This is a genomic window from Coleofasciculus sp. G1-WW12-02 (assembly GCF_040219735.1).
GTDB lineage: Bacteria > Cyanobacteriota > Cyanobacteriia > Cyanobacteriales > Coleofasciculaceae > Coleofasciculus.
The window spans coordinates 1-49875 of the sequence record NZ_JAVJRX010000108.1 but is presented as its reverse complement, the minus strand read 5'-3'; the positions used below and the strand labels follow the sequence as shown (position 1 = coordinate 49875).

At 46.9% G+C, this 49875-nt stretch carries 35 protein-coding genes and 4 pseudogenes; 26 read left to right on the top strand and 13 right to left on the bottom strand.

Annotated elements, in window-relative coordinates:
* Positions 1 to 126: 126 nt before the first annotated feature.
* Positions 127 to 948 carry an NACHT C-terminal helical domain 2-containing protein gene (locus RID09_RS18095; RefSeq protein ID WP_446337317.1) on the top strand — a complete coding sequence of 274 codons (822 nt, stop codon included), beginning with the start codon at positions 127 to 129 and terminating at the stop codon, positions 946 to 948.
* Positions 949 to 1288: 340 nt separating this feature from the next.
* On the opposite strand, the pseudogene RID09_RS18090 reads toward RID09_RS18095, so the two are convergent.
* Together RID09_RS18090 and RID09_RS18085 are read right to left on the bottom strand one after the other, a co-directional pair.
* Positions 1289 to 1700: pseudogene (locus tag RID09_RS18090) on the bottom strand (hypothetical protein).
* 3 nt (positions 1701 to 1703) lie between these two features.
* On the bottom strand, positions 1704 to 1919 hold the full coding sequence (locus RID09_RS18085) for a hypothetical protein (RefSeq protein WP_446337316.1): 216 nt from the start codon (positions 1917 to 1919) through the stop codon (positions 1704 to 1706).
* A gap of 175 nt (positions 1920 to 2094) precedes the next feature.
* Here RID09_RS18085 and miaB point away from each other — a divergent pair, with 175 nt between their 5' ends.
* Positions 2095 to 3450, top strand: coding sequence for a tRNA (N6-isopentenyl adenosine(37)-C2)-methylthiotransferase MiaB (gene miaB, locus RID09_RS18080; RefSeq protein ID WP_446337315.1), 1356 nt, complete (start codon positions 2095 to 2097; stop codon positions 3448 to 3450).
* Positions 3451 to 4175: 725 nt separating this feature from the next.
* Positions 4176 to 6773 carry a type I DNA topoisomerase gene (gene topA, locus RID09_RS18075; protein WP_446337314.1) on the top strand — a complete coding sequence of 866 codons (2598 nt, stop codon included), beginning with the start codon at positions 4176 to 4178 and terminating at the stop codon, positions 6771 to 6773.
* A gap of 72 nt (positions 6774 to 6845) precedes the next feature.
* Here topA and RID09_RS18070 read toward each other — a convergent pair whose 3' ends face one another.
* From RID09_RS18070 to RID09_RS18055, 4 genes and pseudogenes are all read right to left on the bottom strand, one after another.
* A complete protein-coding gene (locus RID09_RS18070; protein ID WP_446337313.1) occupies positions 6846 to 7397 on the bottom strand; it encodes a Uma2 family endonuclease in 552 nt (183 codons plus the stop codon).
* A 56-nt stretch (positions 7398 to 7453) separates the two neighbouring features.
* Positions 7454 to 8761 carry a glutamate-5-semialdehyde dehydrogenase gene (locus tag RID09_RS18065; RefSeq protein WP_446337312.1) on the bottom strand — a complete coding sequence of 436 codons (1308 nt, stop codon included), beginning with the start codon at positions 8759 to 8761 and terminating at the stop codon, positions 7454 to 7456.
* A 146-nt stretch (positions 8762 to 8907) separates the two neighbouring features.
* Complete coding sequence (locus RID09_RS18060; RefSeq protein ID WP_446337311.1) at positions 8908 to 9564, bottom strand: DUF1294 domain-containing protein; 657 nt, start codon at positions 9562 to 9564, stop codon at positions 8908 to 8910.
* Positions 9565 to 9720: 156 nt separating this feature from the next.
* Positions 9721 to 9868 (bottom strand): annotated as a pseudogene (locus RID09_RS18055) (Uma2 family endonuclease); the annotation flags it as partial.
* Between the two features lie 144 nt (positions 9869 to 10012).
* On the opposite strand from RID09_RS18055, the gene RID09_RS18050 reads away from it, so the two are divergent.
* Both RID09_RS18050 and RID09_RS18045 read left to right on the top strand, forming a co-directional pair.
* Positions 10013 to 10360: a PadR family transcriptional regulator gene (locus RID09_RS18050; RefSeq protein WP_446337310.1), complete on the top strand. Its 348-nt coding sequence runs from the start codon at positions 10013 to 10015 to the stop codon at positions 10358 to 10360.
* On the top strand, positions 10361 to 10897 hold the full coding sequence (locus tag RID09_RS18045) for a hypothetical protein (RefSeq protein ID WP_446337309.1): 537 nt from the start codon (positions 10361 to 10363) through the stop codon (positions 10895 to 10897).
* Positions 10898 to 11305: 408 nt separating this feature from the next.
* Here RID09_RS18045 and RID09_RS18040 read toward each other — a convergent pair.
* A pseudogene (locus tag RID09_RS18040) lies at positions 11306 to 11482 on the bottom strand (phosphoadenosine phosphosulfate reductase domain-containing protein); the annotation flags it as partial.
* A gap of 304 nt (positions 11483 to 11786) precedes the next feature.
* Between RID09_RS18040 and RID09_RS18035 the strand changes: the two are divergent.
* Complete coding sequence (locus tag RID09_RS18035) at positions 11787 to 12125, top strand: hypothetical protein (RefSeq protein WP_446337308.1); 339 nt, start codon at positions 11787 to 11789, stop codon at positions 12123 to 12125.
* 369 nt (positions 12126 to 12494) lie between these two features.
* On the opposite strand, the gene RID09_RS18030 is transcribed toward RID09_RS18035, so the two are convergent.
* Both RID09_RS18030 and RID09_RS18025 read right to left on the bottom strand, forming a co-directional pair.
* Complete coding sequence (locus RID09_RS18030) at positions 12495 to 12971, bottom strand: BON domain-containing protein (protein WP_446337307.1); 477 nt, start codon at positions 12969 to 12971, stop codon at positions 12495 to 12497.
* 190 nt (positions 12972 to 13161) lie between these two features.
* A complete protein-coding gene (locus RID09_RS18025) occupies positions 13162 to 14970 on the bottom strand; it encodes a general stress protein (RefSeq protein WP_446337306.1) in 1809 nt (602 codons plus the stop codon).
* A 558-nt stretch (positions 14971 to 15528) separates the two neighbouring features.
* Between RID09_RS18025 and RID09_RS18020 the strand changes: the two genes are divergently transcribed.
* The 7 genes from RID09_RS18020 to RID09_RS17990 all read left to right on the top strand — a co-directional run bounded on the left by RID09_RS18020 (position 15529) and on the right by RID09_RS17990 (position 24084).
* Entirely contained in the window at positions 15529 to 15801 is a 273-nt protein-coding gene (locus RID09_RS18020; protein WP_446337305.1) for a GlsB/YeaQ/YmgE family stress response membrane protein, read from the top strand.
* 171 nt (positions 15802 to 15972) lie between these two features.
* Positions 15973 to 16680 carry a helix-turn-helix domain-containing protein gene (locus RID09_RS18015; RefSeq protein WP_446337304.1) on the top strand — a complete coding sequence of 236 codons (708 nt, stop codon included), beginning with the start codon at positions 15973 to 15975 and terminating at the stop codon, positions 16678 to 16680.
* 214 nt (positions 16681 to 16894) lie between these two features.
* Entirely contained in the window at positions 16895 to 19558 is a 2664-nt protein-coding gene (clpB, locus tag RID09_RS18010; protein WP_446337303.1) for an ATP-dependent chaperone ClpB, read from the top strand.
* 592 nt (positions 19559 to 20150) lie between these two features.
* A complete protein-coding gene (gene hpsE / locus RID09_RS18005; RefSeq protein WP_446337302.1) occupies positions 20151 to 21152 on the top strand; it encodes a hormogonium polysaccharide biosynthesis glycosyltransferase HpsE in 1002 nt (333 codons plus the stop codon).
* Positions 21152 to 22102, top strand: a complete 951-nt coding sequence (gene hpsE / locus RID09_RS18000) for a hormogonium polysaccharide biosynthesis glycosyltransferase HpsE (protein ID WP_446337301.1) — start codon at positions 21152 to 21154, stop codon at positions 22100 to 22102. The genes hpsE (RID09_RS18005) and hpsE (RID09_RS18000) overlap by 1 nt, the downstream gene beginning before the upstream one ends.
* Positions 22103 to 22114: 12 nt before the next feature.
* The gene (locus tag RID09_RS17995; protein ID WP_446337300.1) at positions 22115 to 23107 is read left to right on the top strand and encodes a glycosyltransferase; all 993 of its coding nucleotides are present in this window, start codon (positions 22115 to 22117) and stop codon (positions 23105 to 23107) included.
* A gap of 35 nt (positions 23108 to 23142) precedes the next feature.
* Positions 23143 to 24084 (top strand): glycosyltransferase, encoded by a 942-nt coding sequence (locus RID09_RS17990; protein WP_446337299.1) that lies wholly within the window; start codon positions 23143 to 23145, stop codon positions 24082 to 24084.
* A 33-nt stretch (positions 24085 to 24117) separates the two neighbouring features.
* Here RID09_RS17990 and RID09_RS17985 read toward each other — a convergent pair whose 3' ends face one another.
* Positions 24118 to 25278 (bottom strand): glycosyltransferase, encoded by a 1161-nt coding sequence (locus tag RID09_RS17985; protein ID WP_446337298.1) that lies wholly within the window; start codon positions 25276 to 25278, stop codon positions 24118 to 24120.
* 275 nt (positions 25279 to 25553) lie between these two features.
* Between RID09_RS17985 and RID09_RS17980 the strand changes: the two genes are divergently transcribed.
* The 10 genes from RID09_RS17980 (at position 25554) to RID09_RS17935 (ending at position 42071) form a co-directional block, all read left to right on the top strand.
* The gene (locus RID09_RS17980; RefSeq protein ID WP_446337297.1) at positions 25554 to 26477 is read left to right on the top strand and encodes a sulfotransferase family protein; all 924 of its coding nucleotides are present in this window, start codon (positions 25554 to 25556) and stop codon (positions 26475 to 26477) included.
* The gene (locus RID09_RS17975) at positions 26422 to 27330 is read left to right on the top strand and encodes a sulfotransferase family protein (RefSeq protein ID WP_446337296.1); all 909 of its coding nucleotides are present in this window, start codon (positions 26422 to 26424) and stop codon (positions 27328 to 27330) included. The genes RID09_RS17980 and RID09_RS17975 overlap by 56 nt, the downstream gene beginning before the upstream one ends.
* A gap of 529 nt (positions 27331 to 27859) precedes the next feature.
* Positions 27860 to 29842, top strand: coding sequence for a molecular chaperone HtpG (gene htpG / locus RID09_RS17970; protein WP_446337295.1), 1983 nt, complete (start codon positions 27860 to 27862; stop codon positions 29840 to 29842).
* 243 nt (positions 29843 to 30085) lie between these two features.
* Positions 30086 to 30322 carry a 50S ribosomal protein L28 gene (gene rpmB / locus RID09_RS17965; RefSeq protein ID WP_446337294.1) on the top strand — a complete coding sequence of 79 codons (237 nt, stop codon included), beginning with the start codon at positions 30086 to 30088 and terminating at the stop codon, positions 30320 to 30322.
* Between the two features lie 560 nt (positions 30323 to 30882).
* A complete protein-coding gene (gene hpsA / locus RID09_RS17960) occupies positions 30883 to 36783 on the top strand; it encodes a hormogonium polysaccharide biosynthesis protein HpsA (protein ID WP_446337293.1) in 5901 nt (1966 codons plus the stop codon).
* Positions 36784 to 36819: 36 nt separating this feature from the next.
* A complete protein-coding gene (gene hpsB, locus RID09_RS17955) occupies positions 36820 to 37680 on the top strand; it encodes a hormogonium polysaccharide secretion pseudopilin HpsB (protein WP_446337292.1) in 861 nt (286 codons plus the stop codon).
* An 83-nt stretch (positions 37681 to 37763) separates the two neighbouring features.
* The gene (hpsC, locus tag RID09_RS17950; protein WP_446337291.1) at positions 37764 to 38780 is read left to right on the top strand and encodes a hormogonium polysaccharide secretion pseudopilin HpsC; all 1017 of its coding nucleotides are present in this window, start codon (positions 37764 to 37766) and stop codon (positions 38778 to 38780) included.
* A gap of 88 nt (positions 38781 to 38868) precedes the next feature.
* Positions 38869 to 39660: a pilus assembly FimT family protein gene (locus RID09_RS17945; RefSeq protein ID WP_446337290.1), complete on the top strand. Its 792-nt coding sequence runs from the start codon at positions 38869 to 38871 to the stop codon at positions 39658 to 39660.
* Positions 39661 to 40035: 375 nt separating this feature from the next.
* Complete coding sequence (locus tag RID09_RS17940; protein WP_446337289.1) at positions 40036 to 40578, top strand: pilus assembly FimT family protein; 543 nt, start codon at positions 40036 to 40038, stop codon at positions 40576 to 40578.
* 161 nt (positions 40579 to 40739) lie between these two features.
* Positions 40740 to 42071: a bifunctional folylpolyglutamate synthase/dihydrofolate synthase gene (locus tag RID09_RS17935; protein ID WP_446337320.1), complete on the top strand. Its 1332-nt coding sequence runs from the start codon at positions 40740 to 40742 to the stop codon at positions 42069 to 42071.
* 83 nt (positions 42072 to 42154) lie between these two features.
* Here the strand turns inward: RID09_RS17935 and RID09_RS17930 are convergent, their stop codons facing one another.
* Complete coding sequence (locus RID09_RS17930) at positions 42155 to 43435, bottom strand: ABC transporter substrate-binding protein (RefSeq protein ID WP_446337288.1); 1281 nt, start codon at positions 43433 to 43435, stop codon at positions 42155 to 42157.
* 47 nt (positions 43436 to 43482) lie between these two features.
* Positions 43483 to 44355 carry a pentapeptide repeat-containing protein gene (locus RID09_RS17925; RefSeq protein WP_446337319.1) on the bottom strand — a complete coding sequence of 291 codons (873 nt, stop codon included), beginning with the start codon at positions 44353 to 44355 and terminating at the stop codon, positions 43483 to 43485.
* A gap of 303 nt (positions 44356 to 44658) precedes the next feature.
* Here RID09_RS17925 and ilvD point away from each other — a divergent pair, with 303 nt between their 5' ends.
* On the top strand, positions 44659 to 46341 hold the full coding sequence (gene ilvD, locus RID09_RS17920; protein WP_446337318.1) for a dihydroxy-acid dehydratase: 1683 nt from the start codon (positions 44659 to 44661) through the stop codon (positions 46339 to 46341).
* Between the two features lie 237 nt (positions 46342 to 46578).
* Here the strand turns inward: ilvD and RID09_RS17915 are convergent, their stop codons facing one another.
* Positions 46579 to 48198, bottom strand: a complete 1620-nt coding sequence (locus tag RID09_RS17915; protein ID WP_446337287.1) for a hypothetical protein — start codon at positions 48196 to 48198, stop codon at positions 46579 to 46581.
* Between the two features lie 193 nt (positions 48199 to 48391).
* Here RID09_RS17915 and RID09_RS17910 point away from each other — a divergent pair.
* Positions 48392 to 48487: pseudogene (locus tag RID09_RS17910) on the top strand (glutathione S-transferase family protein); the annotation flags it as partial.
* A gap of 308 nt (positions 48488 to 48795) precedes the next feature.
* On the top strand, positions 48796 to 49668 hold the full coding sequence (locus tag RID09_RS17905; protein WP_446337286.1) for a pentapeptide repeat-containing protein: 873 nt from the start codon (positions 48796 to 48798) through the stop codon (positions 49666 to 49668).
* The last annotated feature ends 207 nt before the right edge of the window (positions 49669 to 49875 follow it).

Below are 49875 nucleotides of genomic sequence, written 5' to 3'. Positions count from 1 at the left end.
TAGGTTGAGAAAAATGATTATTCAGAGGCTTGAAGGCGCAACACACTGTTCTGTGCAACTGGGGGTGAAGAAATGGGCTTAAATCCTTGTCTGGTAAGGTTTCTGCTATTCGCAATCACGCCTTTTGTGAGAAATGCGGGTGATGATCATCGCCAAATTGATAAGTTAGTCAAGGAACATCTTAGCGATGAGCGCTGGCGAGAGGTATTTTTGTTGGTTTCTGGATTGATGCGAGGTGGGGCAGATGAGTTGCTATTGTTGATGGAAAAAGAAGCGCAAACCTATATTAATACTCCCCGGTTACAAGCTTTATTACGTTGGGCAGATTGGATCACGGCTGATTCTGAGAGCAATATGAAGCCTGTGGCAAAACGTGCGATCGCCAACGTCAACTCTCTCGCCAACATCCTTGCCTACGCCTTACCCAACGCCTCCCCCAACGCCTCCCTCAACGCCTATGCCAAAGCTCTCGCCTACACCTATGCCAATGCCTACGTCCTCACCAACGCTTATGCCAAAGCCTACGCTGAGTCCTACACCTACGCCTACGCCGAGTCCTACATCCTCACCAAAGCCAATGCCTACATCCAGACTATTACTAAAGCTATCGATAATGCCTACAAACTGAAAGAACTTAAAATTTTTAAAGATGACAATCTCACTGTCTTGATTGCCAGACTAGAAGCTCTAAAAACTAAAGTACCCAACGATGATCAACCCTTAGAAAAACATCGATCATTTGCTGATCAACTATTACAGACTTGTCTCAAAGGTTTTAATCTTAACCCAAAATTGATCAATTTATCTGAAGCAGAAGCAACGGCAATGTCCAATTATTGCTATGCCAATATCCTGATGGTTCAGTGCAAGGAATCAGCCGTGCGGGTATCGCCCAAAACCTGGGCGGCGATTGAAGAACGGATGTTGCGGGTTCCCGACAACGGATAATCCAAGTTCCGATTGTGTCCCGATTCACGCTGAAGGTGAAGTTCCTTTCCCATTTCTTGCCATTTCACCCGTTAGGATAGGCGGATTATGTTTATTGAACGCTACCTGTAAGGGTACGGCAATGCCGTACCCCTACATTATGTCCCTGCGCCTTAATCTGGGTTCTGTAGAGTTAATACAACACCTGCACCATTGTAGAGACGTGCCATGGCACGTCTCTACAACAGCTTGATACCGAAACAACGCATTAATTAATTCAGCGCGATCGCATTTTTCATTGTACTAATTCACCAACCACCTTGCTTCGGTCTGGTGTGCAATGGTAGAGTTAGCTGGCTGGCTAAGGAGATTTTGGCTTGACTTCAAATTCTAATTTAGAACGGTAGAAGCAAACATCGAATTCAATAAAAAAGTTAGTCTGACCCAAAATCAATGGTGTGTTTGGACGCTGCACCCATGCAAACAGCAATTTTGCCTGGGGAAAGTCTCCGATTTTGGCGATCGCAGAAAATGGCATTGCTAGCTGATTGCTAAGATTACCCGCTAACTGAATAATAGCTCTGCGATCGTCTGTCCCAAATTCCCCCTAATTGAAGACCGAGTTCAAAAGGTAAAACATTAACTGTAGCACCGCTATCCACTAGCCCAATAGCTTCAACTATATGATCTTCCCGATGTAGCATTAGCGGAAGTCTCGGCAGGCTGTCAAACTCATTTTGAGTTGGGCTAGTGGTTGAATATTTAAACCGCATATATCACTGCTGACTTGCATCGGAGGGTTTGAGGGTTTCCATTAAAACTGCACCTGCGCCAAAACAATCATAAGGGGTTGGCAAGTCATAGATTTTAAAGGGTTCCAACGGTGAAATATCTTTAGCCGTCTCCAAATCCTCAGCCAGAATTCGGATCAGTTTGAGCTTTTCCGTTGCGGTGAGTTGTCGTGCCGCAGGAAGCACCTCAGCTAGTGACATAATTAAACGTTCCCAAATTGCAAGAGTTTACACCTAAAGCTTACTCGATTCCTGATTCCCTCCCCTTGCACCAGAAGGGTTAGGGAGGGGGAAAGGGGAGGAGTCTTTTCCCTTGTTCAACAACCAAAACTTATAATAAGAATCTGTACGCTATCTCAAAACCCTGTAACCTAACATGACCACCTCTCCCCGTCGCTACCATATCACCACCTTCGGCTGTCAAATGAACAAAGCCGACTCGGAACGCATGGCTGGTATCTTAGAAGATATGGGATTTGAGTGGTCAGAAGACCCCAATGACGCCAGCCTAATTCTCTACAACACCTGCACGATTCGCGATAACGCCGAACAAAAAGTCTATTCCTACCTGGGGAGACAGGCAAAGCGTAAACAAGAACAACCTGACCTTACCTTAATTGTTGCCGGCTGTGTCGCTCAACAGGAGGGAGAAGCACTGCTGCGACGTGTCCCAGAATTGGATTTGGTTATGGGACCCCAACACGCCAATCGCCTCAGAGACTTACTCGAACAAGTCTGTGATGGGAACCAAGTTGTCGCCACTGAACCCATCCATATCGTCGAAGACATTACTAAACCCCGCCGCGATAGCACCGTTACCGCTTGGGTAAATGTGATTTACGGCTGTAACGAACGCTGCACCTACTGCGTTGTCCCCAATGTGCGCGGTGTGGAACAATCCCGCACCCCCGAAGCGATTCGGGCGGAAATGGCGGAATTAGGACGCCAAGGGTATAAGGAAATTACCCTGCTGGGACAAAATATTGATGCCTATGGGCGAGATTTACCTGGCGTGACTGAATCGGGACGACATCAGCACACCTTGACAGATTTACTCTCTTATGTTCACGATGTCCCCGGCATTGAGCGGATTCGGTTTGCCACGAGTCACCCCCGCTATTTCACGGAACGATTGATTCGCGCTTGTAAGGAATTGCCCAAGGTTTGCGAACATTTCCACATTCCCTTCCAATCTGGAGATAACGATATCCTCAAAGCCATGGCGCGGGGATACACCCAGGAAAAATATCGCCGAATTATTGATACGATTCGCAATTATATGCCCGATGCGTCGATTAGTGCGGATGCGATTGTCGGCTTTCCGGGAGAAACCGAAGCACAGTTTGAGAATACATTGAAACTGGTGGAGGATATTGAATTTGACCAATTAAACACCGCCGCTTACTCCCCTCGCCCTGGTACACCCGCCGCCCTGTGGGAGAATCAACTGAGTGAAGAGGTCAAGAGCGATCGCTTGCAACGGCTCAACCATTTAGTGAACACCAAAGCCGCCGCGCGATCGCAACGTTATTTAGGGCGGATTGAAGAAGTCCTCGTCGAAGATCAAAATCCCAAGGATTCCAGCCAAGTAATGGGACGCACCAGGGGGAATCGGTTGACTTTCTTTACTGGGGATATTAATCAATTAAAAGGACAGTTAGTTCAGGTAAAAATTACCGAAGTTCGGGCATTCAGTCTCACCGGTCAAGCGTTAACATTAGCGCCTTGTTAAAAAGGATGTCATGTCAGGTAGGCAATGGCTATCCGACTCCTGACACAGACTCTAGCAACTGACGATTGGGAATGCGATCGGCTAAAGATTTCCAATCGAATGTGGAAGTGGCTAATTTTGCACCGTGAGTAATATGTAACATGTCATTGAATTAGCGATTCCAACAGTAATTATATTGACGATAAACATAAAAAATATAGTCCTTTGGTTTTAAGAACTATAGTTATTCACTGTTTCTAAAACTCTGGATTTTGCCCACAGTTGAACTTGCGTTCTTCCATTTTCTCCCCCTGATTCCCTACAAGGGCGGATTTAGTCAAGTTATTACTGTATAACCATAAGTTATCTATAAAACCCGCCCCTACGCCTCGGCTTCCCCACCTTCCCTCTGGAAAAAGTGCAGTTACTGTGAAGATGGGATATATAAGAGAAGAAGAGACCAATATCATAGATGACCTACCCAAAGCCATAGCGTAGTATGGACTAACTGGGACTGTATTCCTGGCATAGCCCTGCTAGTAACGACTTTGGGGATGCACCAACCACCTAATCTAGCCATCATACACGGCATACGCTAACACCTATGAACCTCACTCCCACTCAAAACCATACCCTCTTGCCAAAATGAAGGGTCAAAATTCCCTGAGGACGGATCAATGACTTGACACCTCGCCAAAACTACTTAGATTAGACTGTTCAGCTAAGCTGCTATTTTGAGGACTCCCATGACCACCCTCGTCATCGTCGAATCTCCCACCAAAGCTCGCACCATTCGTAACTACTTGCCTTCGGACTACCAAGTAGAAGCGTCAATGGGTCATATTCGTGACCTTCCTCAATCGGCTAGTGAGATCCCCGAAGCCATCAAGGGAGAAAAATGGGCGCAGTTGGGGGTAAACGTGGAAGCAGATTTTGAACCCATCTACGTTGTCCCCAAGGATAAAAAGAAAGTCGTCAAACAACTCAAAGACGCCCTACAAGACGCCGAAGAATTAGTCCTAGCCACAGACGAAGACCGGGAAGGGGAAAGCATCAGTTGGCATTTATTGCAAGTCCTCAAACCCAAAGTTCCCTGCAAACGCATGGTTTTTCACGAAATTACCCAAGAAGCGATTCGTGACGCCCTGCAAAATTGTCGGGATATTGATGACCAACTGGTACGCGCCCAAGAAACCCGGCGAATTTTAGACCGATTGGTAGGTTATACCCTCTCACCTCTGTTGTGGAAAAAAATTGCCTGGGGATTATCAGCGGGGCGCGTCCAATCCGTTGCGGTAAGGCTTTTGGTGCATCGAGAACGCCAACGCCGTGCGTTCCGTCAAGGGAGTTATTGGGACTTAAAAGCCCTTTTAGACCAAGACAACACCCCCTTTGAATCCCGCCTCGTCACCCTAGCGGGGACAAAAATTGCCACTGGAAGTGATTTCGACGCCAACACGGGGCAAATTATCCAAGGGCGGACGGTGCGGCTGCTGAATGAAGCTGAGGCGCGAGACTTGCAAGCGCGGCTGGTGGACAAAACCTGGACAGTGACTGACCTGGAAGAACGCCCCGTCATCCGCAAACCCGCCCCCCCATTTACTACCTCTACCCTGCAACAGGAAGCCAACCGCAAATTAAGCTTATCGGCACGGGATACAATGCGGACGGCTCAAAACTTGTACGAACAGGGGTATATTACCTATATGCGGACAGATTCGGTGCATTTATCCGCACAAGCGATCGCAGCAGCCCGGAGTTGCGTCGAACAAATGTATGGTCAGCAATACCTCAGCCCCAAACCGCGTCAGTACAGCACCAAAAGTAAAGCCGCCCAAGAAGCCCACGAAGCCATTCGCCCCGCCGGAAGTACGTTCCGTACCCCCAGAGACACCGGATTATCGGGTCGCGAATTGCAACTGTATGAGTTAATTTGGAAACGCACCGTCGCCAGTCAAATGGCAGACTCGCGCCAAACCCACATTACCGTAGACCTCGAAGTCGAAGATGCAGGATTTCGGTCTACAGGAAAACGCATCGATTTTCCCGGTTACCTCCGGGCGTATGTGGAGGGTTCTGATGATCCCGAAGCCGCTTTAGAAGACCAAGAAGTTGTCCTTCCCCCCTTAGCCGCTGGGGATCATCCGGAGTGCAAAAACCTGGAAGCCATCGGTCATGAAACCCAACCCCCAGGGCGCTACACCGAAGCCTCCCTGGTCAAAACCCTAGAAAGTGAAGGAATTGGGCGTCCGAGTACCTACGCCAGCATTATCGGTACAATTATCGATCGCGGCTATGCCCAAATGCAAAAAAAGACCCTCATCCCCACCTTCACCGCCTTTGCAGTCACCAGTTTACTAGAGAAACACTTCCCTGACTTGGTAGACACCAGCTTTACCGCCAAAATGGAACAAACCCTCGACGAAATCTCCACCGGAGAAGCCGAATGGCTACCCTATCTGGAGAAATTCTATCGGGGTGACAATGGCTTAGAAACCCAAGTTCGCGAACGGGAAGACCAAATTGATCCCAATGAAGCCCGGAGTGTAGAACTAGAAAATCTGAATGTTAAAGTTCGCATCGGTAAATTTGGTCCCTATATCGAAGCCGGAAATGGCGAGGGCTCCGTCACCGCATCCATTCCCCAAGACTTGACCCCCTCTGAACTGGATGCAGAACAGGTAGAGATTATCCTCAAACAAAAAACCCAAGGACCGGAAAAACTGGGACTGCACCCCGAAACGGGCGAACCGATTTATCTGTTAACCGGGAGTTATGGTCCTTATGTCCAATTGGGTGAAGTCTCTGAGGAGAATAAGAAACCGAAGCGGATGTCTTTACCCAAAGGGGTGAACATGGAAGATGTCACCCTAGACATGGCGATGGGTCTATTAGCACTCCCGCGTACTCTAGGTGTTCATCCTGGAACTGGGGGCAAAGTTCAGGCGGGATTGGGGCGTTTTGGTCCTTATGTTGTCCACAACCAGGGTAAAGAGGGAAAAGATTATCGTTCCCTCAAAAAAGAGGACGATGTATTGACAATTTCCCTAGAGCGTGCATTGGAGATATTGTCTCAGCCGAAAAAATCCAAAGGGGGTAGTCGCAGCAAGTCCAAGACTCCATTACGGGAATTAGGGGCGCATCCAGAGGACAAAGAACCCGTCAATATCTACGAGGGTCCTTATGGGACATACATCAAGCATGGTAAAACTAATGCGGGAATCCCTGATGATCAATCGGTTGAGGATATTACCTTAGAAAAAGCCTTGGAACTCTTAGCCGCGAAGAAATCCAGCAGCCGTTCCAAAAAATCCTCAAAAAGTCGCAAAAGTACCAAAAAATAGGTTGATGTAGAGACGTTGCATGCAACGTCTCTACTCAATTGAATAAATTATGGAAGGGCTATAGGGCTTGAGCTACCTACTGACAATAGAATCGACGGATATACTTATATCAGGAAAGGCTAGGGGATAAATGCTTCCTCCCGTTAGGGTAGATCGGGAAGCGTATTCTCCATCTTGGGGATCTCGAAATACAATCAGTTGTCTTCTTTTGAGGTTAACAACCCAGTATTCAGGAATACCAACTTGGGCATAAATTTTACGTTTTATCTCTAAATCTTTCTCTAAAGTTGACTCGGAGTATTCGATGAGCCAGAAAATATTCTCTGGATAAGGGTGATGTTCTAGGTATTCACGCCCCAATCGTTGCACAATGGCAATATCGGGTTCAGGTTCAGAGTTGTTTGGGAGTGTAATCGGCTTGGCTAAGCGAACCATTGCGCGATCGCATAACCGTCGCATCAGATATTCCCCAGCTTCACTACTGAAGTAGGCGTGGGGTTCTCCTTCTGGTGACATCTCGACAATTTCTCCCTGAAGTAGTTCCACCTGCCGATCCTCTAAGATCCCTGCCGCAATCATGCGGTGATACTCGTCTATTGTCCATTTGGCTGTGATGAGTGCCATCGCGATCGCGTTTCTGTTGCTTTAAAGATGAAACACTGATTAGGTTTAGGTTTCCTTCAATCCAAATCCTTATGGGTAAAGGATTTGGCATCCTTGCCACTATAACTCGCAACAACCTGACCTTGACCTGTCATTTGATACTTATACGTCACCAATCCCTCCAATCCTACAGGACCACGGGGCGGTAATTTATTTGTACTAATTCCGACTTCCGCGCCAAACCCATAACGGAACCCATCCGCAAACCGAGTCGAACAGTTGTGGAAAACATTCGCGCCATCCACTTGATTGAGGAATATCTGGGCAATGTCTGCATCTTCGGTGACAATAACATCGGTATGCCCAGAACCATAATGATTAATATGATTAATTGCTGCTTCCAGAGAGTCTACGATTTTAATCGACAGAGTTAAATCATTGTATTCTGTAGACCAATCTGCATCTGTGGCGGCTGAACAGTCAATCATTTGGCAAGTCGCTTCATCGCCACGGAGTTCCACCAGCCGTTCTTTCAAGGCTTTTGCGGCTAGGGGAAGGAAACTCGGCGCGATCGCACGATGGATCAGTAGGGTTTCTATCGCATTACACACCGCCGGATACTGGGTTTTCGCATCGACAGTAATCTCTACCGCTTTTTGCAAGTCAGCCGCCCGATCAATATAACCATGACATATCCCATCCGCATGACCCAATACCGGAATCCGGGTATTATCTTGAACAAAACGGACAAAGGCATTCGATCCTCTGGGAATAACTAAATCAATGTATTGATCCAACTGCAATAGCGCCATCGTCTCCTCTCTGGTGGTTAAGAGTTGCACCACCGCCGGATCAATCGAACTTGTAGATAATCCTTTATGAATCGCCTTAACAATCGCTTCACAGGATCGTACTGCTTCTTTCCCACCTTTGAGAATCACCCCATTCCCCGATTTCACCGCCAGGGAGGTAATTTGCATCACCGCATCGGGACGTGCTTCAAAGATAACGCCTAAGACTCCCAGGGGACAAGTGACGCGCTTGAGAACTAATCCTTTATCGAGTTCCCGATGAATTTGGATTGCGCCAATGGGATCAGTCAACTTCCCCACATCCCGCACCCCCGCGATCGCGGCGTTTAGTTTTGTCTCATCCAGCTTCAGGCGGTTGTAAAGGGGTTTGGGGATACCCTCCGCTTCTGCGGCTTGACAATCCGCGACATTCGCCGCCAAAATATCTGCTGTTGCGGTTTCTAAGGCTTTCGCGATCGCTTCAATGGCTAGATTCTTAGTATCAGTGGACATAACCGCCAACAGTCGCGCCGCTTGGCGAGTGGATTGTGCGATAGCGCTGAGGGATTGGGATGGTACTGGAGTCGCTGTCATGGCTGGAGATACAAATACCAACTAAGTCATCTGAAGTGTAGCAAAATCCTGGGCTTGGCGGAAATTATGATTGATGTCTTTCCCAGAAGCCACAAGTCCCCTATTAAGACAACGCTATAAGTTCTCAATTTTTGTTCGTAATTCCATCAAATCCGGATATTAAATAAATGTTTGAACAGCCAAGCGCTCCAAAACATAATATGAAAAGCCACAATTGCCCAAAATACGATTTGGTAAGAATTTTTGCTACTTTTGTGGCGTAGGGTGCGTTGAGCAATGAAAGCACCTAACCATCCACCTGCTAGTTCGCACAAATGTAACGTTTTTTCAGGTGTCCTCCATTCTCCGGTTCTAGCATGGGACTTATCGTGAGCATAAAGGAGAAAGGTTAACCCACTCATGCTCAAATACAGCAGCAGAGGAATAAAATTTGATGTTATTGATGCCAAGTGAACTGAACCGCCAATAGGAAATAGAGATAAAAACAAAACTTCCCAGACTAATAAAGACGATTTTGTTCTCTTTTTCGATCCCTTTCTTTTAGCAGAGGTTTTGGCTAACTGTTTTGGACTAGGCTGAGATGCCGTTCCTTCGATAACAGCATTGCTAGCACGACGTTTTCCTTTGTTGTCAACGGTTACTTGATAAAGGATAATGTCATCGACTTGGGGACGGCGATTAGGATTTTTTAATCCAGTGATATGCAGAAAAACGTCTTGATCGCCATGATTAGGTTTGATAAAGCCAAAACCCCTTTCGTCTTTCCAAACCGTTAATTGACCTTTATGCGTTTTGGGTTTCATCCCTAAAACTAAATGCTAGTTTAGAATACTATACCATGGCGTCAGCCTTGCACCCCTACAGTTGGGTATCAACAGTGACAATAGAATCGATGGATATACTTATATCAGGAAATGCTAAGGGATAAATTATTCCTCCAGTTAACGTAGCTCTTGAAGCATATTCCCCAGCTTCATGGGGTTCTCCTTCTGGTAATATCTCAACAATTTCTCCCTGAAGTAGTTCCACCCGCCGATCCTCTAAAATCCCCGCCGCAATCATGCGGTGATATTCGTCTATTGTCCATTTGGCTGTGGTGACTCTCATCGCGATCGCGTTTCTTTTTCTGGCTTTATTATAGACAGCGCTAACTATAGAGGCGCAAAGAGCGCCTACTAGGAACGGCTTCATCTCCACTATATTCAAAAATTGAATATATAATAAAATTATGAATATAGTATGGATGACCCGATGCCTATTCGCAACAAAGACGACACGCTGAATCTGACGTTGATAGAAGAGTCGATCCTGAATGCGCTGATGTATCGAGAACGCTATGGATTGGAGATTATGAGTGCGATCGCGCAAGCTAGCAACGGTGAACGCACCATTGGCTTCAGTTCCCTTTACCCCACCTTGCGAAAACTGGAAAAGCGGGGATTTGTGACCTCTCGCTGGGGTGATGAAGCGCCGGAGGAAACCACAGGCGCACGCCGACGTTACTACAAAATCACAGGTTCTGGCTTGCAAGCCTTAGAGAAAAAGCAACAATTCCTCAACGCCTTACAACATTTGCAACCTGTACTGGGAGAACTTTAAATGATGCAACGAAACCGTCACCGCCGCCACGTCGTTTCGCAGATAATACGTTTTATCCGGCGTGGTGTAAAAGCGATCGCCAAAACCTTGATCTATCTAACTGTTGAATTTACCATCTACGTTGCTATTGCTGGAGTTGCGATCGCGCTTTTCTGGCTAGGATTACCCAGCTATGTCGCCTTAGGATTAAGTATCGGATTAGTAATTCTCAGCCTCACCATTAGTTTTCTGGCTTACCGACAACATCGCCTCATCACCAGGCGATCGGTCAAAACCGATGCTTCTCCTACTATGAAAGGGGATGTCAAACTAGCTGACTTGATCGCTCAAACCCTTGCCGAAAAAGCGCCTCAGGAGTGGGAAGAATACCAAGATTGGCTACATGATATTTTGCTGGATCGTCGCCAACGGCTAGATGAGGGTGATCCCCATTGGCGAGTAACCCTATTAACCTACTGGCGATTAACTCGACTCTGCATTACCGTCACTTTGATCAAGCTGAGACGACTTGCGATCGCGGCGAGACGACTGCGTTAGCAACTCCCCACGATTGCGATCGCGCCCCTTATTGATGGATGATCCGAAACACCTGTACCCTGTAGGGGCTACCCCCTTACACCAATTAACAACACCTGTCCACCCCATTGGATCGGCTCACCCTCGACTCAATCAATGTCGTGATCGGTTCGTGATTTGCCAAGGACGAATGACAAAAGACAAAAGACAAAAAAAAGAGAGTCACCTAAGCAACTCTCCGGATTATCAGGGTGCATCTACTATGCACAATTATAAACTTATGGGATGAGGGGTGTCACCCCCTATTTACAAAAAAGATGTTTAGTTTTGTAAAGGAGTGGCGGCGTCACCCGTGATCCGTGACCCCTGAGCGACGACAATAATTATACCTCCGTCGCAGGAAACTCCGCGTCTTTAGACCGGGGAGTGTCAAATATGAATACCACACTCGGTTTTTCCTATACCGCGCCAGCGCCCCGCCCGTTCGTGTTCCCCTGAAACTACTGGCGTCGTCAGCGGTTCATCACCGATACTTGCATACCCTTGGTCATGGAGGGGGTGGTAAATCACACTATGCTCCGCTATGTATGCCCATGTCTGTATTCTCTAGACACCAGGTTAGAATATCTCTTGGATGTGCGCTTTCAAATCGCTGGTTTAGTTGATTTAGGTCAAACGTGGTAACTTGGCTCACGGATGTACTCGCACAGATCATAACAGCTTGCTCCAACTCGACTGAGTATTAATACTTACTTTTACCCTTAGTAAAACAGGCGAAAGTGAAATCAGGATGAAAAGCAAGCTGTTGTTCTGATTCAGGTTTAGACGAGGTATTTCATCCTAATTTCATAAAGGGCTGTCAAGCTATTAGATAAGAAACTCCATAGAGCTTGTTAAGCCGGAGAATGTTATGAATGCAAGACTATTTACTCAAACTCTTATCAGTGCAGCCGTTGGAGGTGTGGTAGCCCTAGGGCTTACAGGTAGCCCCTTATTGGCACAGAACCGAGAAGTCACCCCTGGCACACCTGCAAACTCTACTCCTGAAGCTACAGCCAATCAGCATCAACAGCACCAAGAAATGATGGATCAGATGCAGCAAACAATGAGTCAGATGCAGCAGATGATGGAGAAGTGCAAAGCCAAAATGAACCATGGTACGATGGACAGTGGTAATGCCCATACTGGGGCGATGTCCGGTCAACAGGGCAATAGTAGCACGCCTCATAGCCATAGCACGGGTAACTAAGGACACATCATTGAGAGGTGAGTCAACTGTATAGAACCTCTAGCGGTCAATTGATTAACGCAGATTGCAACGGTGCTGCGAATATCATAAGTAGGGGCGAAGCATTTGCGCTCTATAGTTATGCAACAAACCGCTCACTAAACTTCGCAAATGCTTCGCCCGTACCCACACAGCTAGGACTCAACCTAGCCAAGGTGGGCATGGGCAGCTTGACACTGCCAAGGCGATATGACCTGTTCATTAACCTGACTCGATCATACCGCGAGAAATGTTACGCGCTGTGCTTTCAAGCTGTCGCGTAACATCCGCTCTCCAATCCCCTCTCTTTTAAGGAGGGGAGATGTCAAAGTTGGACAAAGTGAAGAAGTTTCAATTATTCTCCTTAGGTTGCGCGGGAGCAACAGCAGCTTTAACATTGACCGCCTGAACCCCTTTGATTTCTTTTGCCAAGGGTTCAATTCTCTCAAATTGTTCCTGAGTGGGGACAGTTCCCGATACAGTTACAGCACCGTCCTCCGCTTCAATAACTAATGCACTAGCTGGAAGATTCGCTTCGAGTTTACTGCGAACTTCGCTCTCTAGGTCATCATCACTTCTACCTTCAGCCGCACCGTCATTTAAGGCATTGTTGCGCTCCTCCCGGGCGCGAATGTCAGCATTAAGCTGGTTTTGGCGAACTTGACTTTGACCATCTTCCTGGCTTTCTTGAGCCTCATCAGCGTCTAGAACTTCTGGCGCGTCTGTAATTGTATTTGGAGCATCTGCACTGGTTTTAGCACCGTCGGCGCAAGCTACAGCACCAAAGAGCATAAAACTAGCCAAGAGAACAGGGGTGAATTTTTTCATGGTTTTTCCTAAGGTTGAAAACAGTAGATAAGGATTTTTTGCCTTAATTTTTGGTAACTCGCTAACCTTAGAGTCGTCTCAATACTACTCGGCGCTTGAAAACTAGATGAGAATGAAACCCTGGAACTATTGGGGTTTATCGTTTCTAAGAAGGCTTATTCCTTGCAGTATTGAGAGTCTTCTGCTTTTATTAGAAGGTTTGATGGCGACGGTCAACGATCACGACTTCAGGATCATCACTGATCCGGTTGGTGCGATGGGGTTCCTGAACCTGACCCGTCGCCGAATTAAAAATCCCCCAATCCTGTATTCCATGACGGCTCAAAATGGTTTCGGCTTGGTGGATTTGGGCTTGGGTGCCTTCTACCATTACCAGAAATGCACCTCGATTAAATCGGTCATGGAAAAAGGAATTATGTTCTCCGAGAAAGCCGAAAGCGCTATCAAAGCGATCGCGAATGGTAAGATTAGGCATCCAGTTGTGGCGCTGATAGTCACGAGCAATCACAGACACTTGATTCATCGGAAAATCTGCATCGTATAATTCCTGGATTGCCGTATCCATATCATGGCGACGAGAGAATGTACCAACCGCCCGATGAGGGTGATTTACAGCGTGGGAAGTATTAGCCATTGAATTACTCCGAGGAGAATGATCATCATTGAGTCCGTCAAAAATCGCCCATTCTTGGACACCGTGACGGCGCAAGATCGGTTCGACGCGACGGATTTGGGCTTCTTTTTCTTCTAAGATCAGTAAGTATTCACCCTGGTTAAATCGGTTGTGGAAGGAGTGATGACGATCTTTGAGAAAGCCAAAGGATGTTTGATCGAAGTGATCGCGAACATTCAAACCCGGTATCCAGTTGTTGTGCTTGTTGTCACGGGTAATCAGAGAAACGTGGTTCATGGGAAAGCCAGCATTGCTCAATTCCCAGATTGCAGCTTCCAGGTTATGACGGTTGGAAAAAACACCAATGGCATGATTATGGCGAGTGGTGTCAGAATTGGGAGTACAGACAAGGGATTGAGCCATATCAGAGGAGTTGTGATCCGGTGCATCAAAAATCTCCCATTCTCGGACACCGTGACGATTTAAGATGGCTTCAGCGCGACGGATTTCGGCTTTTGTACCCTCTAAAACAATCAGGTATTCACCCCGGTTGAATTGCTCATCAAAGAAGTGATGACGATCGTTGAGAAAACCAAATGATGTTTTATCGAAGCGATCGCGAACATTCACATTCGGTATCCAATTATGTTTCTCCTGATCACGGGAAATTACAGAAATTTGATTGAGCGGAAAACCTGCCTCGCTTAATTCCCGAATTGCAGCATCGGTATGGTGATAGTGGGGAAATACCCCAATGGCACGACAATGGTGGTGATCTCGATCTAAATGATGCTCAGAAGTCTTGGAGGTGACAGGGTGGGTACCAGAGGGAGCAACGTTCGGCGCATCGAAAATCTCCCACTCTTGAATCCCGCGATGGTGCAAAATTCTTTCGGCACTACGGATTTCTGCTTCGGTGCCTTCTACGATGATTAAATATTCTCCGCGAGAGACTCGCTCATTGTAGACTTTGGCTCGGTGTTCAGGAATGCCTAAACCAATGAGTGCGCCAGCCAAACCACCCGCTGCTGCTCCGATAGCCCCCCCTGCCAAAGTGGTTGCGATCGCGGTTGCTGTTGCACCTGCGAGTAAAATTGGTCCCACCCCCGGAATGGCTAAGGTTCCCAAACCGACTAACAAGCCTGTCAAACCTCCTAATGCACCTCCTGTAACGGCGCCTGTTGTCGCACCCTCGTCGGCTTTGTTACCGACTTTCTTCTCATGTCCATTCGTTCCGGCTAGCTGATCAGTTCGATTAGAATCCTGTGTGATTACGGAAATGTTATCCATCGGGTAGTGAGAATTTCTCAGGTCCCTCAATGCCGATTCCGCGTCTCGGCGGTGGGGAAAAGCGCCTATCGCTCGTTTATGGTGTCTTAAAGTCATTTATTTTTCTCCCAGCGGGAAAGGTTTTTGTTGAAACGCCCTTTTCAGGTCTACCTTTCCTATTTAATCTCTGATTTATATCACCTTCCTCAGTCGGGAGAAATAAGTTACTTTCTATCTCAAAAGATAGATGTTTTTTGAGTATGTAAAAGCTTTAATAATAGATTATTTACTTTAAGGAGTATTCTTTGGGAACTAAGTGAAACTACTCAAACTATAGCATTGGTTTATCCATAAAGCAACTCAATTAGTTTGTCAGAGTCTTGTCGGGGTTGGGTTTATACCAAGTTGCATTCAAAGATATAACTTTATCTTCCCCTGCCTCCCCTGCTTCCCCTGCCTCCTCTGCTTTTCCTATCTACCATGTTTGAGCGCCACTCGGCATTAGCTCCCGTGTCGGGGTATTTTTGTCAATAAAAGCAATGGGTTGATTCTCATAAAAGTTACAACCTAATAACTGAAGTAATTAAACTTATTTCTGGAGATAGAGGCAAAAAAAAGACCAATAAAGATAAGCTAACAAATATCAAAAACTGTTTTGTTTGAGAACCAAAAGTTATGAACATATTGGCTTGGATAGTTTTGGGCTTGCTTGCTGGTGCAATTGCCAAGGCAATTTACCCAGGTCATCAAGGTGGCAACATTATTTCCACTCTATTACTGGGAATCGTCGGTGCTTTTGTGGGTGGAACATTGGCAACGCTTCTGACGAGCGGGGAACTAGCAATGACAGCAACAGCATTAAGTATTCCGGGTATTGTCTTGGCTGTTTTGGGGGCTATTCTTGCCATCTTTATTTGGCAGCGATTTGCCCAACGGCGTGTTTCTTAAGTTAGGGTGCAATATTCCAGAGGGTTGAACAGGGGAGACTTAAACCTGATTTTTCCTATTCGGAAACCCGCCTGCGCGGGTTTCGTTTGTGTAGCTGCGGTTGAAACCGCCCTAACGGAATAAACCTAAAATCTGGCAAAATACTATAACAATTCCAGATCACTCCTAATCATGTCCGCATCTAGCCCAATAAATCAGTCTGTCCCTAATTACACCCAACAGTTACAATACCTCATGGAGCAGGTGGATGTTTCAAGTTTTCGCCAATTGAGTCGTGTCAGTGGTGTGTCTGAACGACAACTGAAGCGTTTGCGACAAGGACAGGTATCGCAAATGCGGGTAGAGACGCTGCTAAAATTATCGGATATATTAGGAATATCGGTTGATCAGTTGCTCACCTTATTTTCAGCAGAATCAATCTCTCCAATTACGCCGCCACGCGATCGCACCTCATTCACTCCGGAGATTCGGGCACCAGAAAGTATAGGCAACCTCCAGCATGAATACCAACGACTCCAACAGCAATTAGCCGAACAACGCCAAACCCTGCTACAGGAGTTTCAGCAATCGAGTGTTCAGGTATTAGAATCATGGTTATTGCAGTGGCCCACAGCCGCTTATGCTATAACCCAGAATGACCAGTTACCTGCCATCCGATTATTACCCCTAATCAAGCCAGTTGAACAGCTTCTGCAACAATGGGGCATAGAAGCGATCGCCTCAGTTGGCGATGAATTGGCGTATGATCCTCAATGGCATCAATTAATGTCGGGAACCGTTCAACCGGGCGATTTGGTACGAGTTCGTTATGTTGGCTATCGGCAAGGCGATAAATTATTGTATCGGGCTAAAGTGAGTCCGTTGACATCCTCACCGTAGAAGGGTGGGTGATTCCCTACCAGTAGGGGTTTGGTAACCAAACCCCTACTCTCGGTGGGGTGAAGAATGAAGGATAAACTATTTTTTTAGCCATCATACTGATAGCCTTAGTGCCACATTTGTTGTCAAAGCAAGCCAAATCGAAGCTACAGATAGAGTAGATTGTTATACTGCCATTGGGAGATACTATTCAATCGAGACTCGATAACCACTCATGCAGCCCACCGACGCCAGTAAATTTACCGACAAAGCCTGGGAAGCGATCGTTAAATCCCAAGATGTTGCCCGCCGCTGTCGCAATCAACAGCTAGAAGTTGAACATGTGGCGATCGCACTCTTGGAACAAGAGGGGTTAGCCGCCCGGATTCTCTCACGGGTGACGGTGGATGTACCGAAGTTGAAGCAGCAGTTGGAAGCCTTCGCTAATCGCCAAGCTAAGGTGAATAATGTTGACCAACTCTATCTAGGGCGAGGGTTGGATATTATGCTAGATAATGCAGAGGCATCGAGAGTCGCCCTGCAAGATGATTATATTGCCGTAGAGCATTTACTCTTGGGATTAGCCGCCGATGAACGGATTGGACGCCGCTTATTCAAAGGCTTTGACGTAGATAGTCCCAAACTTGAAGCCGCGATTAAAGCAATTCGGGGTTCGCAAAAAGTCACCGATCAAAGTCCTGAATCCCGGTACGAAGCCCTACAGAAATTTGGGCGGGATTTGACAGAACAAGCCAAAGCCGGGAAACTTGATCCAGTAATTGGGCGGGATGAAGAAATTCGTCGGGTGGTACAAGTCTTATCCCGACGGTCCAAAAATAACCCGGTGCTAATTGGTGAACCCGGTGTCGGCAAAACCGCGATCGCAGAAGGATTGGCGCAACGGATCATTAATGGAGATGTCCCAGAATCCCTCAAGGAACGCCAGTTGATTTCCCTGGATATGGGCAGTTTAATTGCTGGGGCAAAATATCGGGGGGAATTTGAAGATAGACTCCGCGCCGTTTTACGGGAAGTTACCCAGTCCGATGGACATATTGTTCTATTTATTGATGAGTTGCATACCGTTGTCGGTACCGGATCAGGTCAAGGGACAATGGATGCCGGGAATTTACTCAAACCTATGCTAGCGCGAGGCGAATTGCGCTGTATTGGTGCGACAACCTTAGATGAGTACCGTAAGCATATTGAAAAAGACGCCGCCCTAGAACGACGGTTTCAACAGGTACTCGTGCGACAACCGACGGTGGAAAATACGATTTCGATTTTACGGGGACTTAAGGAACGCTACGAAGTTCACCATAATGTGACAATTACTGACTCCGCCTTAGTCGCAGCAGCGACGCTATCGAATCGTTATATTAGCGATCGCTTTTTGCCCGATAAAGCTATTGATTTAGTCGATGAAGCCGCCGCTAAGCTGAAAATGGAGATTACCTCCAAACCTGTGGAACTTGAAGCCATCGATCGCAGGCTGATGCAGCTAAAGATGGAAAAGCTATCTCTAGAAGCCGAAAGCCAGCGTCAGGGTGTCGCCTCTGTTAGCAGTGCTTATCAGTCGTCCCAGGAACGGTTAGCCCTGATTGAGCAAGAAATTGAGCAGCTTGAAGCTAATCATGAACAGCTTAATGGACAATGGCAATCGGAAAAACAACTTTTAGAAGATATTAATACCCTCAAAAAAGAAGAAGATCAACTCCGGGTTAAAATTGAGCAAGCTGAACGTGCTTATGACCTGAATCAAGCTGCCCAGCTTAAGTATGGACAGCTAGAGGTACTCCAGCGCGATCGCGAGGCAAAAGAGACGATGATGCTGGAACTCCAAGCAAAGGGTTCCGCCTTGCTACGAGAACAAGTTACCGAAGCCGATATTGCCGAAATTGTCGCCAAGTGGACAGGAATTCCCGTAAAACGGTTGCTGGAGTCGGAACGCCAAAAACTGTTGCAGCTAGAAGGACATCTGCATAAACAGGTGATTGGTCAAGGGGAAGCCGTGGAAGCTGTCGCGGCGGCGATTCGTCGCGCTAGGGCGGGGATGAAAGATCCCGGTCGCCCTATCGGCTCATTCCTCTTCTTGGGACCCACAGGCGTGGGTAAAACAGAATTGGCGCGGGCTTTGGCACAGTTTCTGTTTGACAGTGACGATGCTCTAGTCAGGATTGATATGTCCGAGTATATGGAGAAACATGCCGTTTCCCGGTTGATTGGCGCACCTCCAGGATATGTAGGGTATGAAGAAGGGGGACAACTCACCGAAGCCATTCGCCGCCGCCCTTTCTCGGTGGTGTTGCTGGATGAAGTGGAAAAGGCACACCGGGATGTATTTAACATTTTGTTGCAAGTCCTTGACGACGGACGCATTACTGACTCCCAAGGGCGAACCGTGGATTTTCGCAATACGATTATTGTCATGACCAGTAATATTGGCAGTGATCATATTCTCAGTGTGGCGGGGGATGATACTCAGTATGAGGAGATGCGGAAACGGGTAACTGAGGCATTGAGAAAGCAGTTTCGCCCCGAATTTGTTAATCGTGTGGATGATATTATTATTTTCCATACCCTGACTCGCAAGGAACTGCGGCAAATTGTCGAGATTCAACTGCAACGGATTGAACGATTGTTAGCAGATCAGAAAATCTCCATTGAATTGTCCCCCACCGCTCAAGACTATGTGGTGAATGTCGGGTATGATCCGGTTTATGGGGCGCGTCCCCTGAAACGGGCAATCCAACGGGAACTGGAAAACCCAATTGCCACAAAGTTACTCGAAAATACTTTTGGCGCAGGCGATACAATCCTTGTCGATTGTGCGGATAATGTCCTTACCTTTAATAAGCAGGGGGCGATTAATTTACCGGAACCGGAAGCGGTACATTGAACAGGTGGCGTCAAAAATCTTCATCAAATTTTCATTAAAACCTCTCCCGAATTCAGCTAATATTCAGTTAGAATCAGAATTCAGGAGAGGGGCATCTAAAAAACAAAATCGTAGTAAGCGCTTTAGCGCCATCAGCGCCTCATACCAAGTTGCGTTCTATCATGTCTAGGAAGAGCGAAGCGAAAAATCTGGGCAGATGCTTCGCGTCACTCCGTTTCACGGAGCCTGCCCTCGAAGGTCGTGAAGGGTTTTGCTCAGCATGACAGATTCTACCTTAGACTGCAACTTGGTATCAGCACTAACTAGGGGTTACTACAGGGAGTCTGGTGGTGGGGGAAGAGAGCTCTTGAAGCAGGGGAAGCAGAGGGAGCAGGAGGAGCAAGGGTACATTTTCGGTGATTCTCTCGCCATAGTTTTGATGGATAGTCTCACATTTCCTTGAAGACAAACAACTTTATCGACGGCTCAAAGCTTTGATAGCTAAGGGTTCTGGAGTTGTGCAGCAAGCACTCACGACAAACACTTAAGCCGATTTTCTTCTCAGCTAGGCAAAAGTGACATTTGACTTTTGACCTTTAACTTTTGACTTGTTATGTCCCTTGACTTCACTGTCGCGATTCCAACTTACAATGGCGCAAGCCGAATATCAGACGTATTAGAACAACTGCGCCGCCAAAGGGGTACAGAATCGATTCGCTGGGAAGTTATCGTTGTTGATAATAACAGTACTGATAATACGGCGGAGATTATTAAAGATTATCAGGAAAACTGGTCTGCCGACTATCCCTTACGATACTGCTTTGAAGCCAGACAAGGGGCAGGATTTGCCCGACAGTTGGCGGTGAAGGAAGCGCAAGCGCCACTGATTGGGTTTTTAGATGATGATAATATTCCCGCCCTCAATTGGGTGGCTGCTGCAGTTAGCTTTGCTCAAGCTTATCCCCAGGCGGGAGCCTATGGAAGTCAAATTCACCCAGACTTTGAAGTGCCACCCCCAGAAAGCTTACAACCGATTCTACCCTTTCTCGCGATCGCAGAACGCGGTGATGAACCTTTTTGCTACGAACCCCGCAACAAGTTATTACCCCCTTCCGCCGGATTGGTGATTCGCAAGCAAGCCTATCTCGACACGGTTCCTAGTCAGCTAATTTTAACGGGCAGAATTCAGGGGAATATGCTCACTGGGGAAGACTTAGAAATGTTATGCTATATGCAGCTCAACGGCTGGAAAATTTGGTATAACCCAGCTATGGAAATTGACCATAAAATTCCCCAGAAACGCTTAGAACGAGAGTATTTAATTCCCTTTATGCGCGGCATTGGACTTAGCCGTTTTGTCACCCGCATGTTGAGTGTCAAGCCTTGGCAACGCCCCTTAGCTTTTTTTGCCTATACGCTTAACGATTTGCGGAAACTCATTATTCACCGTCTTAAATATCAGGGGAGAATCCAATCTGATTTAGTCGCCGCTTGTCAATGGGAACTCTTTTTAAGTAGCTTAGAGAGTCCATTATACCTGTACCGCCATGGCTATTTCAATAGCCCCAATCAAATCATTACCCTGAACTCTATATCACGGGGGACGCCGGAATAATGTCTGTAGATTTCACCCTAGCCATTCCCACTTATAATGGTGCCAGTCGTTTGCCAAAGTTGCTGGATAAACTGCGACAGCAAACGGGTTTAGAGCAGATTTCCTGGGAAATTATTGTTGTTGATAATAATAGTAGCGATAATACCGCTCAAGTGGTGCAGGAGTATCAAGGGAACTGGCTAGTCGGTGTTCCTTTAACCTATATCCTGGAACCGGAACAGGGTGCCGCTTTTGCCAGATTACGGGCGGTGAAAGAGGCACAGGGGGAACTCATTGGATTTCTGGATGATGATAACTTACCCAATCCAGATTGGATAGCCCAAGCTTATTCATTTGCCCAGGAATATCCCCAAGCGGGTGCATTTAGTGGGCAAATTCACGGGGACTTTGAAGTCGCACCGCCGGAAAACTTTAAACGTATTCAAGCTTTTCTTGCCATTCGAGAACATGGTTCTATCCCTCATCAATTTGAACCGCAAAACTTGAGATTACCGCCAGCGGCTTCATTGGTGGTGCGAAAAAAAGCCTGGAGTGAAAGTGTTCCCTCGCGTCCCACTTTAACAGGTAAATTACCCGGAGTGATGATTCAGGGGGATGATTATGAACCCTTACTTTACATGTATAAAGCTGGCTGGGAAATTTGGTATCATCCTGAGTTGCATACCTATCATCAAATCCCAGGTTGGCGATTAGAACGAGAGTATTTACTGTCTATTTCACGGGGGTGTGGGTTAGCCACCTGCCAACTGCGAATGATTAATGCTACTCCTTGGCAAAAACCGGTGATTTTTATCCGAACACTGCTTGGAAATTTGCGTCGCATGATTGGCTATATTATTAAGTACCGGTGGCGGGCTAAAAGTGATCTAATTACGGCTTGTGAGCTGGAATTTTTTTGGGGCTGCTTTCTCAGTCCTTTTTATTTATGGAGAAAAAATACATCTAATTAATTAAAGTTAATTATGCCCTTAATTTCTGTAATTATTCCAGTTTACAATGCTGAAGAAACAATTCAAGAAACAATTCAATCGGTTTTAAATCAAACCTTTTCAGATTTTGAACTCATTGTTATCAATGATGGGTCTCAAGATTCAACCTTAGAAATTGTTTCTAGTATCCCTGATCCTCGAATTAAGGTATTCTCTTATCCCAATGCAGGTCCTCAAAAAAGCCGTAATCGGGGAATTGAAAAAGCAACAGGTGAATATTTGGCATTTCTCGACGCAGATGATCTGTGGACACCCGATAAGCTAGATGCCCAATTTCAGGCACTCCAGGCGCATCCTGAAGCCGCCTTGGCTTATAGTTGGACAGATTGGGTCGATGAAAAGGGTCAATTTTGGCGTCGAGGGACTTATATTAGTGCCAGTGGTGATGTGCAGGCAAAGTTATTGTTGATTGACTTTATTGGCAGTGGTTCTAATCCATTGATCCGCCGCCAAGCCCTGGAAAAAGTGGGTAATTTTGACGAATCTCTAGTGGGGGGTCAGGATTGGGATATGTGGCTACGATTAGCCGCCTGCTATCCGTTTGTTGTGGTGCCAAAACCGCAGGTTTTATATCGAAAATCTCTGACCTCTAATTCCTGGTCAAATAACGTTGAACGGCAGGAAAAAGGGTTTAAAAATGTGATTTCTAAAGCCCTGGATCAGGCTCCTGAATCGATAAAGTCTCTGAAAGGAGATATTATTTCTAACCGTTATAAGTGTTTGGTTGTCGATGCTTTAGAAAGACCCTCTAGTCGTCAACGGGGGTTAACAGCAGCTCGGTTTCTCTGGATAGCACTCCGTAATGATCCGTCTCTTATCCAAGCAAGAGTGCTGGTGAAAGTGGTGTTAAGAATGACTATCGTGACTCTCTTACCTCCCCAGCAAGCACAAGGGTTGCTCGCTAAGTTGGGCAAGTTTGCTGATGTTCATGCTTTATATGGATACCTGCGTTCAGAGCCATTCTGACTGTCCCTGAAATTGACACAAGGAGCTAAATAGAGATGCCGTTAGTATCGGTGATTATTCCAGTTTTTAATGGGGAAAAAACGATTAAAGACACAATTGAATCGGTATTGACGCAAACGGTTGCAGATTTGGAACTGATTGTAATTAATGATGGGTCGAACGACAATACATTATCCGTAATTTCGCCCATTGATGACTCCCGTTTAAAAGTGTTTTCTTATGCCAATGCTGGCTTAGCCGCAAGTCGAAATCGGGGGATTTCTCAAGCAGCTGGAAAGTATATCTCCTTTATTGATGCCGATGATCTGTGGACAGCCGATAAACTAGAAGCCCAAATCAAAGCCTTAGGAGCGAATCCGAAAGCGGGTGTGGCTTATAGCTGGACGGATTGGATTGATGAATCGGGTCAATTGTTACGCCCAGGAGGTCACATTATTGCTAATGGTTATGTTTACGATAAACTGCTTTTGCGAGATTTTATAGAAGGAGGTTCCAATGTTTTAGTTTTAGCCAAAGCATTTGCTGAAGTTGGGGGATTTGATGAGTCACTCAATGCGGTAGAAGATTGGGATATGTGGTTACGTCTGGCTGCTCGCTATGAATTCGTCTGTGTCCCTTCTCCCCAAATTTTATATCGCATTTCTCCTCACTCCATGTCTACAGATGTTTGGAAAATGGAGACAGCTAGCTTGCTGGTAATTGAAAAAGCCTTTGCTCAGTCACCTGAACCCTTGGATTATCTTAAAAGGCAGGTTTTGGCAGAACGTTATAAGTATTTTACCTTTAAATCGATTGAAGGTCGTTTAGAACGGCAGCGTGGATTAACAGCTATACGCTTTTTCTGGCGAGCGATAACTAATGATCCGGTTTGGTTGCTTAGACCCAAGATAATGAGTATTATTCTGTTTAAAATTGCTTTAGCGACGATATTCCCCTCTCAACAAGCCTATGCTTTACTCAAAAGAGTGAAACGGTAATTGTTCATTTCTCCCCTATCTCTCCTATCTCCCTCATCTCCCCTGCAAAATCTGATCATAAATTCCTTCTAACTTCCTAGTATTATGCTTTAAGTTAAATTTCAGCTCCACTTGTTTGCGCCCCGCGATCGCGAACTCTTTTCGCAGTTGTGCGTTGTCTGCTAAAATCAGCAGATGTTCGGCAAGAGCTTGCCAGTCTTTTTCTGAAGCCAGGAAACCCGTTTCACCGTGGATAATTGCCTCCGGAATTCCAGCGTGAATGGAACTGACTACGGGTATCTCCATGGCTTGGGCTTCAAGGAGGGTTATCGGTAGCCCCTCACAATTTCCGTGAGTGTCGGTAACGCTGGGGATACAGAGAATCATGGATTGATTCAGCCAATCCCTAACCACATCCGAGGGTTGTACCCCTAAAAAACGATAGCGTTTCAGGGAATGGGCAGCTTGTTGTTCTAGGGTTGAGCGTAGTCCACCATCCCCAATAACAACCAGTTCTACATCGGGTCGTACTGATTGTACCTGAGCCATTGCCTGAATTAAGTATTGACACCCTTTTTTTTCTACCAGTCGCCCCACGAATAGCACCACAGGCTGGCGCGATGGGTTAGGCTGTGGTGCAAATTTATCCACATCAATGCCAATGTAGTGAACAATAATTTTATCAGGGGGACAGCCTTTTTCTATCAGTTTCGTGCGAATAAATTCAGACACGGCTATACAAGAGTGGGCTTTTTTGAATAAATGTCGTCGCCGCCAGAAATACACAGAGGTTAAAGGATGTGGCCCAAACATGTCACTGAGATCATCGCCAGTGTCCTCACGAACGGTGATATCATACCCATGAAAGGTGACAATTAAGGGAATTTTCAGCCGTTGCCTCATGGGTAACGCCCAAACACCATCGGGCCCAAAATGAGCATGAATTAGCCTGGGTGAGAGTTCTCTGAGGCGACGAAACCAGTCAGGATACCCTAAGCCGGTGATGAGAAATAATAGCTTGCGTCTCAGGGTTAGTTTGGCAACCTGGCTGAGAACTAGGGTTCTCTCGACAGGTAGGGGATAGCTTCTGCCGCGACACTGGGACGTTCCCACGTAGAATCCTGTATATGATTCGTAGTTTTCCACTTGCGCGGGAATAAATGTTTCGGAGTAGGGCAGGAGAGTGTCTCGGTAGATAATAATGTTATTTTTCATACAATAGCGCCGAATTTTACATTTAACATATATTCAGTTAAAATTCAGGCATCTTTCTTTCTACTACTGGGTCTTGCTCCCTTGGGACTTTCATGTCCCGATAGTTGATAAGTTTCAGGTTATTGAATAAAGACCTGTTCTTTCATTCCTTTAGGGTAAACTTACTTCAAATCAAGGGTAAAGCTCGCTTGCTGAGTTTTTTATCCTTTTAGTTTGCTAGATCAACTTTTGCATCACTTCTTCGTTAAACAGGCATAAAAGCAATGTATCAGGGAATGCTTCTTATACCAACCGTCGTCAAACAGTTGCCGCCGGCTTCAGCTGAATGGGTAAATCGCTTGAAAAAAGCTTACAAGAACAAGATTGCCCTTATTCACCCATCTCCTATTATAATTTTAGGGCATCAAAAGTCGGGAACAACCGCGATCGCAGCATTATTGGGTCAAATCTCTGGTCTACCTGTTACCATTGACCCCTTCCACCACATTGACCTCAACGCCCATCTGCGGCAGAAACTCTTTAAACAGGAACTGGCATTTGATGATGTGCTACAAGCCCACAAGTTCTATTTTTCTACGCCGATTATCAAAGATCCCAACTTTACATTTCTCTATGAGGATGTCAGTCAGCGCTTTCCCCAAGCCACCTTTGTTCAGGTGATGCGTGATCCCCGGCAGATGATTCGCAGTGTCCTGAATCGACTGAAACTTCCGGGAAACTTACCAGCCTTGGAGGGTAACTGGTGTAAACAGTTGCAAAAAATGCCAGCCAAGGGTTGGTCTCTCATGTTGGCGGGGGATCTTCCTCACGTCGAGGGCAGTAATTACATTGAACGACTCGCTCACCGCTGGAACTGGGCAACTGATACCTATCAAGTTCACCGGGATAAGATAAATTTTATCCGCTATGAAGATTTTGTCCAGGATAAGGCGGAAAGCATTCGCGATTTAGCCCAGCAGGTGGGATTAAACCCAATTCACGATATTTCGGCTCAAGTCAATATCCAGTATCAACCCCGTGGCAACTATCGGGTGAATTGGTTAGAATTCTTTGGCAAGGATAACTTGCAAAGGATTGAAACGATTTGTGGAACTCGGATGCAGTCCTTCGGTTATCACCTATCCCCATCGCCCATCACGTCTGATGCCACCAGCGATAAAGTTCCTCATTTTTCAGGTTTTGCAGCCGCGTCTGTCTAGACCTGTCTTTATTTTATCAGCACCTCGCTCAGGGTCGAGTTATTTTTATGAAATCACTCGACGCCTGCCCGATGTGTGGTCTTTTGACAAAGAGAATGATCCGTTATGGTTTCAGTTTTTTCCTTACCAACGATTGTCCCTGCCTACCGATTATATTTCACCAGAGGAATGTACACCGGAAATAATTAAGACCTTTCGGCGGGAACTGCTGATCGAAAACCTACGCCATCGTCGCCCCTCTCGCTGGCGGGATGGCTTTAATTATGGCTTACGTAGGAAACCCGTGCGCTATTTGGAGAAAACTGTTGCCAATTGCTTTCATTTAGAGGCACTCAAGCAACTGTATCCTGATGCTTTATTGGTTCATCTGGTTCGTGATGGTAGAGCCTGTGTATCTTCAATGATAGAGGGGTGGAATTCAGGGGTTTTCTGGAAGCGCCCTTTACCCTTTCCCGAAGGTGCGACGATTTCCCATTGGTGTTATCCGATTCCACCGGGTTGGCAAAATGTGGTTCATCAGTCATTAGCCGAAATTTGTGCCTGGAGTTGGGTGGAGCATAATCGTTATGTGCTGGAGTGGGAACGGGCAAATCCAGATTGTCACAAGCGGTTGATGCGAATTTCCTATGAAGATCTTTTAGCTGATCCCCGGGCGGTATTGGGGCAGTTTTGTCAGTTCACTGGATGGGAAATTTCCCAGGAGAGTCTTCAGTATATCCAGCAGGGGCGTCTGAGTTGGACAACGGTTTCCCAGCCGCAAGCGGATAAGTGGAAACAGAAGAATGGGCAAACAATTAACCAGGTGATGCCCATCATTGCGCCGATGATGCGGGAGTTGGGTTATGGGGTTTAGGGTGAGGGGGTGACCGTTTTTTGTGGAGAGCGGGACAGCGATCGCGCCCCCATCTGTCATATCCTCTTAAGTAGGTGGACACAATTAAAGTTAACGGTTGAGATTAGGTAAGTTTAACAAAATACATGCGTCCAAGGGGATATTGGGCGTGAGACGAAAACCCGAAATTATACAAAGTTTTACGACAATTCATCCGAATCGTGTCCGATAACAAATTGCATCTCTTCCCTGCTCCTCTTGGAATAAGGCAGAAATAACGGAACAGCGAATATCTCCCCAGCTCCCCCCGCTCCCCCAGCTCCCCAGCTTCCCCAGCTCCCCCAGCTTCCCCAGCTCCCCCAGCTCCCCCAGCTTCCCCAGCTCCCCCAGCTTCCCCAGCTCCCCCAGCTTCCCCAGCTCCCCCAGCTCCCCCATCACCTCTCCCAAGTGCGGAGATCCGTATTCTCCAACGGGGGCTATCTGTTACCCCAAAATGCGGGCGATCGCACACAATCGTACTGAATACCCAAACCATTACAGAGTGTCACCTATGACTGTACTAGAACAGGGACAGATTACAATTCATACCGAGAATATCTTTCCCATTATCAAGAAGTCCCTCTACACAGATCACGAAATCTTCTTACGGGAATTGGTGTCCAACGCCGTAGACGCCATCCAGAAGCTGAAGATGGTATCCTATTCGGGGGAAGTTGATGGGGATGTGGGGGAACCAGAAATTACCATTTCCCTCGATAAAGATAAAAAGACCCTCTCCGTCTGTGATAATGGTATCGGCATGACCGCTGAGGAGGTGAAAAAATACATAAATCAGGTGGCTTTCTCCAGCGCCGAAGAGTTTATCCAGAAATATCAGAAAGACGCTGATCAACAGATTATCGGTCACTTTGGTCTCGGCTTCTACTCCTGCTTCATGGTGGCGAAAAACGTCGAGATTGATACCCTCTCCTACCAAGCTGATGCGGAGGCGGTACATTGGTCCTGTGATGGTTCTCCTACCTTTGAACTGTCGGAATCGTCTCGCCAAGAACGGGGAACCACAATTACACTGACCCTTCAGGATGAAGAGACAGAATATCTAGAACCAGCACGAATTCGTCAACTGGTGAAGAAGTACTGCGATTTCATGCCCGTACCGATTAAGCTAGATGGCGAAGAACTAAACCAGCACAAGGCACAGTGGAAAGAATCACCGCAAAACCTGAAGGATGAGGATTATTTAGAATTTTATCGCTATCTCTATCCGTTTCAGGAAGACCCCCTGCTGTGGGTGCATCTGAAGACTGATTATCCCTTCTTGTTGAACGGGATTCTTTATTTTCCCAAACTTAAACCCGATGTGGATGTGACCAAGGGTCATATTAAACTATTCTGTAATCAGGTTTTTGTCAGCGACAACTGCGAAGAGGTTATTCCCAACTTCCTCATGCCACTGCGCGGGGTAATTGATAGTCCCGACATTCCCATAAATGTTTCCCGTTCCGCCCTCACCAGTGACCGAACCGTGCGCCGGATTGCCGATTTTATTGCCAAGAAAATCGCCGACCGACTCAATGAAATCTACAATGAGCAACGGGCAGAATATATCCGCTGCTGGCAAGATGTGGGTACCTTTGTTAAATTTGGTGCTTTGAATAACGACAAGTTCAAGAAACAAGTCGAAGATATTATTCTCTATCGCACCACCTATTCGGGAGACTCAGCCAGTAAACCCAAGACGCCAGAGGTAGAAGTGCAGTCTCAAGATAGCGATGTTTGGCAAGAGGTGAGTCCAGCCGCAGCGAATCAAGATGAGAAAGGACGAACCTATACGACGCTCAAAGACTATTTAGACCGCAATAAAGCCCAGCACGAAAACCACGTCTTCTACTGCACCGACGAAGCCGCCCAAGCCACTTATGTGGAACTGCACAAGAATCAGGGATTAGAAGTCCTGTTTATGGACTCGTTTATTGACACCCACTTTATTAGTTTCCTGGAACAGGAATATTCGGATGTCAAGTTCTCCCGGGTAGACTCGGAGTTAGATAATACCCTGGTTGACCAAGACAAGGCGGCGGATATTGTTGACCCCAAAACCAACAAAACCCGCAGCGAACTGATTAAGGAGTTATTTGAGAAAGCGATAAACAAGCCCAAAGTTAACGTCAAAACCCAGGCGCTCAAATCTGATGACCCCCAAGGGACACCCCCAGCCATGGTACTGCTACCGGAAGCCATGCGACGGTTACAGGATATGACCGCCCTGTTGCAACAGCAGGCGGCGCAGTTTCCGGAAGAACATATTTTAGTGGTAAATACCGCACATCCCTTGATTGAGAACTTAGTGGAGATTAGTCAGGGGAGTATTGTTCAAGGCGTGGGTCAATCCCCCAGTGGGGAATTAGCCAACCTGATTTGTCAGCATGTCTATGACTTAGCCTTGATGGCGCAAAAAGGCTTTGACGCTAAAGGGATGAAGTCATTTGTGGAACGTTCTAACCAAGTGCTCACCCGATTAACCAATCGGTAGGCTGAGGTTGGGTGATCCCTACTCCCAACCCGGTTGGGAGGAAATACTTGACCGACGCTCTAGTCAGCTAAAGCTGACTTTCGCTTTTAGCCTAGGGTTTAAACCCTAGGCGGTTCATCGGTTGATTGTTTCTATCTCCCCCATCTCCCTCATCTCCCCTCCCTCACACCCCACACCCCACACCCCACGCCCTTTTCCCTGACCAAGATATGATGGAGTACGGACTATACTTAGAGGAATACCATGTCACGCCAATGTCAACTGACGGGGAAAAAGGCAAATAACGCCTATGCCATCTCCCACTCTCACCGCCGCACCAAAAAATTACAGCAAGCCAACTTACAATCAAAGCGGGTATGGTGGCAAGAAGGAAATCGCTGGGTGAAGTTGAAACTTTCGACAAAGGCGATTAAGACGCTGGAGAAGAAAGGATTACAGGCGATGGCAAAGGAAGCTGGGATTAATCTCCATCATTATTAAATTCCTGTAGAGTATTGTGTAGGGGCGGGTTTGACTATTATCATTTCTTTCTTCACCCAGATGCAACTAAACCCGCCCCGATCAAGTTGTGAATTTGTGAATTAATCTAGAGCAAGAGGAGGCGATTGAAATCGCTGCTACACAAACAAAGTCCGCCTGCGCGGACTAGGTTATAACGGGGGTAGCGTTCCCCGGATTTGGTATCACCCCATCTCTCTTAACCAAGGACGAAGGACAAATAACCAAAAGGATGATCACTTTTCTCGCGAAAGTGGGTAAGCTAGGCGTAGGGACTCACTGACAGATTGTCATAGACGGTCTGATTAAAGCAGGGTGATGGTGAGAACTGCTTCTGATACCTCGAATAATTCTATCGCCAGAGGGAACTTGCCCCCAGAGCTTTTGTCTCATAATACAAGGGAGGCTCGTCCCCATCCGGACATATTAATTAAACGTCTTGCTATTGCTTATTCTCAAAATCACTCAGACAGAACGCCACTAAAAGCGTTGTTGTTCAGTTTAACTATCTATCGATACCTCAGCTTGAAAGGAAATCACCAATGTCAATCCCGAAGAAGCTAGCCAAGGTTATTCAGAATCTCTATCGGCAACTCCTAAAGATATCTAGAACCCTGACCAAAGGGTTCATGACTTGGCTATTGCGAAGTTTGATGGTTTTGCGCCGTCGCTCTGACTTGGCTAGGGCTGGGTTTATCCTACCCACGGTAACCATGGTGATATTGGTGGTGGTTCTACTCACTACCGCGATTGTATTTCGTTCCTTTGACCGGGCGAAAAATGCTCGCAACTACCGGGTGAGTCAAGAGGTGATGGCAGCTGCAAAGCCCACGATTGACCGGGCAACAGCTAAGCTGGATGCTTTATTTGATGATCCACGACTGCCTCGTTCTACCCCCTCTGATAGTGCGCTTTATAACTTGTTTGAGTATAAGGATGATTACAAAAGTGAGCCAGAGAAGGATAAATTCACCTTCCCAGATGAACAGCGGTTGACAGTGGCTTACGATATTAATGACGATGACAGTATCACATCTGAAGAGGATGCAGAGCAACTAGAAAAAGGTGAAACGGCATCAACCGCTTGGCGATTTCCCGTTGATACCAATGGCGACGGGCTGTTTGATAGTTTTACCATCTATGGCATCTTTTTCCGCAGTCCGGAGCGTGATCAGGAGGGTTCTTTCGCGACAGCCAGAAGTCCCTTAGACGCCAGAACCCCACCGATGGATGAAGGTGCAGGCAGGGGAGAATGTGCAGGGGCGCTGAAAACGAGTGCTAAGTTGGTGAGTCAGGCGGGTTGGTATAAGTCTGGCTCTAAGCTGAAGAAGAGTTTCTTTGTCTATACGGCAACTGTGCCTATTGTTGAGAATCTCAACGGGCTGGGTATTGATCCTAGCGAGGCAGGCAAATATAAACCCTTCCCCCCCGGAACGGCTCCAGGTTTCTCAGCACTAGAATACCAGCAAGACCGGGCAAGAATTCCTTTGAGTAATAACGCTGTCGTCTTTCAGGATGACTTAGCAGTGGTGGCTGGGAGTACACTGCGCCTGAATGGCAGAATCACAACCAACGGTAACTTGTTTACCACCACAACCCAAGGGGGTAATATTGAACTCTATCAGGTGAGCGCCCCCGCCTCTTGTTTTTACCCCGATGTAGAAAACAGCAAAATTAAGGTGGGCGGTCATGTGATTAACGCCGCTCCCCTGTCGGATAAGGCAGATGGTAAAACCGTTAAAGTTCATCTGTTTGTTGACGGCGCTAAGCCAGACATCAAAGATTTAACCACAAGCAATCAATCGGCAACCAGTAGTGAGGTTCCCCGCAGCGTCCTCTACAATAGCGATGCCTATACAGCTCGTGTCCAGCACTTAGTAAACCGGTGGATAGCGGAAAACCCAAGTAAAGATCCAACAGACGTCATCACCCAAGTTCAGGATGCCGCAGACGGTGAAAAAGAGAAGGAGCGAGTGAAGGCATTGACCGCCTACTTCAGAGATCGGACAAGGCGGGTGCCATTCAAGGAAGTCCCCAAAAATCAACAAACCCAGTTGGAAGACCCAGTAGGTGAGGGGGATCAGTTGCGTCCGCCAGATAAATGGATGTTCCCCTATGACCCGAATACTGGTAAGGATACCGCTGGATACGCACCCATTGTACTCAATATCAAGAACCCAAGCGTTCTACCCAAAGCGACGCTGCCTGAGGTGCTAGAAGAGAGCGATCGCGAAAATGAAGTGGGCGATCGCATGTTAATCGGTCACAATCTGCCAGCCGTCTGGTATGAGGGTGACAATCCCGTTGGCGAAAACGAACGCCAGGACATTGTGGGTACGACATGGGATGTACCGAAGACCAGTAAGACACGCAGTCGCGCCTCCCAGGTGACGCCCCTCAGCGATGCCGGAGACAAGAGTAGAAGTGGATTCTGGGAAAAGGCAGCGGCGGAACAACCGGAAAATTTGCTTGATCCAGTGGGCGGCTTGCGGATTGTTACTGGCGCTGGGGTTTATGAACGCAAAAACTCTTTCTTACCTCCGCCCACCTGGGATGACCCCACGACTGACACGATTGAGGCGAAAATCACTTATGATGACCCCACTACAGCAGTAGTAGAAAAGTTTCCCATTGTTTGGCCCGATACTATGCCCATGTCCCCTATGGCGGGTGAGATCGTCTATTCAAATGTGGATTCGGGAGTATTGGCGAACAGTCCCACACCGCCGACTCCCAATATTAATCGATGGAAAGGAGTAGGCTGGAAGGATAACAATAGTGAGGGTTTACCTGCGATAACGCCGCTCAACCCATTCCTGCCAGATTTGAGCAAATCTGAATTTAGACGAGTGGTACCCTCAATCGACCCGAATACACCCAAGTATGCCAAGGGCGACCTGCGAATGAGGGCAACAGCAGTTTACCACTATGCCGACGACATATACCAACCTCCGTCGGAAGGAAGTGACCAAGAGCAAAAACCCATTGCTTGCGTCAGTAGCTACTACGACCCGACTAATGCGACTACTGCCAGGAATCCGGTAGGCTTACCGGATGTAAGTGGGCAATTAAACTGGCCCCCTGATCAACCTGAAGTTGGTGAGGGCAAGTCAAATAACGGCGTTAGTTATCCTGCCCCAACTTCAGAGAGTATTCCGGGAATGGATACCACTGACGGGCTGGTGCGGAATCAGGGTGCAGAAAATTACGGGGATAACATAAACAAGCAACTTGCCTATCAAGCGAATCTGGTCTTCCCCAATGGACGCTTTGTCAACGAACCCCTGCGCCGAGCCTTGTTGGAACAACCGGGTGATCGGACGCTTGCCCAGCAAGCAGCGATTGACTCGACAATCTGCGCCTTGGATATTTTAGGGGGAGTCACACCTGATGAAAGTAGTGATATCCCCAACGGGGCAATTAGTGAGGTGGCATTCCTGGATAGTCGCGAGATTCAAGCTATTGATGAAGATAAGCCAGACACCTTAAAAGTCGAATCTGTCGCTGACTTAACCGGAGAGTATGACCTGCCCATAGAAGAGCGCCAACCCCTAGAAGTACGGGTCACCAAGATAGACCTGGATAAACTACGTAAACAACCCATTAAACCCATTGGTGATTCATTCATCCCTAGTGGGACAGCTGAATACCTCTTACCCAACAGTGGCATTATCTATGCCTCGCGGGACGATGCTTTGGCAGACCTAAGCCAATTGCTTCCCGACTCACAAAAAAACCAAGGCTATCGGCTTCCGGGTGACGAGTTAGACGAGGAGGAGATAGCTGGTGCGTTGCGCCAAAGTGCCGTAGACTACAAACTTGACCCCACCCGTCGTCCCAGTGGCATCCTGATATTCAATGGTGAAAAGCTTGCCCGCAATGACGAATTCCGAGAGGAGGAAAAGGGGTTGACCTTAGTCACCGACTTACCCGCTTATGTCTGGGCTTGGTCGGATAGCGGTGAGTCTGTGTTCAATGACCACAGTCAGGAAGAATTCGGCAAGAAAAAGGAGCAAGCACTTACACCAAACTGGAATAACTTCTATGATCGGGCTACACTCAATCCCAACTTCGCTTGTCGTCCTGATGATCCTCGCCTGCCGGATTGTGAAGATGGGGATACCTGGCGTCCCGCAACGGTGATTGCTGATTCGATCACCTTGCTGTCGAGGGATTTCCGATTTGGCTTCCGCGATGAAGGGGATTACGACCTGAGAAATAATCATGTTGTCAATCAGAGCTTTATCACCAATCGGTTGAAAAATGGCTTCTTTGCCAACAACTTTGTCACCAATGGATTTAGCAGTGGGGGGATAACGATTAATGCCAAGACTCCCAGAGAAAAGGATTACTCTCAAGGGGGTAACAGTAGCAATTACATTGGCAGCTCCTATTTCAATAACTTTGTCACTCCCGTTCAGCGACGATTCGATGGAGCTGGGGAATATGTGATGGAAATCTGCCGCAAGTTACCGGTTTCTGCTTGTACGGCGGATGACTGGGTTGTGGGATATGACCGTGATGGGAATGGTGTGTTGACGGTAGATGCCGATCCCACGAAGGATGAGAAAAATGTCCGTATCGATCAACTCGGAACTGTCAGTGGTATAGGTACTGCACCGGGCGACTGGACGGCTCTGAGTCCAACTCGTCGAGAGCGTCTGGGTGCCGGTACAACCGCCAGATTCGCGTTGATGCCATCAGACCGACGCTTCCCGCGCCGCATTGCCTTTGCCCGGACTGCCAACCATACCTTAATTCTGAACGATGCCGTTAACAGTAAAAATACTGTGCGACCCATTGGCGTCGGCTGTCCCCTAGATAATACAGGTAACGCCCCTGAGCTCAATGGCTGTGTGTATGGGGGTGTGGCGCCAAACGTAAATGTACCCAACCGCACTACCCAGAACACCCTTTGGTTCCGAACCACAGAAAGCACTACTAGCCCCTTCACCAGCCGTGTGTATCGGGTTGACCGACCAATTTACTACGAAACTGATGCAACAAACTATGCATGGGTGCTTGATAAAGCCGGGGATGCCCAAGTGAAGTATGTCAAGGATGGGGCAAACAATAAACTGTTCGTGCCTAAAGCACCAGAAGATCCGGAGTATGGAACGATTCGGGATACCTTAGCAAGACTCAATATGGGTAACAACCCGATTGCTAAATATCCATTGTGCTTGAAAGTGAGATTCTCCGAAACCAATGTAATTGATCAACCGGGTGAATACCAAACTGGAGCATGCCCTGCTGATTCCTTTCTACCCAGGATGAGGTTGATAAATCTGATGTCTGCCGATTTCGACCCGGCTACTGCTGGGGATGCAATTGTGATACCCACAGGAACTCTAAAACCAACTGGGGGAAAACTGGAAGCAAAACTCTCTGAAGACCCTGCTTCTAAAAACCCGCAAAAGTCGGTTAATGTCTATGACAACCCGGTAAACACTTTTAACTACGGTGTGACGATTACGCTTGAGGGTACACCAGAATCGATATTTGTCCTGAGAAATACTACTGGTCTTCAATTTGGAATTGGAGGAGGTGGTAATGGCGTTGAGCTCAAACTAGAAGGTGGAGTTGACCCCAACAACGTATACTGGTTTGTGAAAGGGGGAGCTCTGACATTTGAGCAAGCAGATCCAGCATCGCCGCATAAACTAGCGGGTAACTTTATTAGCGATGCTAATGAGTCGAATAACATCACATTCAACGACTATGTAGAAATCAGCGGAGGTCGCTTCCTCGGCTTCAATGACATCACAACTGTTCCCCCCGCCGGATCGAATGTCAAAATCTACGGCATGACCGCCCAAGACGAACCCATAACCGTCCCCGTATTACAACTGCAAATCCCTAAAACAACTGGCGGCGCTATCCAACCCGGTGGGGACTTTAACGCTGAGGTAGAGCAAACGAACTGGCACCAGAAAGCCACTCCCAGCACCTTTAACCTAATCAGCGCTACCGGAAACACCCCAGCGCGGGAAGGCGAACCCGATGGTGGTGCGGCTAGCTTAGCCCGCCTCTTGGAAAACTGGGATAGCCAAACCCTCTCGATTAGCGGTTCTCTCATGCAATTAGACCGGAGTAGCTATGCCACTGGTCCGTTCCAACCGTTTTTAGAGACTGGCACATTCTGGCAAAGTCAAAACAGTCCATTCAAGTACACCCAAAGATACTCCACCAATAACGCTCAGGGACGTCTCCCCTCCTACCAAGCCGCAGATCGGCAATTTGGGTATGATGTCGGCTTACTGAGTCAGCTCCCTGACCTATTCAGTAGCCAATTCACCACACCCCCCACCGGCAGTCCGGATGAGTTCTACCGGGAAGTATCCCGCAATGACCCATGGTTACAAGCGTTATTGTGCGCCCAAACAGTAGATGGCAACAATATCGCGGTCAGTGAGAAGGAACGCCCCAGTTGTCCCTGGTAAAAAAACCCAAGGCTTGAACCAGCAGCAGATTAAACCATGAACAAGCCCAAGCAGATGCAACAAAATCCAAGGCAATTGAATCGCGGATATTCCCCGATATCATTTGCCTTCGAGCAACTGACGTCTCGCCAGCCAGTTACCTTGAATTCTTCCTTCAAGGCTCCTGTCGGTAATCATCACCCCCGCCAGGGGGAGAAATCCCCCCAAGGAAGTGAGTCGGGTTTTACTATCATCGAATCGTTAGTGGCGATTATTGTGGTAACGATTCTGATGATTGGGTTGGCACCTGTAATCACGCTGTCAGTTGCCACACGGGTTCAAGCCAGACGGGTGGAACAAGCCACTCAAGCCGCCAGCTCCTATCTGGATGGGGTGAGAACCGGAGCGATTCCCTTTGGACCGACGGATGCTGGGGATGCAGAAGGAACTCATGACGCGATTACAGAGGATTTAGCAAGTACTCCAGGGGACGACCTGAATCAGGTTCCTGCTCCAACTAAAGCAGCTCCCAATTGCTCCGATAATCAATACTGTACCCAACCCACCCAAAACAACGCTGTATTCTACTGTGTAGATGGGGATGGAGATGATCAGTGCAATAGCTTTCAAGACTTCATCATTCAGGCATTCGGCAAAATTCCCACTCAAGGTGGAGAGCCCAATCGGATTTATCGGAGTTACAAACTAGGGGTGCGGGTGTACCGGGCTGATGCGTTTACTTCTGACTTTACCCAAGGATTTGAGAAAGATGCAACCCAATCCAGTTTTACCGGGGGAACTGGCTTAAGCTCAACTCAAGCCCCCTTAGTGATCATGTCAACCGAGGTTGCTGTCGGGGAAGATAATCTGCCTGAATATAGAGACATTTGCGACAATGTAGGTATCGGTGGTTGCTAGTATAACTCAGCACAGAGAACAAGTTCAAAACTCAACACAAAAAAAAGCCAGTGTTTTGAGTAACGTTTACGGAGTAAGAGGTCATGAGAGAGGCAATTCAATCAATCTTCAAATCTCAGCGGAAAGGCTCAGGGTCAGCCCAAAAAGCCAAGGGGTTTACACTGATTGAACTCCTCGTTGCGGTTATTTTAGCCGCTTTGGTGATCACGCCCCTACTCGGATTCATGATCAACATCCTCGCCACAGATCGCCGAGAACAAGCCAAATCGGCGACAGAACAGGAACTGCAATCTGCCCTTGACTACATCGCTCGCGATTTAGAGCAAGCCGTTTACATTTATGATGGTAAGGGTCTTCATGGAACAGGTGAAGACGGAATTGCCGATAATATTGATATAAAAGGTGAGCCGCTCTTAGCATTTTGGCTGCGGAAAAGATTACCGAGGGCTGTTGATAAAAAGTTTGAAGTAACAGGTGATCTTTGTACCGCTAACAAAGCTGACGAGGAAAGGGAATGTAATGATTACTTTGTCTATTCACTCGTTGTCTATTCCCTGATTGAAGGTGAAGATAACGAGCAGTGGTCAAACGCAGCCAGAATTGCTCGGTTTGAAACTCATGACGGAATTAGAGACCCTAATGATTCTGATATTTATAAAGTTCCAAAGGATGATGGATTTGAGTTGTTTGAGCTAGGGGGAGGTAAGTCCCTTGAACAGGCAATGAATGCGTGGGAGGGCAGTATTGATGAGGCGCCGACGGTATTAGTGGATTACATTGACCAAACTACGGGAAACAGAGATCTTGAGCAGCGTTTTCTAGACAATAATTATTGCCTATCGCCTCTGGGATTGACGACTGATATACTAAAGGAACGAAATGAACAAGATCCCAAAACGCCAGAACAGTTAAAGACTCTCCCTTCAAATGCGGCATTAACCAGCTTCTTCGCTTGTGTAGACACAGAAAGGACACTGGCTCACGTCTATGTGCGAGGCAATGCCCTCGCCAGAATTCAAAATAAGGCAGAATATGATAAAGATTCTCCCTACTTCCCCAAGTCAACGATTACAGTGGAGGGGGTAGGATCTATCGAATAGCTATTGTATAAAGAGTATCCCTTACCCGTCATTGGTTATTGCTAAAAACTGTACTTTCAAATGATCAATGAAAAAAGAAAGATAGATTATGAATAAATCAACCTTATTAAAAAGTCGCTCAAAACAAGCCATGGGTCAAACTCAACCCCCTAGGCGGGAAGACTGGGATCATGTCAGGTTTACAGGCAATATTCCAGCTAACCGGATAAGTTGGGTTTCGTTCCTCAACCCAACCTACAAAGTTGACATGCACCCGAAAGACTCAACCCAAGGTGAAGCCGGATTCAGTCTTCTGGAACTGATTGTGGTTGTGCTGATGATCGCTATTCTATCCGCTATTGCCGCTCCGGGTTGGCTAGCTTTTGTCAATCGTCAACGGGTAGCGAAAGTGAATGATGGGGTATGGAGTGCTCTACAGGAGGCTCAACGGGAAGCGAAGCGGACACAACTGAGTTATAGCGTTAGTTTTAGAAACCCGGCTGGAACACTTCCCCAAGTGGCTGTTTACCCGACAGAAGATCGAGCAGGTCAAGCGATTAATCTAGCCAACAATAGCAACACTTGGAAACCTTTAAGTCAAGGGTTAGACATCAAACCCGAACAGGTTACTCTCTGCTCCAATATTGATAGCAGTAGAGCTAATAAAAAAGCAAACAATTCTGATTGTAGTTTTACGACGGCAAGAACAATCACTTTTGATTACCAAGGTAATCTAGGGACTGTTGATGGTCAAGATCCAGATATTGGTGATGGTATTAGTATTACCGTAGCCGTACCCAAATCTAATGGTGACCCCATTGAGTCTACAGCTCGCTGCGTCGTCGTCAAAACAATCATTGGCTCAATGGCACTGGAACAAGGAGACAATTGTCAGCAGTGATTAATCAAAGTTGATATTACCTCCAAGATCCGTTAATTTGTGAAGTCCTATTAATTTTTAAGACGTAAGGATTTATTAAATAAACATTTCTAACATTCCCCTGTTCATCAAAAAACTCTTGTCGCAAAATATCAAAAAGGAGTTGCCAGAGGAGCATCCAATTTTTAGAGAGTTGTAGCCGATTATTGATGCGTTTAGGGAGTAAAATGCTCTCTTGACGGATAGTTTTGTAACCTGGAACTGCTTAAGTTGCAGATAGTAACCGGTTTGACTCATTGATTGTGGGTTTAGGGATTAGCTCATAAAAATGGGTGACTACATGCACAGCCTGACACTCCTGATACATGACACATTGATGGGCTCAGGGTAACTGAAATGTTGAATAACAATCAATTAATAAACGCCAAACCTAACGCCACGGCGGGATATACATTAATGGAGGTAACGATAGTCGTTTTCATGATTGGGATATTGGGTGCGATCGCCGCCCCCGCTTGGCTACACTTTACGAATAGACAGCGTTTAAATACAGCGCAATACGAAGTTTACCAAGCGATGCAAGCGGCGAAAAGTAACGCTAAGCTACAGAAAGTGGATTGGCAAGCTAGCTTTCGGGAACAGGATCAGATTGTACAGTGGGCGGTTCATCCTGAAACGGTTACGCCAGCGACAGCCCATTGGCAGAGTCTTGACCCCAATATTCGCATAGATGACGAGACTACTCTAAAATTTAGTGATGGCGTGTATAAGGTTGAATTTAACTTCAAAGGTCATGTGACACCTCCCTTCGGGCGGTTAACGTTGACCACGAAGCAGGGAGGGAAAACCAAACGTTGTGTATTTGTTTCTACCCTTTTGGGAACATTACGAATGGCGAAGGAGAATCCAACACCTCAAGATGGTAAATATTGTTATTAATCCCCCTTCCGTCCCCCTACCCTCCTCATTTCCCCCCCTTTCAAATTTCCCCCCCTTTCAAAGGGGGGCTAGGGGGGATAGAGAGGGGCTGGGGGTGAGGGGTTTAGCTTAAGTTGACAAGGGCGCACGTCGGTGCGCCCCTACGAGTTTGGTGTATGGATATTAATATAAATTCTCTGCTGCAACCCTATCAACGCTTTGGTGTTCACCTGGGTTTAGAACGCATCCAGCGACTCCTGGAGGCTTTGGGTAATCCCCATCAGCGTGTTCCCATCATTCATGTGGCGGGAAGCAATGGGAAAGGTTCCGTCTGCGCCTATCTTTCCTCGGTTCTCAGTGAAGCGGGTTATCGGGTTGGACGCTATACATCTCCTCATTTAATCGATTGGACAGAACGAATCTGTATCAATCAACACCCCATTTCTACTGCAGAACTGGTAAAATTGCTGGAACAAGTTCAAGCGGCGATTCCCCCAGATACGGAAGATTCCCCGACGCAGTTTGAAGTGATTACGGCGGCGGCTTGGTTATATTTTGCTCAGGAACAAGTGGATATTGCAGTGATTGAAGTGGGGTTAGGGGGGCGCTTGGATGCAACCAATGTTTGTGATCATCCCTTGGCGACAATTATTACTTCGATTAGCCGCGAACATTGGCAGGTTTTGGGTTCGACGCTGAGCCAAATCGCTACCGAGAAAGCGGGTATCCTGAAATCGAATTGTCCGGCGATTATCGCCCCCCTTCCCCCAGAAGCCAAAGCCGTTGTTCAATCTCGCATCGAGCAGTTAAATTGTCCGGTAACCTGGGTAGAAGCGGCGGCGGAGGTGGGGGAGATAATTGGTAGGGGCGAAGCATTCGCGCCTAAATATCTCGGTTTTCTGCCAACATCCCAACGCGAATGCTTCGCCCAATCCCCCATCACCCATTCAGGAAGATGGGCAAATTATCAGGGGATAACCTATCCATTACCCTTGCTGGGGGAGATTCAGCTAACGAATTCTGCTGTGGCGATCGCGACTTGTCAATCCCTGATTCACCAAGGCTGGCATATCCCTGATGCTGCTATTGTTTCCGGGATGGCAAAGACGCAATGGTTAGGACGCTTACAATGGACAAAATGGCATAATCATCCCCTGCTAGTAGATGGCGCCCATAACCCCGCTGCGGCGACAGGTTTGCGTGAGTATGTGGATAGGCTACATACCCCTGTAACCTGGGTAATGGGGATACTCTCAACCAAAGAGCATGAGGGGATTTTCCGGGCATTACTGCGATCGCGCGATCGCCTCTACCTTGTCCCCGTGCCTGATCATAGCTCAGCCGAGCCAGAAGAACTAGCTGCGATCGCGCGATCGGTTTGTCCTAATCTTGCCGATTGTCACACCTATCCTAACTTAGAGGCTGGACTGCAAGCGGCGACAGCCACCGCTTCTGATTCTACCATTGTCCTGTGCGGTTCTCTTTATCTGGTGGGTTATTTTCTTGGTTCGTAGTTGCGCTGTCGAAAGCCGGTATAATTTTGAGGTTAGTTCCTGCGTTGAAGTGATGAAGGGCTAAAGCCCTTACTACATACAAACTACAAACTATCCCACATCTGGGCTGCATCAGCTACAGCTTCTTCTACCTCCTTTTCGCCTAACATCGCCGCCTGTAAATTCTCATAAATCGCGGCTTGTAACTTATTTAAATCCTTCATCGCCGGTACTAATACCTCCGCCTCTGTCAACTGACTAGCACTAATCGCCCGTGCTTGTTCCACCGGGGAAGCATTCGGATTACTTGACAATTGAGCTTGATACTGTTCCACTGCTTCAATGGTTGACGGTAAAACATTTGCCGCTTGAGCAAAAGCCAACTGATTCTCGGTATTAGTCACAAATAGAGCAAAGTTTAAAGCTTCCTCTGGATTGTTCGTATCCCGTGGAATCACTAAATTCATCACCGCCACATTCTTTTTCCCAGTTTTTCCGGTAATTTGAGGAGATGTCGCCGATACTTTAGCAATATCCGGCGCATTCGTTTCAATTGTCTTTAAAAATTCCGCCCCCGACGCCAGCAAAGCCGTTTCCCCCCCTTGATATAATTCAATCGCATTCCGATGTCCTTGGGTGAGAACTTCTCGCGGTAAGAGTCCTTTTTGATACAAATCTACCCAATACTTAAACGCCGCCTTTCCTTCTGGCGTATTAAACGCCGCCTTTCCTTCCTCATCAACTAACTGCACACCCATCTGCACAAAAGATTCCAACACTTCACTGGAATCATTGGGGACAAAGGTAACAAAAAAGGCATATTTCCCCGTCTTATCTTTCACTTGCTGAGCCACCTCTGCCAGTTCAGCATAAGTTGTTGGCGGTTGACTAATTCCGGCTTGTTTAAGTAAATCCTGATTGTAAATCGTCACCCGTGTAGTCAGATACCAAGGAATGCCAAAACTTTGATTATCAATTGTACTCGCTTGCCAGATTTTGGGTAAATATTGCTGCCGAATTTCATCAGGAATTTTTCCCTCTAAGTCTAACCAAGCATTACGAGTGGCAAGCTGGGAGGCAAAGCTAGGATTTAAGTTAACCACATCCGGTGCCGTTTTTGCCGATACAGCCGTTAAGATTTTACGCTCCATTTCTGCCCAAGGGACATCCACCCACCGTACTTTAACCTCTGGGTTATCGGCTTCAAAATCCGCGATCGCTTGGTTAAAATACTCCGTAAACTGAGGCTGAAGCTGCATCGTCCAGAACTCTAATTCTCCAGACGCCGAGGGTGTCGGGGCGGGGCTACAGCTTACCAGCCAACTCAACAGCCATCCCAATAGGGCAAATAGTCCAAATCGTTTCCAGGTTTTGATCGCAATCATTGATAGTATACCAGTAATAGGCAAAAGGCAAAAGGCAAAAGAGCAAATTACTCATAATTTAATCCATCAGGTAATATAGCACCCGTTAACGTCGCACCGCGCAAGTTAACCTGATCCATATTGGCATCAAGCAAAACAGTTTCTAGTAAAATTGCATCCGTTAAATTAGACCAACACAGTTTAGCTCGATATAAATTTGCCTTGCTGAGATTAGCGCCGCGTAGGGTTGTCCAACTGATATTCGCCCCTCTTAAGTTAGCCTCTATGAGTATCGCTTGGGTCAAGTTTGTGCCATTAAGAATCGCCCGACTTAAATTTGCCTGAGTTAGGTTTGCCCGGGTAAAGTTAGCACTATGTAAAAGGGCTTTGCTCAGATTTGCCTCTTTTAAGTTTGTCTCTAGGAGAATGGCATTCGTAAAATTCGCCTTTTCTAAATTGGCACCCATTAACGTCGCACAAGAAAGATTCGTGCGGCTGAGTGAAGCGTCTATCAATTTTGCCTGATTTAAGTTAGCATCCCGGAGTATCGCCTCACTCAGAATTGTTTCCGACAGATTGGCACGATTCAGATTAGCACCATTCAAAGTAGAGGCTCGCAAATTAGCATTGATTAAATTGGCTTCACTAAAATTGGCTTGGCTCAAGTTACTGGAAATGAGGTTAGCGGCGCTCAAATCCGTTCCCTGTAGCGTAGCTTGATTGAGATTCGCTTCTCGAAAGTTGACCAGTTTGAGAAACGCCCCCGTGAGATTGCTTTGGCTTAAGTCTGCTCCTCGCAGGTTGGCTTGAGTCAGATCAACGCCAATCAGGGAGGCGCCCCTAAGATTAACTTTTCTGAAGTCCCGTTCCCCTGCTGCATATCGTTTCAGCAGTTCATCGGCATCCATAATTGTATTGTGATTGCCTAGGTAGATGTGCATCAAAGGCGATTAAAGCATCAAGTTTACCTTAAGGAATTCATGATTGGTGAGTCCGTGAGTGATAATGAAGAAATTGTCCTGTAGCAGGGTAGGAAATGGGGTGATGGGGTGATGGGGTGTGTAGAGACGTAGTCGGCTACGTTTGGAACTCAGTCGGGGCGGGTTTACTCGCATCTGGGTGAGGCAAGAAATGATAGTAGTAAAACCCGCCCCTACAGACGCTTTTCCATTGCCCGTTCCCTGGTCCGTTTTCCCTGTTCCCTCTTCTTTGACAAATGACAAATGACGAAGGAAAGTAAGCCAATGCCAGACAACGTAAGAAGTCAAGTCGTTACCCAAGGCGTTCAGCGATCGCCAAATCGTGCTATGCTGCGTGCTGTCGGTTTTAGCGATCGCGATTTTACGAAGCCGATTGTCGGGTTAGCCAATGGATATAGTACAATCACGCCCTGTAATATGGGCATCAATGATTTAGCGCTAAGGGCAGAAGCCGGATTAAAACAAGCTGGGGCGATGCCGCAAGTATTTGGCACAATTACCATTAGCGATGGGATCTCCATGGGAACCGAGGGGATGAAATATTCCCTGGTGTCACGGGAAGTGATTGCTGACTCCATTGAAACCGTCTGTAATGGTCAAAGTATGGATGGGGTGCTGGCAATTGGTGGCTGTGATAAGAATATGCCAGGGGCAATGATTGCGATCGCGCGTCTGAATATCCCCGCTATCTTTGTCTATGGGGGGACGATTAAACCCGGACATCTGGATGGACAAGATTTAACGGTTGTCAGCGCATTTGAAGCGGTAGGACAACATAGTGCGGGTAAGATTACTGAAGAACAACTGCTTGCAGTAGAACGCCATGCTTGTCCCGGTGCTGGTTCCTGTGGGGGGATGTTCACCGCCAACACCATGTCTTCGGCATTTGAAGCCATGGGGATGAGTTTACCCTATTCCTCGACGATGGCAGCCGAAGATGCCGAAAAAGCCGACAGTGCAGAAAAATCTGCCTATATTCTGGTTGAAGCGATTCGTCAGCAGATTCTACCCAAACAGATATTAACCCGCCAAGCCTTTGAAAATGCCATTTCTGTAATTATGGCAGTTGGCGGATCAACGAATGCGGTACTGCATTTATTGGCAATTGCGCGTGCGATTGGCGTGGAGTTATCCCTGGATGACTTTGAAACCATTCGCGCCAGAGTTCCGGTTCTGTGTGATCTTAAACCCAGTGGCAGATATGTCGCCACAAATTTACACCAAGCTGGGGGCATTCCGCAAGTGATGAAAATGCTCCTGGTTCATGATTTGTTACACGGTGATGCATTAACTATTACCGGGAAAACCCTAGAGGAAGTATTAGCCGAGGTGCCCGACGAACCGCGAAGGGATCAGGATGTAATTCGTCCCTGGGATAATCCTATCTATAGCCAAGGACATTTAGCCATTTTAAAAGGAAATTTGGCAACCGAAGGCGCCGTGGCGAAGATTACCGGAGTGAAAACCCCCCAAATCACCGGTCCTGCGCGAGTCTTTGAATCTGAGGAAGATTGTCTGGATGCGATTTTGGCGGGTAAGATTAAAGCCGGTGATGTGATTGTGGTGCGTTATGAGGGACCAAAAGGGGGTCCGGGAATGCGGGAAATGCTAGCGCCAACATCGGCAATTATTGGTGCGGGGTTAGGGGATTGTGTCGGATTAATTACCGATGGTCGCTTTTCCGGTGGCACTTATGGTATGGTAGTCGGTCATGTTGCCCCAGAAGCCGCTGTTGGGGGTGCGATCGCGTTAGTCGAAGAAGGGGATTCGATTACGATTGATTCCCCGGCGCGATTGTTACAACTTAATATATCCGATCAGGAACTGCAACGACGCCGCGCCAATTGGCAACCGCCCAAACCTCGGTATACCACAGGAGTGCTGGCGAAGTATGCCAAATTAGTGGCGTCTAGTAGTGTGGGTGCGGTGACGGATTTGAATCTGTGATGAATCAAATAATGGGGTGATGGGGGAGTTTTCTTGGCTTTTCTGGGCAACGAGGTTTGTTGTTTATACCAATCGATTTAAAACCCACCTAGTGGGTGGACAGGGGCGGGTTTAGTTGCATTGGGGTGCAACCGAAACAATAGTAGTAAAACCCGCCTCTACATCCAATACTATTCGGTTAAGGGAGAAGGGGTAAAAACACACTCCCTTTACCTATTACTCTTGCACTTTTTTGTATTAGTTATGGGAACCCGCACCACCCGATAGAAAACTGACGAGCTTTTTGAGGGTAGGAAAACTTTCTTTCGTTCCTTGACTGGAAAAGCCAATAATTTTGGAGAACTCCTTCTCAGATAATTCACCCGACTGATACTGTGCAAACGCATCAACAACCCGAATTAAATCCTCTTTGGAAAACTCAAAACCCTGCTTGGCGGCAAACTCCACCACCACCGGGGCATTATTCGTGAGGGCTTGTGCTTCTGCGGCGTCGAGTTCTGAATAACTACTAATGTCTCCATCGCCCACACCGAGTAATGTTCCCAGTTGTTGTTGGAATTGTTTATCTTCGGCGGTTTTCTGCATAAACTGTAACACTTTGGGAACAGTCGTTGCTGGTTTTTCCACGGGAACCAATTGTCCATTAATTTTGTGGTAACGAGTTCCGCGATAGACAAACTCTAGAGTTTGTTTAATTGAGGGTAAACTTGCTGGTGTCCCTTGATCAGAAAATCCCAGAATTTTAGCTAAGTCTTGATCGGATAGTTCATTGGATTTATATCGCACAAAGGCATCAACAACCGTTGTGAGTTGTTCAAGGGAAAAGTCAAACCCATATTGAGCCGCAAATTTCACCACTAACGGGGCGCGATCGCCGATTAACGCAGCGGCTTCTTGCTGATCCAATTCGGAATGGTTACTAATATCGCCGTCACCGACTCCCAATAATGCTCCTAATTTTTGTTTGACTTCGGGATCGGAAGCCGTTTTCTGCATAAATTGCAGGACATTGGGTGTAGAATTCACCGATTCGTTTACGGGGACTAGCTTGCCATTAATGCGTTTATAACGAGTCCCCCGATAGACATAGTCTAATGTCTGGGTAATTGAGGAGATACTTTCTTTTGTCCCCTGGTCTAGCTTGGATACACAAATAATCTTTGAGAAATCGTTAGCCGATATTTCGCCTGATTGATACTGTTGAAACGCATCAACCGTAGTTCTTAAGTCTTCAACGGAAAAGTTTAACCCTTGTTGGGCGGCAAACTTGACCACTAAGGGGGCGCGATCGCCCCTTAAGGCTTCGGCTTCTTGGACATCGAGTTCCATTTGACTACTGATATCCCCATCGCCAACGCCCAATAGGGTGGCTAATTGTTGCTTTAAGCCCTGATCTTCCGATGTCTTTTGCATAAATTGCAGCACACTGGGCGTAGAATTAGTGGGTTGGATCACCGGGACAAGTTTCCCATTAATTCGTTGATAGCGAGTTCCCCGATAGACAAATTCTAATGTCTTTTTAATCGAGGGAATACTCTCTTTTGTTCCTTGATCGAGGTTGGATAATCCAATGCGTTGCGAGAACTCTGCTTCAGACAGTTCTCCTAACTGATATCGCCCAAACGCATCAACGACGGTTCTTAAATCGTCAACAGAAAAATCAAACCCCTGCTGGGACGCTAACTTGACGACTAAGGGGGCGCGATCGCCCCTTAAGGCTTCGGCTTCTGCCTGATCCAGTTCAAACTGACTACTGATATCGCCATCGCCAACCCCTAGCACTTCCCCTAGGTGTTGCTGTAGCTGTTCATCTTCTGCGGTTCTCCGCATAAATTGCAAGGCTTTTGTGGTTGTCATCTCACTGCTCGAATTCGCAATTCTTAGTAAAGGGAAAATTGTACCTGAATTAAATCACCATTCAATAGCTTTTAACAACTCTTAAACCTGATTGTTTAAGGTTTTGTTATATTTTTATATAATGTTCGTGATGAACAGTTTTATCAAGTTCAAGTGTTATTTTATCAAGCGTTCCTGCGCTGTCGAATCTCCGCTGATGAAACTATACGATTTTTTACTGTCCGGAAACTGCTATAAGGTACGTTTGTTACTGACTCAAATTGGGATTCCGTTTGAGCGGGTTACGATTCAACCTGGACATATTCCCATCACCCAAAAATAAGTAACAAAATGAACCCATTTTTGTTCCTAATCTGAAAATTGATACTATGATTAATCTGTCGATAAAATAAATCAGGTCAGGGCATCTACGTCAAGTCATGACTCAAGTCGGTCAAGTTGCCATTAATGCCACCAAAGCATCCCATAGATTAATACCGACATAAAGATCTCTACTCAGCCTTTCAAGTGTTGGTAGAGAAAAGATTGGTATTGACGGTACAAACTCAGCAACGAGACGGCTAAGGGTTAGCCAAAAATAAATAAAGGTAGATGCAGATGAACCCTGATGAACTATTGAGCAGATACAACGCAGGCGAACGGGATTTTTTTCTCATCGACGTAAATGGAGTCAACCTGATGGGCGCCACTCTGAGAGCGGTAGATTTGACTTATGCCAACCTGAGTCAAACTAAATTAGTCCAAGCAAACTTGAGTCGTGCTACCCTGCACAATGCCAATTTGCAGGGTGTTGACTTGCAAGGAGCAAATCTGCGAGGCGCTGACTTGAGTGGTGCTGATTTGATGGGAGCGAATTTAGTGGCGGCAAATTTGAGTTTTGCCACGTTGACGGGTGTGGATTTAAGTGGTGCTAATCTGAGTTTCGTCCACTTGATGGGTGCTGATCTCAATGGTGCTAACCTCTGCCAGGTTAACCTATTGGGCGCGGATTTGCGAGGTTCTTTATTGATTGGCGCTAATCTCAGTCGCAGCAATCTGAGTCGCTGTTATTTATTTGAGGCTGATTTAAGTGAGGCAAATCTGGAGCAAGTGAACTGGCAAAGCAGTCTGTATAATCGGCAAACTTGTTTTCCTGAAGCGTTTGATCCTGAACAAATCGGTGCTTATTTAATTGCACCTAATGTCTCTCTGGCGGGGCTGGATTTAAGCGGTGTTAATCTTACCAGAGAAAACTTACAAGGGGCGAACCTGAGTCAAATTAATTTAAATCAGGCTAACTTATGTTGGGCAGATTTACGTGATGCTAACTTGCAGGGAGCGAATTTGAGTGAGGCGAATCTCAGTGGCGCTAACTTGCAGGGGGCGAATTTGAGTCAGACAAATCTGGAAGGGGCGAACTTAAGTGGTACAACGATGCCCAATGGGGAGTTACATCAGTGTGCTTTAATCCAGAAACCTGCTGGGAGATAGGGAAGAGGGGGTGTACAGTAAAAAGCGGGTACTCTTCGGTACTCGCTTTTTACAATCCCTGGTGTCCTATGTTAAAATTAACGACATAGATTTAATCCCGCCATGCTAGTATTCGAGGCAAAATTACGAGGAACAGACGTGCAGTACGCGATCTTGGATGAGATGATTCGTACTGCTCGTTTTGTTAGGAATTCGTGCCTCAGATAC

Bases quoted from the DNA above. Each gene is read 5' to 3' on its own strand.
- RID09_RS18085 (WP_446337316.1), bottom strand. From the start codon at position 1,919: ATGTCACTAGCTGAGGTGCTTCCTGCGGCACGACAACTCACCGCAACG.
- miaB (WP_446337315.1), top strand. From the start codon at position 2,095: ATGACCACCTCTCCCCGTCGCTACCATATCACCACCTTCGGCTGTCAA.
- topA (WP_446337314.1), top strand. From the start codon at position 4,176: ATGACCACCCTCGTCATCGTCGAATCTCCCACCAAAGCTCGCACCATT.
- RID09_RS18070 (WP_446337313.1), bottom strand. From the start codon at position 7,397: ATGGCACTCATCACAGCCAAATGGACAATAGACGAGTATCACCGCATG.
- RID09_RS18065 (WP_446337312.1), bottom strand. From the start codon at position 8,761: ATGACAGCGACTCCAGTACCATCCCAATCCCTCAGCGCTATCGCACAA.
- RID09_RS18060 (WP_446337311.1), bottom strand. From the start codon at position 9,564: ATGAAACCCAAAACGCATAAAGGTCAATTAACGGTTTGGAAAGACGAA.
- RID09_RS18050 (WP_446337310.1), top strand. From the start codon at position 10,013: ATGCCTATTCGCAACAAAGACGACACGCTGAATCTGACGTTGATAGAA.
- RID09_RS18045 (WP_446337309.1), top strand. From the start codon at position 10,361: ATGATGCAACGAAACCGTCACCGCCGCCACGTCGTTTCGCAGATAATA.
- RID09_RS18035 (WP_446337308.1), top strand. From the start codon at position 11,787: ATGAATGCAAGACTATTTACTCAAACTCTTATCAGTGCAGCCGTTGGA.
- RID09_RS18030 (WP_446337307.1), bottom strand. From the start codon at position 12,971: ATGAAAAAATTCACCCCTGTTCTCTTGGCTAGTTTTATGCTCTTTGGT.
- RID09_RS18025 (WP_446337306.1), bottom strand. From the start codon at position 14,970: ATGACTTTAAGACACCATAAACGAGCGATAGGCGCTTTTCCCCACCGC.
- RID09_RS18020 (WP_446337305.1), top strand. From the start codon at position 15,529: ATGAACATATTGGCTTGGATAGTTTTGGGCTTGCTTGCTGGTGCAATT.
- RID09_RS18015 (WP_446337304.1), top strand. From the start codon at position 15,973: ATGTCCGCATCTAGCCCAATAAATCAGTCTGTCCCTAATTACACCCAA.
- clpB (WP_446337303.1), top strand. From the start codon at position 16,895: ATGCAGCCCACCGACGCCAGTAAATTTACCGACAAAGCCTGGGAAGCG.
- hpsE (WP_446337302.1), top strand. From the start codon at position 20,151: ATGTCCCTTGACTTCACTGTCGCGATTCCAACTTACAATGGCGCAAGC.
- hpsE (WP_446337301.1), top strand. From the start codon at position 21,152: ATGTCTGTAGATTTCACCCTAGCCATTCCCACTTATAATGGTGCCAGT.
- RID09_RS17995 (WP_446337300.1), top strand. From the start codon at position 22,115: ATGCCCTTAATTTCTGTAATTATTCCAGTTTACAATGCTGAAGAAACA.
- RID09_RS17990 (WP_446337299.1), top strand. From the start codon at position 23,143: ATGCCGTTAGTATCGGTGATTATTCCAGTTTTTAATGGGGAAAAAACG.
- RID09_RS17985 (WP_446337298.1), bottom strand. From the start codon at position 25,278: ATGAAAAATAACATTATTATCTACCGAGACACTCTCCTGCCCTACTCC.
- RID09_RS17980 (WP_446337297.1), top strand. From the start codon at position 25,554: ATGCTTCTTATACCAACCGTCGTCAAACAGTTGCCGCCGGCTTCAGCT.
- RID09_RS17975 (WP_446337296.1), top strand. From the start codon at position 26,422: ATGCCACCAGCGATAAAGTTCCTCATTTTTCAGGTTTTGCAGCCGCGT.
- htpG (WP_446337295.1), top strand. From the start codon at position 27,860: ATGACTGTACTAGAACAGGGACAGATTACAATTCATACCGAGAATATC.
- rpmB (WP_446337294.1), top strand. From the start codon at position 30,086: ATGTCACGCCAATGTCAACTGACGGGGAAAAAGGCAAATAACGCCTAT.
- hpsA (WP_446337293.1), top strand. From the start codon at position 30,883: ATGTCAATCCCGAAGAAGCTAGCCAAGGTTATTCAGAATCTCTATCGG.
- hpsB (WP_446337292.1), top strand. From the start codon at position 36,820: ATGAACAAGCCCAAGCAGATGCAACAAAATCCAAGGCAATTGAATCGC.
- hpsC (WP_446337291.1), top strand. From the start codon at position 37,764: ATGAGAGAGGCAATTCAATCAATCTTCAAATCTCAGCGGAAAGGCTCA.
- RID09_RS17945 (WP_446337290.1), top strand. From the start codon at position 38,869: ATGAATAAATCAACCTTATTAAAAAGTCGCTCAAAACAAGCCATGGGT.
- RID09_RS17940 (WP_446337289.1), top strand. From the start codon at position 40,036: ATGTTGAATAACAATCAATTAATAAACGCCAAACCTAACGCCACGGCG.
- RID09_RS17930 (WP_446337288.1), bottom strand. From the start codon at position 43,435: ATGATTGCGATCAAAACCTGGAAACGATTTGGACTATTTGCCCTATTG.
- RID09_RS17925 (WP_446337319.1), bottom strand. From the start codon at position 44,355: ATGCACATCTACCTAGGCAATCACAATACAATTATGGATGCCGATGAA.
- ilvD (WP_446337318.1), top strand. From the start codon at position 44,659: ATGCCAGACAACGTAAGAAGTCAAGTCGTTACCCAAGGCGTTCAGCGA.
- RID09_RS17915 (WP_446337287.1), bottom strand. From the start codon at position 48,198: ATGACAACCACAAAAGCCTTGCAATTTATGCGGAGAACCGCAGAAGAT.
- RID09_RS17905 (WP_446337286.1), top strand. From the start codon at position 48,796: ATGAACCCTGATGAACTATTGAGCAGATACAACGCAGGCGAACGGGAT.